At 56.5% G+C, this 57,671-nt stretch carries 52 protein-coding genes (1 of these 52 running past the window's edge); 39 read left to right on the forward strand and 13 right to left on the reverse strand.

Annotated elements, in window-relative coordinates; genetic code table 11:
• Both BM205_RS21145 and BM205_RS21150 read left to right on the forward strand, forming a co-directional pair.
• Positions 1 to 656, forward strand: a 656-nt coding sequence (locus tag BM205_RS21145; protein ID WP_139227185.1) for a porin, incomplete at its 5' end; no start/stop codon positions are given.
• Positions 657 to 755: 99 nt separating this feature from the next.
• Positions 756 to 1,664, forward strand: coding sequence for an SMP-30/gluconolactonase/LRE family protein (locus BM205_RS21150; RefSeq protein WP_092416846.1), 909 nt, complete (start codon positions 756 to 758; stop codon positions 1,662 to 1,664).
• Between the two features lie 70 nt (positions 1,665 to 1,734).
• Here the strand turns inward: BM205_RS21150 and BM205_RS21155 are convergent, their stop codons facing one another.
• A complete protein-coding gene (locus tag BM205_RS21155; protein WP_092416847.1) occupies positions 1,735 to 2,124 on the reverse strand; it encodes a hypothetical protein in 390 nt (129 codons plus the stop codon).
• A 150-nt stretch (positions 2,125 to 2,274) separates the two neighbouring features.
• Complete coding sequence (locus BM205_RS21160) at positions 2,275 to 4,446, reverse strand: FUSC family membrane protein (protein WP_092416848.1); 2,172 nt, start codon at positions 4,444 to 4,446, stop codon at positions 2,275 to 2,277.
• A gap of 339 nt (positions 4,447 to 4,785) precedes the next feature.
• Between BM205_RS21160 and kdpF the strand changes: the two genes are divergently transcribed.
• From kdpF to BM205_RS21210, 10 genes are all read left to right on the forward strand, one after another.
• The gene (gene kdpF / locus BM205_RS21165; RefSeq protein WP_061534000.1) at positions 4,786 to 4,875 is read left to right on the forward strand and encodes a K(+)-transporting ATPase subunit F; all 90 of its coding nucleotides are present in this window, start codon (positions 4,786 to 4,788) and stop codon (positions 4,873 to 4,875) included.
• 1 nt (position 4,876) lies between these two features.
• A complete protein-coding gene (gene kdpA / locus BM205_RS21170; protein ID WP_092416849.1) occupies positions 4,877 to 6,694 on the forward strand; it encodes a potassium-transporting ATPase subunit KdpA in 1,818 nt (605 codons plus the stop codon).
• A gap of 19 nt (positions 6,695 to 6,713) precedes the next feature.
• Positions 6,714 to 8,798: a potassium-transporting ATPase subunit KdpB gene (gene kdpB, locus BM205_RS21175; RefSeq protein WP_092416850.1), complete on the forward strand. Its 2,085-nt coding sequence runs from the start codon at positions 6,714 to 6,716 to the stop codon at positions 8,796 to 8,798.
• A 14-nt stretch (positions 8,799 to 8,812) separates the two neighbouring features.
• Positions 8,813 to 9,442 carry a potassium-transporting ATPase subunit KdpC gene (gene kdpC / locus BM205_RS21180; RefSeq protein ID WP_092416851.1) on the forward strand — a complete coding sequence of 210 codons (630 nt, stop codon included), beginning with the start codon at positions 8,813 to 8,815 and terminating at the stop codon, positions 9,440 to 9,442.
• 147 nt (positions 9,443 to 9,589) lie between these two features.
• A complete protein-coding gene (locus BM205_RS21185) occupies positions 9,590 to 10,336 on the forward strand; it encodes a TorF family putative porin (RefSeq protein WP_092416852.1) in 747 nt (248 codons plus the stop codon).
• 111 nt (positions 10,337 to 10,447) lie between these two features.
• Positions 10,448 to 13,219, forward strand: coding sequence for a two-component system sensor histidine kinase KdpD (kdpD, locus tag BM205_RS21190; RefSeq protein ID WP_254783991.1), 2,772 nt, complete (start codon positions 10,448 to 10,450; stop codon positions 13,217 to 13,219).
• Between the two features lie 2 nt (positions 13,220 to 13,221).
• Positions 13,222 to 13,917 carry a two-component system response regulator KdpE gene (gene kdpE, locus BM205_RS21195; protein ID WP_092416854.1) on the forward strand — a complete coding sequence of 232 codons (696 nt, stop codon included), beginning with the start codon at positions 13,222 to 13,224 and terminating at the stop codon, positions 13,915 to 13,917.
• 24 nt (positions 13,918 to 13,941) lie between these two features.
• Positions 13,942 to 14,454: a cupin domain-containing protein gene (locus tag BM205_RS21200; RefSeq protein WP_092416855.1), complete on the forward strand. Its 513-nt coding sequence runs from the start codon at positions 13,942 to 13,944 to the stop codon at positions 14,452 to 14,454.
• Between the two features lie 48 nt (positions 14,455 to 14,502).
• Positions 14,503 to 14,871 carry a nuclear transport factor 2 family protein gene (locus BM205_RS21205; protein ID WP_092416856.1) on the forward strand — a complete coding sequence of 123 codons (369 nt, stop codon included), beginning with the start codon at positions 14,503 to 14,505 and terminating at the stop codon, positions 14,869 to 14,871.
• Positions 14,872 to 15,283: 412 nt separating this feature from the next.
• On the forward strand, positions 15,284 to 16,672 hold the full coding sequence (locus tag BM205_RS21210) for an MFS transporter (protein WP_371326519.1): 1,389 nt from the start codon (positions 15,284 to 15,286) through the stop codon (positions 16,670 to 16,672).
• Positions 16,673 to 16,797: 125 nt separating this feature from the next.
• Here BM205_RS21210 and cphA (BM205_RS21215) read toward each other — a convergent pair whose 3' ends face one another.
• Positions 16,798 to 19,368, reverse strand: a complete 2,571-nt coding sequence (gene cphA, locus BM205_RS21215; RefSeq protein ID WP_092416858.1) for a cyanophycin synthetase — start codon at positions 19,366 to 19,368, stop codon at positions 16,798 to 16,800.
• 80 nt (positions 19,369 to 19,448) lie between these two features.
• The gene (gene cphA / locus BM205_RS21220) at positions 19,449 to 21,605 is read right to left on the reverse strand and encodes a cyanophycin synthetase (RefSeq protein WP_092416859.1); all 2,157 of its coding nucleotides are present in this window, start codon (positions 21,603 to 21,605) and stop codon (positions 19,449 to 19,451) included.
• Positions 21,606 to 21,912: 307 nt separating this feature from the next.
• Here cphA (BM205_RS21220) and BM205_RS21225 point away from each other — a divergent pair, with 307 nt between their 5' ends.
• Both BM205_RS21225 and BM205_RS21230 read left to right on the forward strand, forming a co-directional pair.
• Positions 21,913 to 24,234, forward strand: coding sequence for a cyanophycin metabolism-associated ABC transporter (locus tag BM205_RS21225; protein ID WP_092416860.1), 2,322 nt, complete (start codon positions 21,913 to 21,915; stop codon positions 24,232 to 24,234).
• Complete coding sequence (locus BM205_RS21230) at positions 24,231 to 24,701, forward strand: cyanophycin metabolism-associated DUF1854 family protein (protein ID WP_092416861.1); 471 nt, start codon at positions 24,231 to 24,233, stop codon at positions 24,699 to 24,701. The genes BM205_RS21225 and BM205_RS21230 overlap by 4 nt, the downstream gene beginning before the upstream one ends.
• Before the next feature lie 69 nt (positions 24,702 to 24,770).
• Here BM205_RS21230 and BM205_RS21235 read toward each other — a convergent pair whose 3' ends face one another.
• The 3 genes from BM205_RS21235 to map all read right to left on the reverse strand — a co-directional run bounded on the left by BM205_RS21235 (position 24,771) and on the right by map (position 28,999).
• Positions 24,771 to 25,517 (reverse strand): pseudouridine synthase, encoded by a 747-nt coding sequence (locus BM205_RS21235; RefSeq protein ID WP_092416862.1) that lies wholly within the window; start codon positions 25,515 to 25,517, stop codon positions 24,771 to 24,773.
• A gap of 98 nt (positions 25,518 to 25,615) precedes the next feature.
• Positions 25,616 to 28,168: a [protein-PII] uridylyltransferase gene (locus tag BM205_RS21240; protein ID WP_092416863.1), complete on the reverse strand. Its 2,553-nt coding sequence runs from the start codon at positions 28,166 to 28,168 to the stop codon at positions 25,616 to 25,618.
• A gap of 12 nt (positions 28,169 to 28,180) precedes the next feature.
• A complete protein-coding gene (gene map / locus BM205_RS21245; protein WP_092416864.1) occupies positions 28,181 to 28,999 on the reverse strand; it encodes a type I methionyl aminopeptidase in 819 nt (272 codons plus the stop codon).
• 341 nt (positions 29,000 to 29,340) lie between these two features.
• Here map and rpsB point away from each other — a divergent pair, with 341 nt between their 5' ends.
• From rpsB to BM205_RS21325, 16 genes are all read left to right on the forward strand, one after another.
• Positions 29,341 to 30,096: a 30S ribosomal protein S2 gene (rpsB, locus tag BM205_RS21250; RefSeq protein WP_092416865.1), complete on the forward strand. Its 756-nt coding sequence runs from the start codon at positions 29,341 to 29,343 to the stop codon at positions 30,094 to 30,096.
• A gap of 186 nt (positions 30,097 to 30,282) precedes the next feature.
• A complete protein-coding gene (gene tsf, locus BM205_RS21255; protein ID WP_092416866.1) occupies positions 30,283 to 31,164 on the forward strand; it encodes a translation elongation factor Ts in 882 nt (293 codons plus the stop codon).
• Between the two features lie 252 nt (positions 31,165 to 31,416).
• On the forward strand, positions 31,417 to 32,133 hold the full coding sequence (pyrH, locus tag BM205_RS21260) for a UMP kinase (RefSeq protein ID WP_092416867.1): 717 nt from the start codon (positions 31,417 to 31,419) through the stop codon (positions 32,131 to 32,133).
• Positions 32,134 to 32,257: 124 nt separating this feature from the next.
• Positions 32,258 to 32,818, forward strand: a complete 561-nt coding sequence (gene frr, locus BM205_RS21265; RefSeq protein ID WP_092416868.1) for a ribosome recycling factor — start codon at positions 32,258 to 32,260, stop codon at positions 32,816 to 32,818.
• Positions 32,819 to 32,884: 66 nt separating this feature from the next.
• Positions 32,885 to 33,658, forward strand: a complete 774-nt coding sequence (gene uppS / locus BM205_RS21270; RefSeq protein ID WP_092416869.1) for a polyprenyl diphosphate synthase — start codon at positions 32,885 to 32,887, stop codon at positions 33,656 to 33,658.
• Positions 33,658 to 34,482 (forward strand): phosphatidate cytidylyltransferase, encoded by an 825-nt coding sequence (locus BM205_RS21275; RefSeq protein ID WP_092416870.1) that lies wholly within the window; start codon positions 33,658 to 33,660, stop codon positions 34,480 to 34,482. Before uppS ends, BM205_RS21275 begins: the two co-directional genes overlap by 1 nt.
• A 6-nt stretch (positions 34,483 to 34,488) precedes the next feature.
• Entirely contained in the window at positions 34,489 to 35,658 is a 1,170-nt protein-coding gene (gene ispC, locus BM205_RS21280; protein WP_092416871.1) for a 1-deoxy-D-xylulose-5-phosphate reductoisomerase, read from the forward strand.
• 24 nt (positions 35,659 to 35,682) lie between these two features.
• A complete protein-coding gene (gene rseP, locus BM205_RS21285; RefSeq protein ID WP_092416872.1) occupies positions 35,683 to 37,065 on the forward strand; it encodes an RIP metalloprotease RseP in 1,383 nt (460 codons plus the stop codon).
• Positions 37,066 to 37,125: 60 nt separating this feature from the next.
• Positions 37,126 to 39,504, forward strand: a complete 2,379-nt coding sequence (bamA, locus tag BM205_RS21290) for an outer membrane protein assembly factor BamA (RefSeq protein WP_092416873.1) — start codon at positions 37,126 to 37,128, stop codon at positions 39,502 to 39,504.
• A gap of 132 nt (positions 39,505 to 39,636) precedes the next feature.
• On the forward strand, positions 39,637 to 40,113 hold the full coding sequence (locus BM205_RS21295) for an OmpH/Skp family outer membrane protein (protein WP_244545101.1): 477 nt from the start codon (positions 39,637 to 39,639) through the stop codon (positions 40,111 to 40,113).
• A gap of 34 nt (positions 40,114 to 40,147) precedes the next feature.
• On the forward strand, positions 40,148 to 41,215 hold the full coding sequence (gene lpxD / locus BM205_RS21300) for a UDP-3-O-(3-hydroxymyristoyl)glucosamine N-acyltransferase (protein WP_092416875.1): 1,068 nt from the start codon (positions 40,148 to 40,150) through the stop codon (positions 41,213 to 41,215).
• A complete protein-coding gene (gene fabZ / locus BM205_RS21305; protein WP_092416876.1) occupies positions 41,208 to 41,711 on the forward strand; it encodes a 3-hydroxyacyl-ACP dehydratase FabZ in 504 nt (167 codons plus the stop codon). Before lpxD ends, fabZ begins: the two co-directional genes overlap by 8 nt.
• A gap of 4 nt (positions 41,712 to 41,715) precedes the next feature.
• Complete coding sequence (gene lpxA / locus BM205_RS21310; protein ID WP_092416877.1) at positions 41,716 to 42,504, forward strand: acyl-ACP--UDP-N-acetylglucosamine O-acyltransferase; 789 nt, start codon at positions 41,716 to 41,718, stop codon at positions 42,502 to 42,504.
• A 10-nt stretch (positions 42,505 to 42,514) separates the two neighbouring features.
• Complete coding sequence (lpxB, locus tag BM205_RS21315; RefSeq protein ID WP_092416878.1) at positions 42,515 to 43,693, forward strand: lipid-A-disaccharide synthase; 1,179 nt, start codon at positions 42,515 to 42,517, stop codon at positions 43,691 to 43,693.
• 44 nt (positions 43,694 to 43,737) lie between these two features.
• Positions 43,738 to 44,361, forward strand: a complete 624-nt coding sequence (gene rnhB / locus BM205_RS21320; RefSeq protein ID WP_092416879.1) for a ribonuclease HII — start codon at positions 43,738 to 43,740, stop codon at positions 44,359 to 44,361.
• A complete protein-coding gene (locus tag BM205_RS21325) occupies positions 44,358 to 45,146 on the forward strand; it encodes a TrmH family RNA methyltransferase (RefSeq protein ID WP_092416880.1) in 789 nt (262 codons plus the stop codon). Before rnhB ends, BM205_RS21325 begins: the two co-directional genes overlap by 4 nt.
• A 37-nt stretch (positions 45,147 to 45,183) precedes the next feature.
• Here the strand turns inward: BM205_RS21325 and BM205_RS21330 are convergent, their stop codons facing one another.
• Positions 45,184 to 46,032: a posphoenolpyruvate synthetase regulatory kinase/phosphorylase PpsR gene (locus BM205_RS21330; RefSeq protein ID WP_092416910.1), complete on the reverse strand. Its 849-nt coding sequence runs from the start codon at positions 46,030 to 46,032 to the stop codon at positions 45,184 to 45,186.
• 368 nt (positions 46,033 to 46,400) lie between these two features.
• Between BM205_RS21330 and ppsA the strand changes: the two genes are divergently transcribed.
• From ppsA to BM205_RS21350, 4 genes are all read left to right on the forward strand, one after another.
• Positions 46,401 to 48,758, forward strand: coding sequence for a phosphoenolpyruvate synthase (gene ppsA / locus BM205_RS21335; RefSeq protein ID WP_244545100.1), 2,358 nt, complete (start codon positions 46,401 to 46,403; stop codon positions 48,756 to 48,758).
• 96 nt (positions 48,759 to 48,854) lie between these two features.
• A complete protein-coding gene (locus tag BM205_RS21340) occupies positions 48,855 to 49,751 on the forward strand; it encodes a hypothetical protein (protein WP_092416882.1) in 897 nt (298 codons plus the stop codon).
• 12 nt (positions 49,752 to 49,763) lie between these two features.
• Positions 49,764 to 50,156 (forward strand): copper resistance CopC family protein, encoded by a 393-nt coding sequence (locus BM205_RS21345; protein WP_092416883.1) that lies wholly within the window; start codon positions 49,764 to 49,766, stop codon positions 50,154 to 50,156.
• Complete coding sequence (locus tag BM205_RS21350) at positions 50,156 to 51,025, forward strand: CopD family protein (RefSeq protein WP_092416884.1); 870 nt, start codon at positions 50,156 to 50,158, stop codon at positions 51,023 to 51,025. The genes BM205_RS21345 and BM205_RS21350 overlap by 1 nt, the downstream gene beginning before the upstream one ends.
• Positions 51,026 to 51,094: 69 nt before the next feature.
• Here BM205_RS21350 and BM205_RS24450 read toward each other — a convergent pair whose 3' ends face one another.
• Positions 51,095 to 51,364 (reverse strand): hypothetical protein, encoded by a 270-nt coding sequence (locus BM205_RS24450; protein ID WP_217646075.1) that lies wholly within the window; start codon positions 51,362 to 51,364, stop codon positions 51,095 to 51,097.
• A 489-nt stretch (positions 51,365 to 51,853) separates the two neighbouring features.
• On the opposite strand from BM205_RS24450, the gene BM205_RS21360 reads away from it, so the two are divergent.
• A complete protein-coding gene (locus BM205_RS21360; RefSeq protein WP_217646076.1) occupies positions 51,854 to 52,144 on the forward strand; it encodes a winged helix-turn-helix transcriptional regulator in 291 nt (96 codons plus the stop codon).
• A 111-nt stretch (positions 52,145 to 52,255) separates the two neighbouring features.
• On the opposite strand, the gene BM205_RS21365 is transcribed toward BM205_RS21360, so the two are convergent.
• The 3 genes from BM205_RS21365 to BM205_RS21375 all read right to left on the reverse strand — a co-directional run bounded on the left by BM205_RS21365 (position 52,256) and on the right by BM205_RS21375 (position 54,729).
• Entirely contained in the window at positions 52,256 to 52,567 is a 312-nt protein-coding gene (locus BM205_RS21365) for an addiction module antidote protein (protein WP_092416887.1), read from the reverse strand.
• 3 nt (positions 52,568 to 52,570) lie between these two features.
• Positions 52,571 to 52,867 (reverse strand): type II toxin-antitoxin system RelE/ParE family toxin, encoded by a 297-nt coding sequence (locus BM205_RS21370; RefSeq protein WP_092416888.1) that lies wholly within the window; start codon positions 52,865 to 52,867, stop codon positions 52,571 to 52,573.
• 92 nt (positions 52,868 to 52,959) lie between these two features.
• The gene (locus tag BM205_RS21375; RefSeq protein WP_092416889.1) at positions 52,960 to 54,729 is read right to left on the reverse strand and encodes a tetratricopeptide repeat protein; all 1,770 of its coding nucleotides are present in this window, start codon (positions 54,727 to 54,729) and stop codon (positions 52,960 to 52,962) included.
• A 184-nt stretch (positions 54,730 to 54,913) separates the two neighbouring features.
• Between BM205_RS21375 and BM205_RS21380 the strand changes: the two genes are divergently transcribed.
• Together BM205_RS21380 and BM205_RS21385 are read left to right on the forward strand one after the other, a co-directional pair.
• Positions 54,914 to 55,375, forward strand: coding sequence for an NfeD family protein (locus tag BM205_RS21380; RefSeq protein WP_092416890.1), 462 nt, complete (start codon positions 54,914 to 54,916; stop codon positions 55,373 to 55,375).
• A 71-nt stretch (positions 55,376 to 55,446) separates the two neighbouring features.
• Positions 55,447 to 56,364, forward strand: coding sequence for an SPFH domain-containing protein (locus tag BM205_RS21385; protein ID WP_092416891.1), 918 nt, complete (start codon positions 55,447 to 55,449; stop codon positions 56,362 to 56,364).
• Between the two features lie 205 nt (positions 56,365 to 56,569).
• On the opposite strand, the gene smpB is transcribed toward BM205_RS21385, so the two are convergent.
• Positions 56,570 to 57,019, reverse strand: a complete 450-nt coding sequence (gene smpB / locus BM205_RS21390) for an SsrA-binding protein SmpB (RefSeq protein ID WP_092416892.1) — start codon at positions 57,017 to 57,019, stop codon at positions 56,570 to 56,572.
• A 67-nt stretch (positions 57,020 to 57,086) separates the two neighbouring features.
• On the opposite strand from smpB, the gene BM205_RS21395 reads away from it, so the two are divergent.
• Positions 57,087 to 57,527 (forward strand): type II toxin-antitoxin system RatA family toxin, encoded by a 441-nt coding sequence (locus tag BM205_RS21395; RefSeq protein ID WP_092416893.1) that lies wholly within the window; start codon positions 57,087 to 57,089, stop codon positions 57,525 to 57,527.
• On the forward strand, positions 57,511 to 57,671 hold the 5' portion of the coding sequence (locus tag BM205_RS21400; RefSeq protein WP_092416894.1) for an RnfH family protein. 154 nt of this gene lie beyond the right edge of the window; 161 of the gene's 315 nt are visible here — the first part of the coding sequence; it begins with the start codon at positions 57,511 to 57,513; its stop codon lies beyond the right edge, outside the window. The genes BM205_RS21395 and BM205_RS21400 overlap by 17 nt, the downstream gene beginning before the upstream one ends.

A 57,671-nucleotide genomic window follows, 5' to 3' on the forward strand; every position in this document is an offset into this window, starting at 1 on the left:
TCGACCCTACCGGCCAGCAATTCATGAGTACGCAGAATCTGGTCAAGGGCCGCAACTGGCCGGGCGCCAATAACGTCATCGAATACCAGACACCAACCTGGGGCGGCTTTAACGCCACGGTGCAAACCAGTCTGGGCGAACAGGCCGGTTCCACCAAAAATGGACGCAGCGACGGCATTTCGCTGGTGTACACCACCGGCGGCCTCGAACTGCGCGCCATCTATGACGTTATCCGCGATGCCAACGGCCGTTATACCGACGTCTACACGGCTTCCAAGGATCTGATTGTGGGCGGCACCTTCACCGTGGACCAGTTGAAAATGTTCGCCGGATACGAGAATGTCTCGGCCCCGGATACCGCGTCGCCCAGCGCTCCGGACAAGATTAATCATTACTGGATCGGCGCCAACTACGTGCTGACACCGGCATGGACATTGATCGGTGCTGCGTTCCACGCCAAGCTCAATCACGACGCGGGAAGCGCCAGCCTGTTCATGGTCGGCGCCAATTACAACCTGTCGAAACGGACTTTGCTGTATGCGGCGGTTGGCACGATGCGCAACAAGGGTAATGCCGATTTTGGCACCGAGTTCGATAGCCCGTTGCCAGGCCATGCGCAAAACGGCGGTTACGCCGGTATCAGCCATTCTTTCTAAATGGTGGCTTTGAGGTAAGCTGTCAGTCACGGAAGTACCTGGCGCAATACAACAACGAGGTCGTACAGACCTCGTTGGCATTTCAAGAAGGATGGAGACATGACGACTGCGACAACCAGCACCGCATCCACAGTAAATCTGCTGTTTGACGGCAAGCATTTGTTGGGAGAAGGCGTGTTGTGGTGCCCACGTACCCGGCGTTTGTTGTGGACCGATATTCTTGGCGCCGTCCTGTGGTGCCACACGCCGGCTACCGGTGCGACCCGCAACTGGCCGATGCCTGAGCGGCTGGCGACTTTTGCCCTGACCGAAGACGACGACCGGTTATTGTTGGGATTGGCGTCGCAACTTGCCTGGTTCAGTTTTTCCGGTAACGAGGTGACGCCGATTTGCAAGGTCGAGGCGGACCTGCCGCATACCCGCTTGAACGACGGCCGTTGCGATCGCTTCGGGCGTTTTGTTTTCGGCACCAAGAACGATGCGCCTGGCCTGGCACGCTGCTGCAGTTTTTATCGGCTCAATACCGACCTCACTCTGGAGCGGCTGGCGTTGCCTGCGGTAGCGATCAGCAACAGCATCTGCTTTAGCCCGGATGGCCACACCATGTATTACTGCGATTCGCCGACCAGGACGATTCGCTGTTGCGACTACGACACCGCTGCCGGCACGATCAGTAACGATCACCTGTTCGCAGACTTGCAGGAGCAGCCGGGCGAACCGGATGGCTCCACCATCGACAGCGCGGGTTACCTGTGGAACGCTCAGTGGGGCGGTCATCGTGTGCTGCGCTATGCACCGGATGGCAGCATTGATCGCATCGTCCAGGTGCCGGTGGCGCAGCCTAGTTGCGTGGCGTTTGGCGGGGAGGCTTTGGATACCTTGTACGTAACCAGTGCGCGTGAATCGCTATCGGATGCCGCCTTGCTGGCCGAACCGGCAGCGGGGGGAGTGTTCCAGTTGCGCTTGCCTGATGTGCGAGGATTGCCGGAAGCCCGGTTCCGAGGCTGACCCAGTCGCAGGCGTGGCGAAACGCTGCGGCTGGATTTTTCCATCGGTTTATTGCGCTGTTTTGCGTTAGTTATAGATAGCTGACAGTCACCATGACAGGGCTTAGAGTGGCGCCTGCAGCCGGAGCCTTGGCAGACAGGCCCAGCTGGGTATGTCCCTGCAAGGCCATCTGGTAAGCGGTTGCTTCCTGGGTTCCCAGCGGTTTGCCATCGCGCGTCAAGGTGATGGTGGTGGCGGCTGAGTGTACATCGGAGCCGACGCGCTGGAACGAGACGGCAAAGGCGCTCGGCCTGTCGCATTGGAGATTCAACTGTCCGGCACTGGCGCTACCGGTGCTGCAAGGCGATTCGACAATACTGCCGGTGAAATGAATGGTGCCGCCGCTGGCGCCGGCCATGGCGCTCGAAGTCAAAGCCAGCAGCGCGGATGCGGCCGCGAGTTTTAAGAGAGAGATTCTCATCATTGCTCCTTTAAAGACGAGGAAACCCGTAAGTGAATTTCCATGTGAAAATAATACCGCATGGAAATTTCTGGTGCACGCGTTTTGGCCGTCTTAACCAGGGAAAATGAATAAGTTTTTTCTTAAAAATCTGCGTCTACGATTTTGCCGTCACGTCGCCAGAATCCGCCCGATCGCGGCACTGTTGACGGCGATTTTTTCGCTATCCTGATACAACAACTCTACCCGCTGCTGCAGCGGATGCCAGGCTGGCCACTGTTCCGCCTGGGCGCCGGCATAGATCTCTTGCGATGCGATCGGCACGCCATCGGATGGCGGCAAAGGTGCGTTCGGATTAAGTACCAGTTCCGCCAGCCCCAAGGTCTTGCTGACACGTGCAGTCGCCGCATCCAGTTCGAGATTGACAGCTTCATGCGGCATGCCTTCCGCGTTGCGGCGCAACAGCATGCGCAGGGCCGCCACATGCGCCATGACCAGGTAATTCTGAACGATAAACTGATTCAGGTTTTCCACCGCGCGATGCTTGCTGACCGGCTCGTCAAGCATGCGCACCAGCGTCGACACCAGTTCAGACATGCTATCCAGAAAACGCTTGCGGCAGATACGGTAGATGAAGTCGTCCCGCGTCTGGCCTTGCATCAGCTTGTTGCTGGCGTCCAGGAAGCGCAGGTTGCTTTTCAGGACATTCCGGATCAGCTGCGGCAGCGCGCGATATTCCCAGCTCGGCAGCACGAAGCTGAATGCGGTAGCGATGGCCGCACCGATCAACGTGTCGATCAGGCGTTCGCCGATGACATGGCCGCTACTTGGAATCACCAGGTTAATTTGCAGCAGGATCTGCATGCTGGCGGCGATCGCCGTATAGCGATATTTGACATAGATGAATGCCGGCCCCGCCACGGTGGCCATGAACAAAAAGCCAAGCAATGCAATCGGCTCGTGCACGAAGCGTAAGATCAGCGCGGTCGCCACGCAGCCTATCAAGGTGCCGATCAGACGGTCGCTGCGGCGCTGTTTGGTCTGGCTGAAGCTGGGCTTCAAAATGATGGCGATTGTCAGCACGATCCAGTAGCCGTGGCCGGCGTAGGGCAGGGCATCGGCCGCCAGCAGACCGCAGGAAATGGCCAGCGCGGCGCGCACCGCGAAGCGGAAGGTCGGCGAGTGCCAGCGCAGATTAGCGACCAGCACGCCCAACTGGTATTTTTGCTGCGTCAGGAACGGCGTCATGTCTTTACCCAGCAGCACCGGCAACGGTCCTTGCACGCTTTGCGTGGCATGGTGCAGCTCGCCTATCATGTCGATCGCACCGCAAATCTTGCCGTAGGCGGCGCGCAGGATGTCCAGCGCTTCCTCGGATACTTTACCGGCCAGGCAGTCCTGCTGCAATTGTTGCAGCTCGCTCTCGATCGAGCGCTGCTCCGCCTTGTAGCTGATGCTGGCGAACGAGGCGCGCTTGCGGGTGACGGCGTAGGCGATCGTTTCGATATCCTTGGCCGCCTTGCCGACCAGGTCGCGCAGATAAGTCAGGACTTCGGCGTCGGCCAGATGCTCGCGCAGGATGGCGTAGTCGGTATGGGTCGAGAGGATGTGTTCATACAGGTCGAACATGCCAAAATGGACTTGCACCAGGATCGCATCTTCCTGGTTCCGGGGATCGCGCAGGATCAGGTCGCGCGATGCCTGCTGCTTTTCTGCAAGCACGATCTGCTGGCGCACCAGGAGATTGAACTGGTTGTTCAGGTCGACATGCATATCGTAGAAGTCGGCCTTGATGTTGATATAGCGCGCCAGTTCAAACAAGGCTTCGGCCAGTATCTGCTGCTTGATGCGGCTGCGCAGGAACCAGGATACCGTCATCGAGTAGGCCAGATAAGAAAGGCCGCCCGCCAGGAACAAGCCGGTATGGAAAAACGCCTGCTGCACGTTCATGGCGTTTTCCATCGACAAAGTCATCACGAACAAGGCGGCAAACTGCAAGGGCATGGCTTTTTTGCCATACACCACCATCATGCTGGCGAGGAAAGTCACTGCCACCAGCATGAAGCTCAGCAGCCAGTGAAACGGCGCACATAAGCTGATGATGAGAGTGACTACGGTGCATAACAACACGCTCGAAAGCATTTCGTTGAACTTGTGGCGCAGCGTGCTCGGTAAATCCATCAGGCTGGTAGACAAGGCGCCGATACAGACCGTCATCGCAGTCGGCATGTCGCTGAACTGCAGTACCAGCATGGTCAGTCCCACCACACCCGTGGCGATCCGCAAACCAGTATAGAAATAATGACTAAAAATAAAGGTGCGCAGATCTAGAGCGTAGTGCATGTAGGTGTCATGGCGTTAGCTGGCGAGGCTGAAAGTGTACCGCGTTTGCCGGTAAAAATTGAGCTGATGGTGCAAAAAAGGCATGAAACCGATTTGAGCTTCAGGTACCCGGCTTTTACTCGGGGTTTTTACGGTTTTTTTACACTTTGTTTACACCCCCGTGAAGACTCTTTACAACATTTTTAGAAGCTTCTCTATAGCCTGTCGGTACCGCAACTAATTTGTAATGAGGGTAATGATGGACTTGGTACTTGACGGAATTTATGTCGGTGCAATCGTGGCGATGTTTGTCGTCACCTGGGCGCTGGCAGTGGGATGCAAAAAGCTGGAGGACAGGCAATGAACCCGTTTTATGTACTTGGCGCAGTGGTTACCGTTGCGCTGCTCGTGTATCTGGTCGTGGCCTTGATCAAAGCGGAGGACTTCTGAAATGACCTCCCAATCCATCATGTTGTTGATCGCTTTCCTGGCGGTGCTGCTTGTGCTGAGTTATCCGCTTGGCAAGTTTATCGTGCAAGTTGCCGCCGGCTCTTCAGATCATGCCCCGGTAACCGGTTTCGGCTGGTTCAGCCGGGTTGAGCAATGGTTGTATCGTTGCGCCGGCATCAAGGCCCAGTCCGAGATGAACTGGAAGACCTATGCGCTGGCATTGCTGCTGTTTAATACCATCGGCGCGCTGGCGACATACGCCTTGCAGCGTTTCCAACTCTGGCTGCCGCTGAATCCGCAGCATTTTGCCAATCTCAGTTCCGATTCTGCTTTCGATACTGCGGTCAGTTTTATCACCAACACCAACTGGCAAGGTTATTCGGGCGAAAGCACGATGAGCTACCTGACCCAGATGCTGGTGCTGGCGGTACAGAATTTCTTTTCCGCAGCTACCGGCATAGCGGTTGCCTTTGCGTTGATCCGCGGCTTTTCGCGTCATTCAGCACAGTCGATCGGTAATTTCTGGACCGACATCACCCGTTCTACCGTATACCTGCTGTTGCCGTTGTCGGTGATTTTCTCGGTGTTCCTGATCAGTCAGGGCGTGATCCAGAATTTCGATTCGTATAAAGAAGCCACCATCGTGCAGCCGCTGGATTATCAGCAGCCGAAAGTCGGCGCTGACGGCCAGCCGGTCAACGATGCCAGCGGCAAGCCGGTGCTGGAAAACATGAATACCAAGGTGCAAACCCTGGCCATGGGTCCGGTGGCGTCGCAGGAAGCGATCAAGATGATCGGCACCAATGGCGGTGGTTTCTTCAATGCGAACTCGGCTCATCCATATGAAAATCCGACGCCTTTGTCGAATTTCATGCAGATGCTGGCCATTTTCCTGATCCCGGCGGCGCTGTGTTTTACCTTCGGTTTCATGGTTGGCGATATCCGTCAAGGGTGGGCGGTGCTGGCGGCGATGACGATCATTTTCGTAATCATGACAGCCGTGGTGATGTACGCCGAGCAGCAATCGCATCCCGGTCTTAGCGCCTTAGGTATCGACCAGACGCATAGCCTGCTGCAATCGGGCGGCAATATGGAAGGCAAGGAAAGCCGTTTCGGCATCAGCGCTTCGGCTTTGTTTGCGGCGGTTACCACCGCAGCATCCTGCGGTGCGGTGAATGCGATGCACGATTCATTTACGGCATTGGGCGGCATGGTGCCGATGGCCCTGATACAAATGGGCGAAGTGGTGTTCGGCGGTGTCGGTTCCGGCCTGTACGGCATGCTGGTGTTTGCCATCATGGCGGTTTTCATTGCCGGCCTGATGATCGGCCGCACCCCGGAATATCTGGGCAAGAAGATCCAGTCGTTCGAAATGAAGATGACTTCGATCGCGATCCTGGCGACACCGATGCTGGTGTTGGGCGGTACGGCGATTGCGGTAATGGCGACGGCTGGCGTGGCGGGCATCCTGAATCCCGGCGCCCACGGTTTCAGCGAAATCCTGTACGCCTTCTCCTCTGCAGCCAACAACAACGGCAGCGCCTTCGCCGGCTTATCCGCCAACACGCCGTTCTATAACGCCATGCTGGCGGTAGCAATGTGGTTCGGCCGCTTCATCATCATCGTCACGATCCTGGCGATGGCTGGTTCGTTCGCTGCCAAAAAACGGCTGGAACCGAACTCCGGCACGATGCCGACCCATGGCCCGCTGTTTATCGTGTTGCTGATAGGTGTCGTGGTGCTGGTTGGCGTATTGAACTACGTACCGGCCCTGGCGCTTGGCCCAGTCGTTGAACATCTGCAAATGTTTGCACAATAAGATAAGAAGAAGGAACATCATGTCACGCACCAATCTGACGCTCTTCGATTCCGCGCTCATGGGCCCGGCCATCGTCGCATCGTTCAAAAAACTGGCGCCGCAAACGCAATTGCGCAACCCGGTCATGTTTGTGGTTTATATCGGCAGTATCCTGACTACGCTGCTGTATTTCCAAGCCTTGATTGGCAAAGGTGAAGCCTCCTCGGCGTTCATCCTGGCGATCTCGGTCTGGCTCTGGTTTACTGTCCTGTTCGCCAACTTTGCCGAAGCACTGGCGGAAGGCCGTAGCAAGGCGCAAGCGGAATCATTGCGCGCCTTGAAGCAAACCGTTTCAGCCAAAAAACTGGACAGCAACAGTAGCGGCAAGTCCAAGGGCCAGCTCAGCAACTGGTCGGCCACTCCGGCCAGCAATCTGCGCAAAGGTGACGTTGTGCTGGTCGAAGCAGGGGATGTGATCCCGGTCGACGGCGAAGTCATCGAAGGCGTTGCCTCGGTCGACGAAAGCGCCATCACCGGTGAATCGGCGCCTGTGATTCGCGAATCCGGTGGTGATTTTTCCGCGGTTACCGGCGGCACCCGCGTGCTGTCCGACTGGCTGGTGGTACGCGTATCGGTCAATCCGGGCGAAGCCTTCCTCGACCGCATGATTTCGATGGTGGAAAGCGCCAAGCGCCAAAAGACGCCGAACGAGATCGCCCTCACCATCTTGCTGGTGGCGCTGACCATCGTGTTCCTGCTGGTGACGGTAACTTTGCTGCCGTTCTCTCTATTTAGCGTATCTGCCGCCAAAAGCGGTGCGCCGATCACGATCACGGTATTGGTCGCCTTGCTGGTGTGCCTGATTCCAACTACCATCGGCGCCTTGCTTTCAGCCATCGGCGTGGCCGGCATGAGCCGCATGATGCAAGCCAACGTGATCGCCACTTCCGGCCGTGCAGTGGAAGCTGCCGGCGACGTTGACGTGCTGTTGCTGGACAAGACCGGCACCATCACATTGGGCAACCGTCAGGCTTCGGCGTTCATTCCTGCGCCCGGTATCACGGAGCAGCAACTGGCAGATGTCGCGCAACTGGCTTCACTGGCAGATGAAACGCCGGAAGGGCGCAGTATCGTGGTGTTGGCAAAACAGCGCTTCAATATCCGTGAACGCGAGATGAATGCGCTGCATGCCACCTTCGTGCCGTTCACCGCACAGACGCGCATGAGCGGTGTCGATATCGGTAACCGTGTAATCCGCAAGGGTTCGTCCGAGGCGCTCAAGAACTATCTGCAAGAACTCGGCCAACCATTCCCGGCCGAAGTCGCGCATAACGTCGACGACGTCGCCCGTCGCGGCAGCACGCCGCTGGTAGTGGTGGATGAAGGCGTGGTGATGGGCGTGGTCGAGCTGAAGGATATCGTCAAGGGCGGCATCAAGGAACGCTTTGCCGAACTGCGCCGGATGGGAATCAAGACCGTCATGATCACCGGCGATAACCGCCTCACCGCAGCCTCGATTGCCGCGGAAGCAGGGGTCGACGATTTCCTGGCCGAAGCGACGCCGGAAGACAAGCTCAAGCTGATCCGCAGTTATCAGTCGGAAGGCCGGCTGGTAGCGATGACCGGCGACGGCACCAACGATGCACCGGCGCTGGCCCAGGCTGACGTAGCGGTGGCGATGAACAGCGGCACGCAAGCGGCGAAAGAGGCCGGCAATATGGTCGATCTCGATTCGAATCCGACCAAATTGCTGGAAATCGTCGAGATCGGCAAGCAGATGCTGATGACACGCGGCGCCTTGTCGACCTTTTCGATTGCCAACGATATCGCCAAGTATTTCGCGATTATTCCGGCGGCTTTCATCACCACTTATCCGCAGCTGGCGGCGCTGAACGTGATGCATCTGGCCAGCCCGTCGTCGGCGATCATGTCTGCGGTAATCTTCAACGCTTTGATCATCGTGGTGTTGATCCCGCTGGCATTGAAGGGCGTCAGGTATCGTGCAGTCGGCGCTGCATCGCTGTTGCGTCGCAACCTGCTGATCTACGGCCTGGGCGGCATCATATTGCCCTTCATCGGCATCAAACTGATCGACATGATTCTGTCGGTAATGCATTTAGTGTAGTCAGGAGTATTGAAATGAAATCAGCATCTACAGCAACACTGTCTACAGCACCGTTGGCTACCACGACAAAAGTCACATCGCAAGGCGTATTGCGGCCGGCGCTGGTGCTGTTCGTCGGTCTTACCGTGCTGTGCGGGGTGATCTATCCGCTGGCCGTGACCGGCATCGGCAAGGTGGCTTTTCCCGAGCAGGCAGCCGGTAGCCTGATCGTACAAAACGGCAAGCTGATCGGTTCACGGCTGATCGGCCAGGAGTTTTCAGCCCCCAACTATTTCTGGGGACGCCTGTCAGCAACCAGTCCGATGCCATACAACGCCCAATCCTCCGGCGGCTCCAACTTCGGGCCGAGCAATCCGGCGCTGATGGATGCCGTGAAGGGACGGGTCGATGCCTTGAAAGCCGCCGATCCGGGTAACACGCTACCGATCCCGGTGGATCTGGTGACGGCTTCCGCCAGCGGCCTGGATCCGGAAATCAGTCTTGCCGCGGCCTACTATCAGGCGGGACGCATTGCGCGTGAACGCAAGCTGAATGTTGATACCGTGCGCAGCCTCATCGATAGCTTGAAACTGGAGCGCAGCCTCGGTTTCCTGGGCGAGCCGCGCGTCAATGTCATGGCATTGAACCTGGCGCTGGACCGGTAGCATCCGGCTTCAAACTAAGTTTTCCCCACCCATCTCATCATAGAGGCAGCAGTGTTTGCAGAACTGACCGTGCGAAGTACCGCGTACGGTCAGCTTCTACACGCCCTTGCATCCTCTGGTCTGAGATAAACCACCACCATAGAATCCATGAAGAAAATCATCTATTTTGCTAGCCTGGTCACCGTCATCGGCGTTACTGCCTTCACCGCAAACTGTTCGCAGGCGCAAGAGGTCGTTCCCGATAATTCCTTGACTTTCAATGCCAGCGTCGTCTCCGACTATCGCTTTCGCGGTATCTCCCAGACGCGTCTGGACCCGGCTTTGCAGGGCGGCGCAGACTACAGCAACAATCCAACCGGTTTGTATGTCGGCATATGGTTGTCGACGCTTAAATGGGTAAAGGATAGCGGCGGCAGCGGCAATATCGAGTGGGATATCTACGCTGGCAAGAAAGGTAATTTCACCCAAGACCTGAGCTACGATTTCGGGGTTCTTACGTATGTCTACCCATCCAATGATTTGAATCCGAATGCCGATACGACGGAACTCTATGGACAGCTTGGCTATGGTCCTGCATATATCAAATATTCGCAGTCGCTGACCAATCTGTTCGGCGCTGCCAACAGCAAGAACAGCGGTTACCTGGACCTTGGCGCCAATATCGATGTCAGCAGCGGGTATACGGTCAATCTGCATGCCGGCCATCAAACCGTCAAAAACAATTCGACATTAAGCTATAACGACTGGAAAATCGGCTTGACCAAGGATTTCGGTTTCCTGTCCGGCAGCGTTGCAGTAATCGGAACTGACACTAATAATTACGTCGGGCCGGGGCCGGATCGCAAAAACCTGGGTAAAACGGCGCTGGTGGTATCGGCGACCAAGACGTTTTAAGCAGCTCGCAGGATATCGTAGCGCCGGGCGGATTCAATCTGCCGAATTCAATCTACAATTGGCGTTACGATCCGTATATTCGCTCTATCGATGGCTTTTACAAGGCAATCAGTGTCTTCACCCTACTCAAACGATAATCTACGTCCCGATCCGGATGCTCTCCTGGCGCAGTTGCAGGTGCAGGAGAGTCTGGCCGGGCGGGGCAAGTTGCGCATCTATTTCGGTGCCTCGGCGGGTGTCGGAAAAACCTACGCGATGCTCGGGGCTGCGCATAAACTGCATAGCGAAGGTCGTGAGGTCCTGGCTGGCGTGATCGAGAGCCATGGCCGTGCTGAAACCGCCGCCATGCTGAACGGACTGGAATTGCTGCCCATGAAGCAGGTAGCGTATCGCGACAAGCAGCTGCCGGAATTCGATCTGGATGCCGCTTTGCAGCGCAAGCCTTCGTTGATACTGGTCGATGAACTGGCGCATTCCAATGCATCCGGTTCACGTCACCCGAAGCGTTGGCAAGACGTTGACGAATTATTGAATGCCGGAATCGATGTCTTCACCACGTTGAATGTCCAGCATCTGGAAAGCCTGAACGATGTGGTGGGTGGCATTACCGGCATCCGGGTTGCGGAAACCTTGCCGGATACCGTATTCGATGCCGCCGACGAAGTGGTGCTGGTAGATTTGCCTGCCGATGAATTGCTGAACCGGCTCAAACTCGGCAAAGTCTACAAGCTGCCGCAAGCTGAACGCGCCTCACGTAATTTTTTCCGCAAAGGCAACCTGATCGCGCTGCGTGAACTGGCATTGCGCCGTACTGCGGATCGGCTGCAGGGCGATGTCCAGGCCTACCGGATTGAAAAATCGATAGGCGCAGTGTGGCAGACCGATGCCGCCTTGCTGGCCTGCGTCGGTCCTTCGCCCAGTGCGGAACACGTCATCCGCAGCACTGCGCGGCTGGCGACCCAGCTTAATGCCGAATGGCATGCGGTGTATGTCGAAACACCAAGGTTGCAACGTTTGCCGTCGGCCAAGCGTGAGCGCATCCTGAAGACGCTCAAGCTGGCGCAGGATCTGGGAGCGACCACCGCCGTATTGGCCGGTAGCGAGGTAGCTGCCGTCATGGCAGGTTATGCCCGCAGCCACAATTTTTCAAAGATCATCATCGGCCGCAGCCAGCGCCCGTTTCTCTGGCAAACCAGCCATTCCGCGCGTATCGCCGCTCTCGCAAGCGATATCGATCTGATTGAAATCGGCGTGCCGCCGACCAGCGCGGCAGAAAAGCAAGGAGATTCTGCCGGAAAAATCCCGCCGCGCCATACGCCGATGCAGAACCGCATCGAGTGGTGGGGTTACATCTGGGCGCTTGCTGCATGCGTGCTGGTAACCTTGCTGGCGACGCCGATACTACCGTTTTTCGACCTGGCCAACATCGTCATGCTGTATCTGTTGGCAGAGGTATTGATCGCCATCCGCTTTGGTCGCGGGCCGGCCATCTTTGTCGCCTTGCTCAGCATCGCTTCTTTCGATTTCTTTTTCGTGCCGCCGCGCTTTTCGTTTGCGGTCAGCGATTTCCAGTACTTGCTGACCTTCGGCGTGATGCTGGCGGTAGGTCTGACGATTACCCATTTAACCGCCGGACTGCGCTATCAGGCGCGGATTGCTTCGGACCGTGAAGCCCGCTCGCGCGCTTTGTTCGAATTTGCCCGGGCCTTGTCGGGCGTGCTGCAGACCGAGCAGATATTTGAAACCAGCCGGCTGTTCCTGCAACGCAGTTTCCAGGCCAAGACTTTGCTGCTGATACCGGATGATGCCGGCAGATTGCAAATGCCGCCGGTGATACCGGACGACGTGGCGAATGTCGCCAGCGCGCTCGATATGGGCATTGCGCAGTGGGCATTCGACAATGCCAGCAGCGCCGGTGTCGGCACCGACACGCTGCCAGCCAGCAGCTATCTGTATCTGCCTTTGGTGGCGCCGATGCGTACCCGAGGCGTGCTGGTGATCTTGCCGCACAGCCGGCGCTGGATCCTGATCCCGGAACAGCAGCAACAGCTGTACACGTTCGCCACCTTGACCGCGATTGCGCTGGAGCGCGTGCACTATGTCGAAGTGGCGCAAGACGCTTTGGTACGCATGGAATCCGAGCGTTTGCGCAATTCGTTGTTGTCCGCGCTGTCGCATGATTTACGTACACCTCTGACGGCCCTGATCGGATTGTCCGAGTCGCTGGTGTTATCCAAGCCGCCATTGCAGCAGCACCAGCAAGTGCTGGCCGGTGCACTGCACAGTGAAATGCTGCGCATGAGCGCATTGGTGACCAATCTGCTGGATATGGCGAGAATCCAGAGTGGCGAGGTAAAGCTGAATTTGCAGTGGCAACCGTTTGAGGAGGTGGTCGGCAGTGCATTGCGCGCCAGCGGCTCGGCGTTGCAAGGACATCAGGTGGAAATTCGGGTTGCGCACGAGCTGCCGTTGATCCGTTTCGATGCGGTATTGATTGAGCGCGTGTTGTGTAATTTGCTGGAAAACGCAGCCAAGTACACGCCAACTGGTTCCCATATTGTGTTGGCCGCTGTGGTCAACGGCCGTTTTCTGGCAGTTACCGTGGCCGATGACGGACCGGGTCTGCCGGCCGGCATGGTAGATGCAATATTCGAGAAATTCACACGCGGTGAGCGCGAATCGGCCAAGCCAGGCGTCGGCCTCGGGCTGGCGATTTGCCGCGCGATTGTCGAGGCGCATGGCGGCACCATCCATGCCCGCAGCGTCCAAAGCGGCCATCACGGCGCTGAATTCATCTTCACCATTCCGCTCGGCACGCCTCCCAGCATGCCCGACCCGGAAGAACACGAACCGAGCGTCGGCGACGACGCAGAGAAGGCATGACAATGCAACCGACACCTGTAGCGCTGCTGGTCGAAGACGAACCGCAGATCCGGCGTTTTGTACGCGCCGCCCTGGAGAGCGAAGGCTGGCAGGTTTTTGAAGCAGAAACCATGCAGCGTGGCCTGATCGATTGCGGCACGCGCAAACCGAACCTGGTGGTTCTTGATCTCGGCCTGCCGGACGGCGATGGCGTCGATTTCATCCTCGATGTCAGGAAATGGTCACGTGTGCCTATCATCGTGCTGTCGGCGCGGGTCAACGAAACCGACAAGATCAAAGCGCTGGATGCCGGCGCCGACGATTACCTGAGCAAGCCGTTTGGCGTCGGCGAATTATTGGCGCGGGTGCGCGCTACGCTGCGGCGTCAACACCAGCCGCTGGCCGGCGATGATGGCTTGATCCGTTTCGGCGACGTCACGCTGGACCTGCAAGCGCGGCTGGTCACCAAGGCGCAACAGCAAGTGCATCTGACGCCGACCGAGTATCGATTGCTGACGGTGCTGGTAGCCAACGCCGGACGGGTAGTGACCAATCCGCAGTTGCTGAAAGAAGTGTGGGGGCCATCGCATTCGGAGAGCGGTCACTATCTGCGGATCTATATGGGACACTTGCGGCAGAAACTGGAAGACGATCCGGCCCAGCCCAAACATCTGCTGACCGAAACCGCGGTGGGCTATCGGATCCTGCTTTCGCAGTAAAAACAAGCTAGACAGAGGAAGACAATGAACAGACCGGAATGCATCAAACACTGGCAGGAGATTCAGGATGCGGATAACTCCAGCTATCCCGGCAGCGCCGAGCTGATGGCGATAGGTTCGCCGTTCGGCCGAGTATTCGGCCTGACGCGCCTTGGCATCCATCACGAGCTGTTACCGCCCGGGCGCCGCACGTCCTGGCCGCATGCCGAAAAGACGGAAGAGGAATTCGTCTACGTCATTGATGGCACTCCGGACGTCTGGCTTGATGGCCATCTGCACCGGCTGGCGCCCGGCGATGGCGTAGGCTTTGCACCCGGTACCGGTCTCGCGCATGCCTTCATCAACAATACCGAGACCGATGTGCGCCTGCTGGTGGTGGGGGACCGTTTCCGCACCGACAATCAGGTTTACTACGCCCTGCATGCGGAGCGCAATGCGCAGATTGGCGAGCAGCTTTGGCTGGATGCGCCGAAGCAACCGCTCGGGCCGCACGACGGATTGCCGGACAAATTGCGCGAGTCCAACGGGCCTTTCTGAAGCGGGGTATAGTTTTGCTTCCTATCTATACCACTACAGGACCAATCCATGCCAAGTCGAGAACATGTTCAAAGCTTCATAGCGCTGGTTGTGCAAGGCAAGTATGTAGAAGCGATCCAGGAGTTTTATGCCGAAGATGCCTCCATGCAGGAAAACCAGGAGCCGCCGCGTAAAGGAATACAGTTGTTAGTAGCGGGTGAGGAAAAAGCGCTGGCGGCCGTCAAGGAAATCCGCACCCTGGCAGCCAAATCTTTCCTGATCGATGGCGATCGGGTTGCCATCAACTGGTTGTTCGAAATTGTGACGCACGATGGCCGTAGTTTCCGGCAAGACGAAATTGCCTGGCAGCTTTGGCGCGGCGACAAGATCGTTGAAGAACAGTTTTACTACGACCCTGGACAACGCAAACCGGCCTGACGTCGTAGGGCCTGTTAACATTTGATTTGGGAGATGCGTTCAAACCAAAACGTGTGCTGGCAAGGCGCGTGGTGTAGCAGGGGCCGAGGCCCCTGCAAACCATGCAACGCGGCCAGCGCACGTTTTGGTTTGAACCCTCCGGGAACGGCTGCAGGCATCACATGCCGTCGTTACTCCTCCTTGCCGTAGCACCACTACGTCGCGTCGTCGCGCCTAGGCCTGTAACGCCTGCCGCGCGTCCGCACTCCCAAATCAAATGTTAACAGGCCCTAGTGCCGTCATGCCGTTTCTGCATAATGAACGGGTAGTTGTCAGACATCCTGCCAATTTTTACGAATGGGTGTAAACTGCCAATCAGACAGATGCAACACTGCGTGCATCTGTCTTTTTGTTTACCTTACGGCCATCGGCAGTGCAACGTACTCTTCTCATTCCGCTAATTGTCGCTTGCGCGTTGTTCATGGAAAACATGGACGCGACGGTGATTGCCACGTCGCTGCCAGTATTGGCGCGCGATCTCGGACAAGATCCCCTTACTCTTAAGCTGGCGCTGACCTCATATGTGGTCGGGCTCGGCGTATTCATCCCGATCAGCGGCTGGGTCGCCGATCGCTTCGGTGCGCGTACCGTATTCCGTTCCGCCATCATGGTGTTCCTGGCGGGTTCGCTGATGTGCGCCGCATCCAGCTCGCTGGCGGCATTTGTCGCCGCGCGCTTTTTGCAAGGCATAGGTGGCGCCATGATGGTGCCGGTCGGGCGCATCGTGATTTTCCGCTCGGTACCGCGTACTGAACTGGTCAAAGCCATCAGCTATCTGACCATTCCTTCGCAACTGGGGCCGGTGATCGGTCCGCCGCTGGGCGGTTTCATCACGACTTATTTCCATTGGCGCTGGATCTTCCTGATCAATGTACCTATCAGCATTCTCGGCATGTACCTCGCCAGCCGCTATATCGAGAATTACCGTTCTGATGATTTGCAGCCGCTGGACATGAAGGGTTTTGTCCTGTCGGCGGTCGGCAGCACGCTGATGATGCTGGGCTTGTCGATGATCGATGGCGAGTTGCTGTCTTCGGAATGGGCATTCGCCATGATGCTGCTGGGCGGCTTGACCTTATACGTGTATTTGCTGCATGCGCGGCGTGAGCCGTTCCCGTTGCTGGATCTGCGTCTGCTGCGGATTCCGACTTTCCGCGCCAGCGTACTGGGCGGTTCGCTGTTCCGGATCGGACTGGGTGCGGTGCCGTTCCTGTTGCCGCTGGCTTTGCAGGTTGGTTTTGGCATGAATGCCTTTCACGCCGGCACCATTACATGTGCCTCGGCTTTCGGTGCGATTTTCATGAAAGCCATCGGTACGTCGGTCCTGCGCCGTTACGGCTTCCGTTCAGTGTTGATCTGGAACGCGGTGTTAGCCGGACTGGCGCTGGCATCGTATGGTTTATTCACGCCGACCACGCCTTATCTGGTGATGATGGCGGTGGTGCTGCTGGGCGGATTTTTCCCGTCAATGCAATTCACCTGCCTCAATACCATGGCTTACGCGGATCTCGATAGCGCCGACGTCAGCCGCGCCACCAGCCTGGCCAGCGTCGTGCAGCAGATTTCTTTAGGTTTGGGAGTGACCATCGGCGGTCTGGCGGTACATATGTCGAGCCGCCTGCAAGGTCATGAAACGATCGTGGCCGGAGATTTCTGGCCGGCCTTCATAGTCATCGGCCTGTTTTCGATGGCGTCGATTCCGGTAACCCGGCGCTTACCATTGAACGCCGGCGCCGCGCTAACCGGGCACAAACTGGCGTAGGGTTTTTACGTTCAATGCGACGAGTCACCCGAACTAACCGGGGTCGGAGTGAACTTTCGGTATGGTTTACCGCCGAAACTTCACTCCGACCCCGGATCTCTAAGTCATTGGCTCGCTGCGGAAAATCACACTTCAGCGATGCGTTTCGCAATATGCGCCAACGCCTCTTCCACCTGGTCCACCAGAATCAAACAAAGATCCCCTGGCGACAGATGCGACAGCGCCGTATCAATAGCGACAAACTCACCATTGATTTCTTCAGTCGACGTGGTCCGACGGGCATTTTGCAAGCCCTCGCGCAACAGGCCGAGTACTTCGCCATCGGCGCGGCCACGCTGGCACTGATCCTGATACAAAATCACCTGGTCGAAAGCATCGCCCAGGATTTCTGTCTGGTGACGGATGTCGATATCGCGCCGGTCGCCGGCGCCGCTGATAACCACTGAGCGGCGTTTGGCCGGCATGCTGTCAATCGCCTTTACCAGAGCCTGGATCGCATCGGGATTGTGGCCGTAGTCGGCAATCAGGGTCGCGCCGCGATAGTCGAACACGTTGAAGCGGCCCGGTGCGGTAGCTGCATCGTTGATAAAGGTGCCGAGGCCGGTCCGAATCACTTCCCAATCCAGATCCAGAGCCCAGGCGGCGGCGATGGCAGCCATGGCGTTTTCGATCTGGAAACCGATGGTACCGTTACGGGTCAGCGGGATATCATGCAGCGCGATCCGATGTTCTTGCTTGCCCTTGGCGGCGACGATGGCATTGCCGTCCTGATACACCACACGATGTCCCTGCGCGCGATGGGTAGTCATCAGCGGGTGATGGAAATCGTGGGCGAAGAAAGTGACCGAGCCAGGGCAGGATTTGGCCATGCTGGCGACCATAGGATCGGCCGCGTTCAAGACTGCGTGGCCGCCAGGGGCGACGTTTTCGACGATCACGCGTTTTACCACGCTCAAATCTTCGACCGTGCTGATATAGCTCAAGCCGAGGTGATCGCCCATGCCGATATTGGTGACCACGGCGACATCGCAGCGATCGAAACCCAGGCCCTCACGCAAGATGCCACCGCGTGCAGTTTCAAATACGGCGGCATCGACGTCAGGATGCATCAAGACATTACGGGCGCTGCGTGGGCCACTGCAGTCGCCGGTGTCGATACGTTGCTGTTCGATATATACGCCATCGGAATTGGTCATGCCGACGCGTAATCCCTTGCGTCCCAGCAGGTGGGCGATCAGGCGCACGGTAGTGGTTTTGCCGTTGGTGCCTGCCACCGCTACCAGCGGGATGCGGCCATTGTCACCGCTGTCAAACATGGTCGACATGATCGCAGCACCGACTGCGCGGCCTTTGCCGTAGGAAGGGCTGATGTGCATCCGCAAACCAGGTGCGGCGTTGACTTCCACCACGCCGCCTTCTTGTTCTTCCAGCGGTTGATGGACGTTGTTGCAGACCACGTCGACGCCGCAGATATCCAGTCCTACCATTTGCGCTGCAGCCACGGCACGCGCCGCCATTTCAGGATGGACATCCTCGGTGACATCGGTCGCCGTGCCGCCGGTGCTCAGGTTGGCGTTGTTGCGTAATACCACGCGTACACCTTGCTGTGGAATCGAGTCGGCTGTGTAATGCTGTTTGGCCAAAGTCGCCAGGGCAATCGCATCGAAGCGGATCTTGGTCAGCGAGGTTGCGTGGCCATCGCCGCGCAGCGGGTCGCTGTTGACTTGTTCCACCAGTTGGCCGATGGTGCGCACGCCGTCGCCGATAACCTGCGGCGGATCACGGCGAGCCGCGGCTACCAGTTGGTTGCCGACTACCAGCAGGCGGAAATCGTGACCTGGCAAATAGCGCTCGACGATCACTTCCGAACAGATTTTGGCGGCGACTTCAAAGGCTGCCATGATTTGTTCACGGGCAGTGATGTTGACCGCCACTCCCTTGCCTTGATTACCGTCGCGTGGCTTGAGCACCACCGCGCCGGCGATTTCCTGCGCTGCAGCCCAGGCCTCTTCGGCGCTAATGACAACCCGGCCCATAGGCACCGGCACGCCGGCCGCATTCAGGAGTTTCTTGGTCAGGTCTTTATCCTGGGCGATCGATTCGGCGATCGCGCTGGTATGGTTGGTTTCGGCGGCCTGGATGCGACGTTGCCGGCTACCCCAGCCGAACTGCACCATGCTGCCGCCGGTCAGGCGCCGGAACGGAATTCCACGCATGACGGCCGCTTGCACGATGGAGCCGGTGCTTGGGCCGAGGCGAATGTCTTCGTCCAGTTCCTTCAGGTTGGCCAAGGCGCTGGCGAGATCGAAGGGCTGGTCTTGCAGCGCTGCCAGGCATAGTTCCTGCGCCAGCTGGAAAGCCATCTTGCCGACTTCTTCTTCGGTGTATTCAACGATCACCTGGTAGACGCCGGCTTCCACGGTAGGTACGGTGCGGCTGAAAGTCACCGGACATCCGGCTTCCGATTGCAGTCCGAGCGCCGCAATCTCCAGCGCATGCGCCATTGATACGACTTCGTTCTTGCCACTGGTTTGTAAAAAACCGATCTGCGGAAAGCGTTCACGCAGCTTGGCTTCAAAACCGGTAATGCCAGCAATGGCGCGTTCGGCCTCGGTGCAAGACACGATGGCTTCGATAGCGGTATGTCGACTCCACAGATTGGGGCCGCGAAGTACTCGGATACGTGATACGTCCATCAACAAGTTTTCCTATTTTTTCCTGCTAGTACTAGTCAAAAAGCAGGGTGGGCAAAAATTTGCCGACCCTGCTTAAATTTTTAAACCATCTCGAAAGTCTCTATCCCTGCGCGTATCAAGTCGTGAGAGATATCCAGCGCCCAGGCAGCACCAACCGCCGCCAGCACGTTTTCAACCTGGAAGCTATCTTTGCTGCGTGCAATCAATGGCACAGTGGTGATGTCGGCCAGCAGCATTTCGCTTTTGCCGACCGCCAGCATGATCTGGTCATTACGGATAAAGACGGCGCGCCTGCCTTGTTCAAGCTGTTCCGCAATCACTGGCAGGGCAGGGTCGACGCCAAAGAAAATCACTTCGCCGTCGCACAGCGGCGCCATGCCGGCCACCAGCGGATCGGCCGCGTTCAGTACCGCGACGCCGCTCGGCAGGACGACATCGACCTGGGTGCGGGTGACTTTTACCATTTCCTCGGCATCGGCGATGTAGTAGTGCGGCGAGCTGTCGTCGGCGGCAATGTTGGTGACGACGCCGACCTGGCAGCGATCATAGACCAGGCCTTCCGACAAGATAGTGTCATGGCTATTCTCAAACACGGCCGCGTCGACCGCGCGGTTGATCAGTATGCGCTGCGCCGATTCCCAATTGGCGCGGTCGCCTTTTTCAACTTGCCGTTGCGCGAAATACAAACCGTCGCCGCAAGCCAGGCCTACATGGTTGCCGCTCAGATGGAGTTGCCAGGCAATCAGGCGCGAGACGGTGGTTTTGCCATGCGTGCCGGTGACGCCGACAATCGGGATGCGGCCATTGTCAGCCGCCGCAAACAGGTGTTCGATGATGGCTCTGCCGACCGGGCGCGCCCTGCCTTGCGCCGGTTTCAGATGCATCAGCAGGCCAGGGCCGGCATTGACTTCGACAATAGCGCCGCGTTGTTCTTCCAGCGGCCGGGAAATATCTTCCGCCACCAGGTCGACACCGGCAATATCCAGGCCCACCACGCGCGCAGCCAGCGAAGCTGCCGCGGCAACGCTCGGGTGCACCAGGTCGGTGACGTCGATGGAGACATTGCCGTTACGCTGGATTAATACTTGCAGGCCTGCAGCCGGAATCGATTCACCGGTAAAGCCTTGCCGTTCGAGTTCGACCCGTACCACAGGTTCTTCGTCCAGCAATACCGGGCTGAGCGGGCACTCTTCAAGTTCGCCACGGCGCGGATCGGAATTGATCTGGTCATCGATGAGTTGCCGGATTGTCGAAGTGCCATTAGCGGTGATTGAAAGCGGCTCGCCGCGCGCAGCTGCCGCCAGCCGGCCACCGACAATCAACAGCCGATGCTCATTACCGCGAATGAAGCGTTCGACAATCACGCTGCTGCCTTCTTGCAATGCGAGCTCGTAAGCGGTTTCGATTTCGGTGCGGGTATTCAGATCGGTGAATACGCCGCGACCGTGATTAGCGTCAGAAGGCTTGACGACCACCGGCAAACCGATATCTTCGGCCGCTTCCCAGGCCTCGGCGGCGCTTTCCACGACTTGTCCTTCAGGGACCGGCACACCGCAGGCTTGCAGCAAGGTTTTGGTCAGGTCTTTGTCGCTCGAGATACTTTCGGCGATGGCGCTGGTCTGATCGGTTTCTGCGGTCCAGATACGGCGTTGGCGAATGCCATGGCCGAGCTGGACCAGATTGCCTTCAGTAAGGCGGAATGAGGGGATGCGTCGTTCGTCCGCGGCTTCGACGATGCAGGCCGTGCTTGGCCCCAGGCAGCGCGAGTCGACCATGCTGCGCAGTTCGGTGATGCTAGCGTGGACGTCGAATGGTTTGTCTTCAATTGCGGCCATCACCAGGTCGCGGGCCGCGTGCAGGGCGGCGCGGGTTACTTGCTCGTGGCGTGCGCGGACCGCCACTTTATAGACGCCGCGCACCGAGGTGCTGCGCGCCTTGCCGAAACCGCCCGGCATGCCAGCCAGGTTTTGCAGTTCAAGCGTGACGTGTTCCAGGATGTGGCCGGGCCAGGTGCCGTCCTGCAGCCGCTGGACAAAACCGCCGCGTTCGCCGTAGCTGCAGCGATGCTCGATCAGGGACGGCAGCCAGCTGGTCAGGCGCTGGTTAAAGCCGGGCAGGGTATTGGACGGGAAATCTTCCAGTTCGCCAATGTCGATCCACGCCTCAAGGGTTGATCGATACGTCCAGATGTTTGGTCCGCGCAGCGACATGATACGGAGGATTTCAATGTTTTTCATGAGTGAGCAATGAGGCTATGCAATAAGGCTTATGAGGCGTGAGTGCTGAGATTTTTGAGTGTGCCAGCTTTAATATTCTTGTATTCGACACCCTTTAGCTAGCTGTAACGCGCTAAACCGTGAATTGGTTTACAGAGAGTTACCAAATATAGAAAAGATATGTTTAATTGGTAACGAAAAGTAACATTTCTGAAAAACACGATAGGATATAATACTTGCGGCAGACGATGTGCGCCAATTAAGGCGATTTCACACAAAATTCCATCCGGTCCGTGTAAAAATATACGGGCCACACCATGCCGTTTAGATGAAAAGCAACCCAAGCAACCAATTTTCCCCTGTGCCTACCACCGGTATTTATTTGTCCCATATTTTGACCGCTTCCCTGCGTGCCGAAGTGACAACTTTGCTCGCGCCTGGCGAGGAAGTGCTGGCGTCGCTGGAAGTCGACCTCAATGCGTCACTGCATTTTGCGCACGGCGTGGTGTTAATCACCAATCGCCGTGTACTGGCAAAAATGGACGCAGACAGCGGCTGGAGCGAATGGGCCTACCGGCCGGGCTTGATGCTGGGGCATCATGATCATGCCGGCGTCGGCAGCCTGGAATTGCACGATGAGCAACAGCAGCTGGCTTGCTGGCGTTACACGCTCGGTCTCAACCTGGAAGCGCTGCGCCTGATTAAAGTCTTCGAGCAGCAACGCGACGATCATCTGGCGGGACGCGCTGCGTTACGCGAAGAACAGGCTACGTGCCCGCAATGCAAAGCGCCGTTGCCGCCTGATAGCGATGAATGCCTGATTTGTCCCGAAAAAGGCGAAGCGCCATCGTCGACCTGGGCTTTGTTCCGGCTCGCGCGTTTTGCCAAGCCGTACAAAGGCATGCTGGCGCTGGGTTTTATCCTGATGCTGATTTCTACCGCTGCCACGCTGGTGCCGCCTTATCTGATGGGGCCGTTGATGGACAATGTGCTGATTCCTTATCAAAACGGCAAGCCGATCAATCACGACCTGGTCAAGCTCTATCTGTCCGGTTTGCTGGCTTCGGCCCTGGTGGCCTGGAGCCTTGGCTGGGCCCGTACCTATATTTTGGCTTTGGTCAGCGAGCGCATCGGCGCCAATTTGCGCACCACCACATATGAACATCTGCTGCGCTTGTCGCAAGAGTATTTCGGCGGCAAACGTACCGGCGACCTGATGGCCCGCATCGGTTCCGAAAGCGATCGTATCTGCGTCTTCCTGTCCTTGCACCTGCTGGACTTCGCGATTGACGTGCTGATGATCGTCATGACCGCCGTGATCCTGTTTTCGATCAATCCCTGGCTGGCGCTGGTGACCCTGGTACCGTTGCCGTTCATCGCCTGGATGATCCATCTGGTACGGGACAGGCTGAAGCACGGTTTTGAAAAGATCGACCGCATCTGGGCCGAGGTAACCAATGTCCTGGCCGACACGATTCCAGGGATTCGCGTGGTCAAGGCGTTTGCCCAGGAAAAGCGCGAAGCCACGCGTTTCCGCGATGCCAACCAGCACAACCTGCTGGTCAACGACCGGGTCAATAAAATCTGGTCCTTGTTCTCGCCGACGGTAACTCTGCTGACCGAAGTCGGGCTGCTGGTGGTCTGGATCTTCGGTATCTGGCAAGTTTCCAAGAATGAAATCACGGTCGGTGTGCTGGCCTCGTTCCTGGCTTACATCAGCCGCTTCTATACCCGACTCGATTCGATGAGCCGGATCGTCTCGGTAACGCAAAAAGCCGCTGTCGGCGCCAAGCGTATCTTTGAAATCCTGGATCATGTATCGAGTGTGCCAGAGCCGGCCAACCCGGTTCATCTGGAGCATGTCAAAGGCGCCATCGAATTGCGCAACATCGGCTTCCGTTACGGTAACCGCGCCGTTATGCGCGACGTCAACTTGACGATTGCACCGGGCGAGATGATTGGCCTGGTAGGGCATAGCGGTTCCGGCAAAAGCACGCTGGTCAATCTGATTTGCCGTTTTTACGATGTATCGGAAGGATCGATACGGATTGACGGCGTCGATATCCGTTCGATGCCGATCTCGGAATATCGCCGCAATATCGGACTGGTGCTGCAAGAGCCATTCCTGTTTTTCGGCACGATCGCGGAAAATATCTGCTACGGCAAACCGGAAGCAACGCGGGAAGAAATCGTGGCCGCAGCACGTGCCGCCCATGCCCACGAATTCATTTTGCGCTTGCCGCAAGGTTACGACTCGCTGGTCGGCGAACGCGGCCAGGCTTTGTCCGGCGGCGAACGCCAGCGTATTTCGATTGCCCGCGCGTTGCTGATCGATCCGCGCATCCTGATCATGGATGAGGCCACGTCGTCGGTCGATACCACTACAGAAAAAGAGATCCAGAAAGCGCTCGATAACCTGGTGCAGGGCCGTACCACGATTGCGATTGCCCATCGTTTATCGACCTTGCGCAAGGCCGACCGGCTGGTGGTGCTGGATCGCGGCCAGATTGTCGAAGTCGGCAGCCATGATGAGCTGATGCTGCGCGAAGGCGCTTATTATCGTCTCTATCAGGCGCAGTTGCGCAACGTCGACGCCGAGCCGACGCTGGTCGATGAAGATAGTGCAGACAGTGATGAAAGCGTCGCATGACAACACATGATTTCAAACTAAGCCGCAATACCTTTGGCCGCCTGGTATTCACCAGCGTGGATGGCGACGTGCATGAAGGCGTGGTGCCGGTACGTGCTTTTCCTATCGGTGCGCCGGATGACGGCATTTCCCTGGTGAGCAGTGATGGCCAGGAGCTGGCCTGGATTTCACGCCTGACGGATTTGCCGGATGCAACCCGGGTCATCGTCGAACAGGAATTGGCGAGCCGCGAATTCATGCCGGAAATCCGCCGGATTCAACGGGTATCGAGTTTCACCGCGCCCAGCACCTGGTACGTAGAAACCAATCGCGGCGATGCTTCTTTTACGCTGAAAGGCGAAGAGGATATTCGCCGTATCGTAGCGACCAGCTTATTGATCGCCGACAGCCATGGCGTGCAGTTTTTGATACGCGACACGCAGGCCCTGGACAAAGCCAGTCGCAAGATTCTGGACCGGTTTTTGTAGGGTGGGCACTTATGCCCACGCGGATGGTTGCGCCTCAGCGTGGGCAAAAAAACCTGCGAACCCTACAATTTAAAACTGCTCGTCCGCACCCAGGTAACGCCATTGCCCTTCCGGCAAATTCCCCAGCTTCACGCCGCCAATCCGCACTCGTTTCAACCCCAGCACCTTAAGCCCGACCATATCGCACATGCGGCGAATCTGGCGCTTTTTGCCTTCACGCAAGGTAAAACTCAGCTGGTCTTCGTTTTGCCATTTGACGATGGCCGGCTTGAGCTTTTTACCGTCGAGCGTCAGACCGTGATTGAGGCGACGCAACTCAGCATCGGGCAACTTGTCACCCTTGGTATAGCGCACCCGCACCAGGTATTCCTTATCGACGCTGGTTTCTTCGCCGATCAGATGCTTGGCGATGCGGCCATCCTGGGTCAGCACCAGCAAGCCGACTGAATCGATATCGAGGCGGCCGGCCGGCACCAGGCTGCGCAGCTGGGTCGGGTGGAACAAGGTGGGCGAACGGTCTTCGCTCCAGCGATTGGCTTCCTTGATCAGTGCTACCGCCGGTTGATAACCGTCTTCAGCCTGGCCGCTGACGTAGCCGACCGGTTTGTTGATCAGGATGGTGACGCGTTTCGATTGCTCGGCCGCGGCCTGGCGTTCTACGCTGATGCGCTGGCTCGGCAGCACTTTACTGCCGAGTTCCGATACGACGATGCCGTCAACCCGGACCCAGCCGCGAGCTATCCATTCGTCGGCCTCGCGGCGCGAGCATAGCCCGAGTTCTGACATGCGTTTGGAAAGGCGTAATGGTTCGGTCATGGAGTGCAAAAAATAAGAAAAATATAAAAAACAAAACTGCAGGGCAGACTGGGTAGGTAACTGGATGCGTAGCTAGATGTATGTAACTTATTATGCAACTAGATATGCAACGCATCCAGCAAATCGGTTTCAAGCTGGATCTGCAAGCGCGCGTGATTAAGCGCATTGCCGTCGACCAGGAACACGTCTTCGACCCGCTCGCCAAGCGTCATGATCTTGGCAGTATGCAAATTGATCTTGTGCCTGGCAAGGACGCTGGCAACCGAAAACAGCAGCCCGGTGCGGTCGTTGGCAGTAATCGACAACAGGTAATACTGGCCGCGCTCGTCCGGGCGCAGATCGACCGTCGGCGTCACCGGGAAGGTGCGCGACAGGCGCGACAGGCGGCCTTTGGATGGCGCAGGCAGGGGCGCGTCTGCTTGCAGCAGCAGGGTCAGTTCATGCTCGATCAGATTAATGATGTCGCGATAATGCTTGGCAAACAACGGTGCGCTGATCAGGAAAGAGTCCAGCGCGTAGCCGTGCCGGGTAGTCTGGATCTTGGCGTCCAGGATGCTGAAATTCTTGCTGTCGAAATAGCTGCAGATGCGGATGAACAGGTCGCTCCGGTCCTTGGTGTAGACCGCAACCTGCAAACCTTCGCCGATCGGCGCCAGACGGCATTTGACGATCGGCACGGCGCTGTCTGCCTGGTTGTAGAAGGAACGGGTTTGCCAGGCAATGTCGGAGGCGTCGTGGCGCAAGAAATAGGCAACGTCGAGTTGCTGCCAAAAATGTTCATGGGCATCCTGCGCCAAACCGTACAGACGCAAGGTTTTCAAGGCTTCTTCCTGGCGATTCTTCAATTCGCGATCGGCCGACGGCGTTTCGCCGCCGAGTACCCGCAACGTCATGCGGTACAAGTCTTCCAGCAACTTGCCTTTCCAGGCGTTCCACACCTTGGGACTGGTGCCGCGTATGTCGGCCACGGTCAGCAAATACAGTGCGGTCAGGTGCCGTTCATCCTTGACGGTATTGGCAAAGTTGAGAATTACTTCAGGGTCCGATAAATCCTGCTTTTGCGCCACTTGCGACATGGTCAGGTGATGCTCGACCAGGAACACCACCAGCGCTGTATCTTCCGTCGACAAGCCATGGTGCTGGCAGAAATGCAGGGCGTCGGTCATGCCCAGTTTGGAGTGATCGCCGCCGCGGCCCTTGGCGATGTCGTGGAACAAGGCCGCCACATACAACAACCAGGGGCGCGGGAAATTGGCGATCAGCTGGCTGCAAAACGGGTATTCATGCGCATGTTCGCTCATCGTGAAACGCCGCACGTTGCGCACCACCATCATGATGTGCTGGTCCACCGTGTAGACATGAAACAGGTCGTGCTGCATCTGGCCGACGATGCGCCGGAAATTAGGCAGGTAACGGCCCAGGATACTGGTGTCGTTCATGCCGCGCAGTGCGTGGGTAATCCCTTGCGGCGCCTGGATGATCTGGATGAACAGCGAGCGATTCACAGGATCGCGGCGAAAACTGTTGTCGATCTTGACGCGCGCATGCCACAGGGCACGCCGGGTGCGCGCGGTCATGTCTTTCAGCTCGCTATGCTGGGCCAGCAACAGGAACACTTCCAGCATCGCCGACGGCGCGGTTTTAAACAGATTGTCGTGGGCGATGTCGATCAGGCCGTTAAGCTGGTTGAAACGGTCGTTGATGCGTTGCGGCACCATCGGCTGCGGAAACAACTGTACTTCAATGTTCTGCAACAGGATGGTGTTGAGCTGGGTCACTGCCTTGGCAGCCCAGTAATAGCGTTGCATCAGGTATTCGCTGGCGCGGCGGGTTTCCGTAGTCTCGAAACCCAGCGATTCGGCGATCGGGGTCTGGACATCGAACACCAGGCGATCTTCGCGGCGATTGGTGTAGATGTGGAGGCGAATCCGGATATCCTTGAAAGCGCGTTCCTGGCGCGACAGCTGCCGTGCTTCGGCGGCAGTGATCAAGCCATGCTTGGCCAGCTTCGGCCACGATTCGCCAAGGCCGGCGGCTTTCGCCACCCACAGGATTACTTGCAGATCGCGCAAGCCGCCCGGGCTTTCCTTGCAGTTCGGTTCCAGGCTGTACGGCGTATCTTCATACTTGACGTGGCGCTGGCGCATTTCCAGGATTTTTTCCTGGAAAAAGGCGCACGGATCCATGGCCGCGCTGCAGCGTTCCTGCAGTTGCGCAAACAGCGGCGGATTGCCGCTCACCAGCCGCGCTTCCAGCAAGCTGGTCTGGACCGTGATGTCGATAGCGGCTTCACTCAGGCATTCGTCTACGGTGCGGATGCTGTGGCCGATTTCGAGGCCGATATCCCAGAACAGCTGTACCAGCTGTTCCAGTCTGGCCCGCAATTCGGCGTCAGGGCTGGCATCCAGCAATATCAGGACGTCAACGTCAGAATGCGGAAATAACTCACCGCGGCCATAACCGCCAACCGCTACCAGTGCCGCGCTGGGCGGCATTTCCAGCATTTGCCAGGCGTGCGTCAGAGCGATGTCGACACTGCGCCGTAACGCCGTTAACAACTCGCCGGGTTTGCCGTCTGCCAGGAAGGTAGAGATGATGGTTTGCCGCTCGGTCCTAAGCTGATTTTTGAGAGTCGCGGCAAGGGTCGTCATGTCTTCGTGGGCTTAGGCGGCGGTTGCTTGTTGGATAAAGGCGGGCGGCGGCGGCGTACCTGCGGATTGGGTCAGTATCTCGTAGCCGGTTTCGGTGACCAGCACGGTGTGTTCCCACTGTGCCGACAGGCTGCGATCCTTGGTCCTGATGGTCCAGCCGTCGCCCATTTCGCGAATGTCGCGGCGGCCGGCGTTGATCATCGGCTCGACCGTGAAAATCATGCCGGCCTCGAGTCGTTCCAGGGTGCCGGGACGGCCATAGTGCAATACCTGCGGCTCTTCGTGGAATACCTTGCCGATGCCGTGGCCGCAGAATTCGCGAACTACGCTGTAGCCGGCTTTTTCAGCGTGTTGCTGGATCACGTAGCCGATATCGCCCAGATGCGCGCCCGGTTTGATCTTGGCAATGCCCAGCCACATGCACTCATAGGTGATGTCGCCCAGGCGTTTGGCCATGATCGATGGTTCGCCGACGTAGAACATGCGGCTGGTGTCGCCGTGATAGCCGTTCTTGATCACGGTGATGTCCAGATTCACGACGTCGCCGTTTTTCAGTACCTTGTCGCCCGGGATGCCGTGGCAGATGACGTCATTGACCGACGTGCAGATGGCTTTCGGATAAGGCGTATAGCCAGGCGGGCAATAATTCAGGGGAGCAGGGATGGTATCTTGCACATTTGTCATGTATTCGTGGCACAGGCGATCCAGCTCGCCGGTGGTGACGCCGACTTTGACAAAGGGCGTGATGTAATCGAGCACTTCCGAAGCAAGCTTGCCGGCAACGCGCATGCCGGCAATGTCTTCAGCAGTTTTTATAGAAATAGAGGTCATAAGATAGGGAAATCGAGAAGATTCGGTGAATTCTTTAGCAAAAGGCGCAGCAAATGGTGCAAAAGCGGGTGCAAAAACGCCTGGATTAAGTCAGGAGACGATTATAAACGACGCCAACAAGATGCGCTTAAAGATATGCCTCGCGGCGCTTGAAGAAGTCCGGGGTTTTAGGGTACAATCTTCGGTTAGCTCGAATTGCTATGGGCTATATCGTTGTTTGAGTAGTTATAAATTTTGTTTTAAAAGCGCGAATCCACTCGAAAAGGGTGCTGTTTTTGTCAGTGTGTAACACGGCAACTACGGTGACTGAGCGGGTTCCAGACCTAACCCTGGAGAAAATTATGTCGTCAGTAACAATGCGTGAAATGCTGGAAGCCGGTGTCCATTTCGGTCACCAAACTCGTTTCTGGAACCCAAAGATGGCGCCGTTCATCTTCGGTCACCGCAACAAAATTCATATCGTCAACCTGGAAAAGACCCTGGGCATGTACCAGGAGGCGATGAAGTACATCCGCCAATTGTCATCCAACCGTGGCAACATCCTGTTTGTCGGCACCAAGCGTCAAGCACGCGAAATCGTTGCTGCTGAAGCGGCACGTTCGGGTTCGCCTTTCGTTGACCAACGCTGGTTGGGCGGCATGCTGACCAACTTCAAGACCATCAAGACATCGATCAAGCGCCTGAAAGAAATGGAAGCTGCGATTGAAGACGGTTCGTTTGAGAAGCTGAGCAAAAAAGAAGGCCTGATGTTCCAGCGTGAACTGATCAAGCTGCAAAAAGCTATCGGCGGCATCAAGGACATGGGCGGCATTCCTGACGCAATTTTCGTGATCGACGTCGGCTACCACAAGGGCGCAATCACTGAAGCTGCCAAGCTGGGCATCCCGGTTATCGGCGTGGTTGATACCAACCACTCGCCAGACGGCGTGACTTACGTTATCCCTGGTAACGATGACTCGTCCAAGGCAATCGCCCTGTACGCTCGCGGCGTTGCCGATGCGATCCTGGAAGGTCGTGCCAATGCAGTGAACGACGTGGTCGAGGCTATCAAAGGCGCGGCAGGCGACGAATTCGTTGAAGTTAACGATCAGGCTTAAGCCCTGAATCTGAGGTCTTATACTTCAGAATAAAAAGGGGCCGTGGTTGCCCCTTTTTTTGTATCACTTGCTTATTTTTTACCTGAATATATTTTGAATGATGATGCTGGAAACGCTGATGATTGGGCGCACTGCACAGCGGTGGCAGGTCAGCAAAAACAGCATCAACTGAGCTAGGAGAATAGTATGGCGGCAATTACAGCAGCACTGGTAGGCGAACTGCGCGCAAAGACTGATGCGCCTATGATGGAATGCAAAAAAGCGTTGACCGAAGCTGGCGGCGACATGGACAAAGCAGAAGAAATTCTGCGCGTAAAACTGGGTGGCAAGGCTTCCAAGGCTGCTTCCCGTGTTACAGCTGAAGGCGTAGTCGCAGCTTATATCGCCGGCGGCGTTGGCGCCCTGGTGGAAGTTAACTGCGAAACCGACTTCGTCACCAAGAACGACGATTTCCTGGGCCTGGCAAATGCTTGCGCCAAGCTGGTAGCAGAAAACAATCCTGCCGACGTGGCTGCCTTGTCGGCTCTGCCACTCGACGGTAGCACTGTCGAAGCAACCCGCGCTGCCTTGATCGGCCGCATCGGCGAAAACATGTCGATTCGTCGTTTCACACGTTTTGATACTACTGCCAAGCTGGTTTCCTACCTGCACGGCACACGTATCGGCGTGATGGTTGAATTCGACGGTGCTGACGAACAAGTCGGTAAAGACGTAGCCATGCACATCGCTGCGATGAAGCCGGTATCGTTGTCTTCAGACCAGGTGCCAGCAGAGTTGATCGAAAAAGAGCGTTCGGTGGCAACATTGAAGGCGGCTGAATCCGGCAAGCCGGCAGACATCGCAGCCAAGATGATTGAAGGTTCGGTACAGAAATTCCTGAAGGAAGTTTCCCTGCTGAACCAGACTTTCGTCAAGAACGACAAGCAAACTGTTGAACAAATGCTGAAGGCAACTAATACCAGCGTTAAATCGTTCACCATGTTTGTAGTCGGTGAAGGCATCGAGAAGAAACAAGATGACTTCGCTGCAGAAGTTGCAGCGACAGTTGCTGCGGCCAAGCAGGCGTAAGCAAGAAAACGGGCCGAGAGGCCCGTTTTTTTGGCTCTGAGGAATTTTCTTCACGGGCCGAAGACTAAGGAATGCCTTGTTGAATCCTCGCCCCGTATCCAGGAGCGAGGGAAGTCGCAGGAATCGGCGCCGATCGTTCTAAATCGCGCTGATAGTGGATTTTGCTGCGGTTTGGCCTGACAATGGCGCTGCAGTCCAGGCATTGACCAATACAAATGTGAATCAATCGGAAAGCCACAAGGGGCCCAGACCATGACAAAACCAGCTTATAAGCGTGTTCTCCTGAAACTCTCCGGTGAGGCCCTGATGGGCGATGACGCCTATGGCATCAATCGTGTGACGATCGATCGTATGGTTGCCGATGTCGCCGAAGTGGCCGAATTGGGTGTTGAACTGGCGATCGTGATCGGCGGCGGTAATATTTTCCGCGGCGTAGCGCCGGGTGCCCAGGGTATGGATCGCGCCACTGCCGATTATATGGGAATGCTGGCAACGGTGATGAATTCGCTGGCGCTGGCAGATGCCATGCGGCAAAAAGGCCTCACGGCCCGTGTCATGTCGGCAATCAGCATCGAACAGGTAGTTGAGCCGTATGTGCGGCCTAAAGCCCTGCAATATCTGGAAGAAGATAAAATTGTCATCTTTGCAGCAGGTACCGGTAATCCGTTTTTTACCACTGATACCGCAGCGGCATTGCGCGGTTCGGAAATCGGCGCTGAAATCGTCCTGAAGGCGACCAAGGTCGACGGCGTGTATAGCGCAGATCCAAATAAGGATCCAACGGCAACGCGTTATTCGCACATCACTTTCGATGAGGCGATCACCAAGCATCTGCAAGTCATGGATGCCACCGCGTTTGCCCTGTGCCGTGACCAGAAACTGCCGATCAAGGTATTCTCCATCGTCAAGCCGGGCGCGCTGAAGCGGGTCATCATGGGTGAGGACGAAGGTACTTTGGTGCACGTTTAAATTGTTTGTGTAATTTGCAATATTCATGCAAATAAGTTACGTAAGTAAGTTACGCGAATGTTTTACACAAATAAGTAGTCAATTTTCAAAGTTTCGTTTTAAAGTTTTCGAATAGGAGAGCAGCATGAGTATTGCTGAAGTTAAAAAGAACACCGAATTAAGAATGCAAAAGTCGCTTGAGACTTTGCGTGCCGATCTGGCGAAAGTACGTACCGGCCGCGCCCACACCGGGATTCTCGATCACGTCACGGTCGAGTACTACGGTAGCCCGACCAATCTGAGCCAGGTTGCCAATGTGACGCTGATCGATGCGCGTACTATCGGTGTGCAGCCATTTGAAAAGAAAATGATCGCAGTGGTCGAGAAGGCCATCCGTGAAGCCGATCTGGGCCTCAACCCGTCGACCCAAGGCGAAATGATCCGCGTGCCGACACCGCCGCTGACAGAAGAACGTCGCAAGGAAATGGTTAAATTGGTCAAGGGTGAAGCGGAAGATGCAAAAATTGCAATTCGCAATATCCGGCGCGATGCTAACGAAGGCTTGAAGAAACTGGTCAAGGACAAGGAATGTTCGGAAGACGACGAGCGTCGTGCGCAGGACGAAATTCAGAAACTGACCGACAAGGCCGTAGCTGAAATTGACAAGCAAGTGATCGATAAAGAAAAAGAGATTTTGACGGTGTAGTCAGAGCGGGCTGCCGGTCTCCACGCCGGTCTCCACGCTGCTGTCCATTTTCTTACTTCATTATTTATGGCCCATACAAGTTCCACGCAAGCGCTGCCAGCCAGCCCGACAGTGCCACGGCACGTTGCCATTATCATGGACGGCAACGGCCGCTGGGCGACCAGTCGCTTCTTGCCGCGTGTTGCCGGTCACGGCAAGGGCGTCGAGGCAGTGCGCGCTGTAGTCGAAGCTTGTGCCGTGCGCGGCGTCGAATACCTGACGCTGTTCGCTTTCAGTTCTGAAAACTGGCGCCGGCCCGCTGATGAAGTATCGTTGCTGATGCGTTTGTTCATGGTGGCGCTGGAGCGCGAAGTCGGCAAGATGCACGCCAACAGCATCCGTCTGAAAGTAGTCGGCGATTTAAGCCGTTTCGATGCCAAGCTGCAGGCAATGATCGACAACGCCGAGCGTAAAACCGCCGGCAACACTGCCATGACTGTCACCGTCTGCGCCAACTACGGTGGTCGCTGGGATGTGATGCAGGCAGTGCAAAAAATGCTGGCCGCCCGTCGTGCAGCAGGCAATTCCACGCAGGATCCCGACGTTTTTTCAGAAGACGAACTGGCGCAGCACCTGGCCATGGCCTATGCGCCGGAGCCGGATCTGTTTATCCGTACCGGCGGCGAGCAGCGCATTTCCAATTTCCTGTTGTGGCAACTGGCGTATAGCGAGCTGTATTTTACCGATACCTATTGGCCCGATTTCGGCGCCGACGAGCTGGACAAGGCAATTGCCTCTTATCAGCAACGGGAGCGTCGCTTCGGGCGCACCAGCGCGCAACTGCTGGAACAGGCTTCCTGATGCTCAGGACGCGTGTCATCACGGCCTTACTCTTGTTGGCAGTCTTGTTGCCGATTTTGTACCTCAATTATTTCCCTGGATTCGCTGTCGTCTCGACGCTCTTTTTTGCAGCGGCGATCTGGGAAAGCGCCAGGATCTTCGGCGCCTCCGCTAAAGCCGCTCTTGCCTGGGGCCTGGCCGGCCTCGCCTTGTTCACGGCTATCATGGCCTACGGCAGCGGCCCCAATATTCGTTTATTGTTTGTACTGTGCGTGGCAATCTGGTGCCTGCGTTTTGTGCCGTCACTAGGCTTGGGCCTGCCGCCTCTGGCCAGTCTTGGCAACCGGCTGGTTGCCGGTAGTTACGCCATCGCGATTTTTGGCTGTTTCCTGGCGATTGTGGTGTTGTTTCATCACTCTCCCATGTATTTGCTGTCGGTCCTGGTGATTGTCTGGGTAGCTGATATCGGTGCCTATTTTTCCGGCAAAGCCTTCGGTCGCCATAAGCTGGCGCCTTCGATTTCTCCCGGAAAGTCCTGGGAAGGGGCGCTTGGCGGCTGGATCCTGGTATTGCTCATGGCGTTCGGATTCAGCCTGGCGCCGGCGCTGGCGGAGACTTTTCCGATGCGTTTGCTGGCAGCCTGGGGCTGGGCCGGATTACTGGCGGCGATGACCGTGCTGGTGGCTGCCAGTGTGGCCGGCGATCTGTTCGAATCGATGCTGAAGCGGCGGGCCGGCATCAAGGACAGCAGCAATCTGTTGCCTGGCCACGGCGGCGTGCTGGATCGCGTCGATGCGCTGATCCCGGTGCTGCCGCTGGCCGCGTTATTGAGTTTTTGGTTTTAGGTCAGTATGCAAAATATTACTATTCTCGGCTCCACCGGTTCGATCGGCATGTCGACGCTGGATGTGCTAGCGCGCCATCCCGAACGTTATTCGGTGTATGCCCTGACTGCACACACACGCGTTGAACAACTGGCGGAACAATGCCTGCAGTTCAAACCACAGGTGGCGGTGGTCGGCAGCGCGGCGGCGGCCCGGCAACTGAGCGCCTTGTTGCGCGCAAAAGCGCCTGAAATCGAAGTGTTGTATGGCGATGCTGCGCTATGCCAGGTCGCCAGCGCCGAGGCTTGTCATTCTGTGATGGCCGCCATTGTAGGCGCCGCGGGCCTGGCGCCGACGTTGGCCGCTGCCAGGGCCGGGAAAAAAATCCTGCTGGCAAACAAGGAAGCGCTGGTCATGTCCGGCCAGCTGTTCATCGATGCCGTGACGCAGAGTGGCGCCATGTTGTTGCCTATCGATAGCGAGCACAATGCGATTTTCCAGTGTCTGCCGCATGGCTATCAACGCCAGCCGGCCGCGCTCGGCGTCGAGAAAATCCTGCTGACTGCATCTGGCGGCCCGTTTTTGAACAGAGCTGTGGAAACGCTGGAAGCGGTCACGCCGGCAGAAGCGATTGCCCATCCGAACTGGGTCATGGGGCGCAAGATTTCAGTCGATTCGGCTACCATGATGAATAAAGGGCTGGAAGTCATCGAGGCGCATTGGCTGTTCGGCGCCACTGCCAGCCAGATCGAGGTAGTGATCCACCCGCAAAGCGTGATTCACTCCATGGTGTCTTATGTTGACGGCTCGGTCCTGGCGCAGTTGGGTAACCCCGACATGCGCACGCCGATTGCCCATGCGCTGGCCTATCCGGAGCGGATGGCGTCCGGCGTCAGTCCGCTCGATCTGACGGTGATCGGGCAGTTACAATTTTCCCGTCCCGACTTGCAGCGTTTTCCTTGCTTGAAACTCGCGTATGATGCATTGCAAGCCGGCGGTTCTGCCGCAACAATATTGAACGCGGCGAATGAAATAGCTGTCCAAGCTTTTCTAGATGGAAAAATCGGCTTCCGCATGATCGATCAACTGATAGCGCGCACCATGGATATGGTGCCGCTGTGTGCTGTAAGCGATATTGAATTATTGCTTGAGCAGGATCGTCTTGCACGCCAGACGGTACATTCCCTGATTTCCTGATTACAGAGTAACTCTTAGTAACTAATGGCCTTCCTGCAAACAATCCTCGCATTTGTCGTCGCACTTGGCTCTTTGGTCATCATCCATGAGCTGGGCCATTACTGGGTCGCGCGTTTGTGCGGGGTCAAGGTGCTGCGTTTTTCGGTAGGCATGGGGAAGATCGTTTTCTCGCGTCGTTTCGGTCCCGATCAAACCGAGTGGGCCGTTTCCATCCTGCCTCTGGGCGGTTATGTGAAAATGCTCGACGCTCGTGAGCAAGACGTAACCGGTTTATCGCCGCAGGAACTGAAGCGCGAATTCACCAATCAGTCGGTATGGCGGCGCATGGCGATCGTGGCGGCCGGTCCTTTGGCCAACTTTGCCCTTGCCATTTTGTTATTTGCCGGTTTGTACATGTATGGCGAGATGGAGCCGACGCCAAGAGTACGCGCCGTTGCGGAGCAGACCGCGGCCTACCAGGCCGGTTTGCGCGGCGGCGAATTGATTACCGCTGTGAACGGCGAAGCGATCCAGACCTGGTCCGATCTGCGTTGGAAGGTGCTGCAGGGAGTGATCGACAAGACACCGGTCAAACTCGACATCCGCAGGACAAATCCTGGCCCGGCAGGCGACAGTTTGCCGGGCGGCGAACCGGTCGATACGGTCAGTTTGCCGATCGAAGTCCTGGCGGCGAAAGACCTTGAAGGCGATTTTCTCGGCAAGCTAGGCATCAAGCTGGCGCGCCCCAAGCCGATTTTGGGCAAAGTCGTGCCGGATGGCCCTGCCATGCAGGCCGGTTTGCATGAAGGCGACCTGATCACCAGCGTCAATGGCGAGCCGGTAGCCGATGGTGTCGCTTTCATCGATAAGGTGAAGGCATCGCCGGGCAAAGCACTGAGCCTGACGGGTATAAGGAACGGCAATAGCTTCGCGCTGAGCGTGACGCCGCAAGCGCAAGCAGGCAAAGATGGACAAATCGGCCTGATCAAGGTTGAAATGCCCATGATGCCGGAAATGATCCTGTCCAGCAGCCCGCCGCTACAAGCACTTGTCAAAGGGGCAACGAAGACCTGGGATAGCAGCATCTTGACCCTCAAGATGCTGGGAAAAATGGTGATTGGCGAGGTTTCCTGGAAAAATATCACCGGTCCTATTACCATTGCCGACTACGCTGGCCAGACTGCGCGTATCGGCGCATTCAGCTATCTGAGTTTTATCGCCTTCATCAGCATCAGTCTTGGCGTCATGAATTTGCTGCCCATTCCGGTTCTAGACGGTGGCCATTTGCTGTATTATTCGCTGGAAGTTTTGACTGGACGTCCCATTCCCGAGCGAGTTGGTGCAATTGCACAGCGCGCGGGTATCGGTATTTTGATGACGTTGATGATAGTCGCCATGTTTAACGACATCGTTCGGCTCATATTTTAAGTTCCGCTCTCTTGTCTGACAATCGTGGCAGACAAGGACATTGATAAAAAACGATCGCTAATGAAATTACATTCTGAGCACTTCCCTTTGTCGATTCTTCCCCGTCGTTTGATTGCTGCTGCAGCCTTTGCCGTGTGTTCCGGCCAAGCGCTCGCGGTGCAACCGTTTGTGGTCAAGGATATCCGCATTGAAGGTATTCAACGGACCGAGGCAGGCACTGTTTTCAGCTACCTGCCGGTGCGCGTCGGTGAAACCTTCACCGACGAAAAAGGTACCGCGGCGATCAAGGCGCTTTACGCTACCGGTTTCTTCAAGGATGTCCGGGTCGAGTCTGAAGGCGACGTGCTGGTGGTCATGGTTGAAGAGCGGCCGTCGATTGCCGCCGTCGAGTTTTCCGGCATCAAGGAATTCGATAAAGATCAATTGACCAAGGCCCTGAAAGAAATCGGCGTTGGCGAATCGCGCATTTTCGACAAGGCGCAGGTTGACCGCGCTGAGCAGGAATTGAAAAAACAATACCTGTCACGCGGGCTGTATGGCATGAAAGTGACCACTACCGTCACGCCTATCGAACGTAACCGGGTCAATGTGACGTTTGCGGTGGATGAAGGTGAAGTATCCCGCATCAAGGAAATCCGTTTCGTCGGCAACAAGGCATTTTCCGATAGCACCCTGCGCGACCAGATAAAACTGCGTTCGCCGGGCTGGTTTACCTGGTACACCAAGGCTGACCAGTACGCGAAAGAAAAACTCTCGGGCGATATCGAAACCCTGCGTTCGTATTACCTGAATCGCGGTTATATCGAGATGCAGGTAGAGTCGACCCAGGTCTCGATTACGCCGGACAAGAAAGATATCTACATCACCGTCAATATCAATGAAGGTGAAAAATACACAGTTTCCGACATCAAGCTGGAAGGCGAAATGTTTGGCCGCGAGGATGAACTCCGGTCGCTGATTGCACTGAAAAAAGGCGATGTGTTCAACGGCGAAAAGCTCAACAACAGCACCAAGAAGATGTCGGAACGCCTGGGTAACTTCGGTTACGCATTCGCCAACGTCAACGCCAATCCGGAATTGAACCGCGAAAAGAAAGAAGTGGCGTTTACCATTCTGGTCGACCCCGGCAAGCGCGTGTACGTGCGCCATGTCAACGTTGCTGGCAATACCAAGACGCGTGACGAAGTGGTGCGCCGCGAATTCCGTCAGTTCGAAGATTCATGGTACGACGGCTCGAAGATCAAGCTTTCGCGTGACCGGGTTGACCGCCTTGGCTACTTCAAGGACGTGAAGATTGAAACGCCGGAAGTGGCAAACACTTCCGACCAGGTTGACATCAACATGGAAGTCACCGAAAAACCGACCGGTAATATCCAGGTCGGCGCCGGCTTTTCGCAAACCGACAAGCTGAGCTTGTCCGGTTCGATCCAGCAACAGAATGCTTTCGGCAGCGGCAACACCATTGGCCTCGATATCAATACCAGCAGTTACTCGCGGGTGATTGCGCTGTCGCAAACCAATCCGTACTTTACCGATGACGGCATCAGCCGTACCTACGACGTCTACTACCGTACCGTACGGCCGTCGCAGTACACCACCGGTGACTACAAGGTGCGGACCATCGGTAGCGATATCAAGTTCGGTGTGCCGTTCTCGGAACTGGACACCGTATTTTTCGGCGTCGGAATCGAAAACACTAACGTCAAGGCCGACTCGACCAGCCCGCTGCTTTATCAGCAATATGTCACCGACTTCGGTAACGGCCAGCTGGTCAACAGCGGCCTGGGTTATAACGTGCTCGCCAATCCGTCATCGGCAAGCACCAACAGTTTCCCGCTGACGGCAGCCTGGCAGCGCGATAGCCGCGACAGTGCACTGGTGCCGACTACAGGACGTTACCAGCGCGCCACTCTCGAAGTTTCCGCGGTCGGTACCTTGCGCTATTACCGTGCAAGTTATCAGCATCAATACTTCAAGCCGCTGTTCAGCAATGCTGTAACATTGGCCATGAACGGCGAAATCGATTATGGCCGCGGCATGGGCGGCAAGCCTTACCCTGTGTTCAAGAACTACTATGCCGGCGGTATCGGCACCGTACGCGGATTTGAAGGCTCGACACTGGGCGTCGGCACTAACGTCGACCAGTACGGCGATTCGATGGGTGGTGCTTCGCGGGTATTCGGTAACCTGGAAGCGCAATTCCCGTTCCCAGGCTCAGGCACCGACCGTAGCTTGCGCTGGTTTACCTTCCTCGATGCCGGTCAGGTGTATGCCGACAAGGCGCCAATGCAGTTGAGCGAGTTGCGTTATTCTACTGGTATCGGTTTGAGCTGGGTGTCGCCTATCGGTCCTTTGAAGATCAGTTACGGCAAGCCTTTGAACGCGAAGCCGACCGACAAGCAGCAGTCGTTCCAATTCCAGTTAGGCACGGGCTTTTAATTCGTCGGGATGCTGCACAATTGCAGATCCCGGCAAGCGTGGCATAATGCACAAGTTGCATCATTTGAATTGCGGAGAATAGTGTTGAAATCTCTAATAAAATCCTTTACGTTTTTACCATCAGCCGGTTTGATGGCGGTGTGTTTATTGTCGGCGCTGCCGGCGCATGCAGATGAAGGTTCGAAAATCGCCTTCGTCAGCAGTGAGCGTATTTTACGCGAGGCGATTCCCGCCAAGACTGCGCAAACCAAGATCGAAGCCGAGTTTTCCAAGCGCGATAAAGATCTGCAAGACCAGGCTACCCGCTTGAAATCCATGGCAGACAAGCTGGACAAGGATTCAGCCGTGATTTCGGAATCCGAACGGATCAAGCGCCAGCGTGAGTTGAGCGATCTGGACAAGGATTTTCAACGTAAGCAACGTGAGTTCCGCGAAGACCTGAACCAGCGCCGCAACGAAGAACTGGCGATCGTCCTGGAGCGTTCGACCAAGGCGATCAAGCAGATTGCTGAAGCCGAGAAGTACGATATGGTGTTTCAGGAAGGCGGCGTGTATGTTAGCCCGCGTATCGATATCACCGATAAAGTATTGAAAATCCTCAATAAGTAAAACCATTCTGAATTCAGTTCGTTAGGGCCACTATATGACCATTCGGCTAAAAGAACTGGTCGAAAGCTTGGGTGGCCAATTGATCGGTGATGCGGATACCCAGGTATCCGGCATCGCGCCACTGAGCGACGCCAGCGCATCACAGATTACCTTCCTGTCCAATCCCAAGTTTCGCCCCCAGGTGTCGCAAACGCAGGCGGCAGCTATCATTTTGTCTGCCGCGGATGATGCAGTGGTCGGCGCCGACTTTCACGGCGTACGTATCGTTGCAGCCAATCCCTATGCCTATTTTGCCCGGGCGGCGCAATTCTTTGCCGTAAAAAATGCGATTCCCGTGGTTCCTGGCATTCATCCCGCAGCCAATGTCGATCCTGCCGCCCACATTGCAGAGACCGCCTATATCGGCGCGAATGCAGTTATCGGTGCTGGCGCTTCGATCGGCGAGCACGTCCGGATCGGCGCCGGGTGCGTGATAGGCCGGGATGTCAGCATTGGTGCAGAAAGTTGTCTGTATCCCAATGTCATCATTTATGACGCTTGTCAGATTGGCCAGCGCGCCATCATCCATTCCGGCGTTGTGATCGGCGCCGATGGTTTCGGTTTTGCCAATGACGGCGGAACCTGGGTCAAAATTCCTCAGACCGGCCGGGTACTGATCGGCGACGACGTTGAAATCGGCGCCAATACCACCATCGACCGTGGCGCTTTGGCCGATACCGTGATTGAAGAGGGCGTCAAGTTGGACAATCAAATCCAGATCGCCCATAACTGCCATATCGGCGCGCATACTGCGATTGCGGCCTGCGCCGGCATTGCAGGAAGTGCCAGGATCGGCAAATATTGCTCGATAGGCGGCGCTGCCATGATCCATGGCCACATTACCATCGTCGATCATGTGCATGTATCAGCAGGTACGCTGGCGTTGCGCTCGATCTCCGAGCCGGGCCAATACACTGGCTTTTATCCGATTGCCAAACATGGCGATTGGGAAAAATCTGCCGCTTTGGTACGCAATCTGAATACAATGCGTGAGAAAATCCGGTCTCTGGAAAAATCCGTCAAACAATTGTCGCAACAGTCTACCCAAGAAGATAATGAATAGTCCAAACCAAACGCTAGATATCAATCAGATCAAAACCTACCTGCCGCATCGTTATCCGCTGTTGCTGGTTGATCGCGTATTGAATTGGGAAAGTGGCAAGTCGATCACGGCGATCAAGAATGTCACGATCAATGAAGAGTTTTTCAACGGCCATTTCCCCAACAAGCCGGTAATGCCAGGCGTCCTGACCATCGAGGCGTTGGCGCAAACCGCCGCTTTGCTGTCGTTCCTGACCGAAGGCCGCAAGCCGGATGAAAATACCGTGGTGTATTTCCTCGGCATCGATAAAGCCCGTTTCCGCCGCCCGGTCGAACCTGGCGACCAGATCAAGCTGCAGGTCGAGATCGTACGCGTAGTGCGCGGCATCTGGAAATACAAGGCAGTCGCCAGCGTCGATGGCGAAATGGCCGTGGAAGCCGAATTCATGTGCACCATGCGGAGTGCTGTCAGTCCTGGCGCAGCACCGTCTGTCGTGGATGCCACCCCGTCAGAGTGATCCGATGACGCGCATTCACCCTACCGCAGTCATCGATCCTAAGGCAGCCCTCGACAGTACCGTGGAAGTCGGCGCTTATGCGGTGATCGGCCCGCACGTCGCCATTGGCGCCGGCAGCAAGATCGGGCCGCACGCCGTGATCGAAGGCCACACCACGATCGGCCGCGATAATGCGATTTTCCAGTTCGGTTCGATTGGCGCCGCGCCGCAAGACAAGAAATATGCGGGCGAACCAACCCGGCTGGAGATTGGCGACCGCAACACCATCCGCGAGTTTGTTACGCTCAATCTCGGCACCGTGCAGGATGGCGGCGTCACCCGCATCGGCGACGATAACTGGGTGATGGCCTACGTCCACGTGGCGCATGATTGTCAAATTGGCAGCAACACCACCATCGCCAACAACGCAACGCTGGCCGGACACGTACATATAGGCGACTGGGTGTTGCTCGGCGGCTTTACCACCGTGCACCAGTTTTGCCGTATCGGCGCCCATGCGATGACAGCGTTCACCGCCGCCGTCAGCCAGGATGTGCCACCATTCGTGACGGCCGCCGGCAACCGCGCCGAGCCCGCAGGAATCAATAGCGAAGGCCTTCGTCGGCGTGGTTTCAGCAGCGAGCAGATCATGACGATCAAGCGTGCTTACCGGATCATTTATCGGTCCGGCCTGGCGCTGGAAGACGCCATGGCCGCGTTGGCGCAGGAAGAACTGAAAGTGCCTGACTCCGCTGCCTATCTGAAGCTGATGCGCGATTTCATCGCGACCTCTTCGCGTGGCATCATCCGCTAACGTGGCGGATATGACGGACAACAATTCCAATATAGCAATCGCTATGGTCGCCGGAGAAAGCTCCGGCGACCTGCTTGCCAGCCGCCTGTTATCCGGCTTGCGGCCGCACCTGCCTGATGCGCCCATGTACGGCATCGGCGGCGCCAAGATGGCTGAGTATGGTTTTGTCAGCGGCTGGCCGATGGAAAAGCTGTCGGTCCACGGTTTTTTCGAAGCGCTAGCCAATTATCGCGAGATCAAAGGCATCCAGATTGCACTGCGCGATCGGCTGCTGGTTGAAAAGCCGAGTGTGTTTATCGGCGTCGACGCCCCTGATTTCAATTTCGGCCTGGAAGCGCAGTTGCGCGAGGCCGGCATTCCGACCGTGCATTTTATCGGCCCTTCAATCTGGGCCTGGCGCGGCGGCCGTATCAAGAAGATCAAACGTGCGGCATCGCATATGCTGGTCATCTTCCCGTTTGAAGAAGATATCTATCGCAAAGCCGGGATTCCTGTAACTTATGTCGGCCATCCGCTGGCGCAAGTAATCCCGATGGAGCCGGATGTTGCCGCGGCGCGCAGCGCGCTTGGATTGCCTGCGACTGGCAGGGTGGTGGCGATCTTGCCCGGTAGCCGCATGGGCGAACTGAAGTACAACACGATCGCCTTTGTGCAAGCCGCAAAGATACTGGCGCAGCGCGATCCCGGCATGCGCTTCGTGGCGCCGATGGCGGGAGAGAAACAGCGCAAATTCTTTAGCGAATTGGTAGCCGAGGCCGGTTTGCAGGATCTGCCGATCCAGCTGCTGGACGGCCAGTCGCACACCGCAATGGCGGCTGCCGACGGCGTGCTGGTTGCTTCCGGAACCGCATCGCTGGAAGTCGCGTTGTACAAGAAGCCGATGGTGATCGCCTACAAGATGATGCGCGCCAGCTGGGAAATCATGCGCCACATGAGCTACCAGCCATGGATAGGCTTGCCGAATATCCTGGCGCGTGAATTCCTGGTGCCGGAGCTTTTGCAGCACAATGCAACGCCGCAAGCGTTGGCGGATGCGCTCTGGACGCAACTGGAAGATCCCGCCCGCCAGGCTATGCTGCGGCAGCGCTTTACCGAAATGCACCATACTTTGCTGCGCGATACCGCCGGCGAAAGTGCGCAAGCCGTATTGCAAGTCATCGAGCAAAATCGCAAACAACATCAGCGCTGATTTACAGCTTATCTTGTCTCACCATTTTCCAAGCAGCCGTGACCATGTCTGATTCCAATTTTTCTCTTTTTAACTACGACGGCGAAATTATCTGTGGCGTCGATGAAGCCGGCCGCGGGCCGCTGGCCGGCCCGGTCTTTGCCGCAGCCGTGATACTCGATCCGGAAAAGCCGATCAGCGGCTTGCGCGACTCCAAGAAGCTGACCGCCGAACGGCGCGAAGCGCTGGCTGAGCAAATCAAAGCCAATGCGCTGGCGTGGGCCATCGCCGAATGTTCCGAAGCTGAAATCGACACCCTGAATATTTTGCAGGCAACCATGCTGGCAATGCGGCGTGCGGTGGAAGGGCTGGCCATGTTGCCGACGCTGGCGCTGATTGACGGCAACCGGTGTCCGCAACTCAGCATCCGTTCCGAAGCCATCATCAAGGGCGACGACAAGGTGCAAGCCATTTCGGCGGCGTCGATTCTGGCCAAGACGGCGCGCGACGCCGCGCTACAAGTATTGCACGCAGAATATCCGCATTACGCATTCGATCAGCACAAAGGCTATCCGACTGCATTGCACATGGAACGCCTGCGCCTGCATGGCGTGTCGCCGGTGCATCGCAAATCGTATGCGCCGGTGCGGGCTTTGCTGGCAGCGAGTACCGACGGAGCAATAAAATGAAAAGCATCACCTCGTCAGCCAATCCTTTGTACAAGGAATTGAAGCATCTTGCGACCAACGCCCATGCGCGGCGCAAGGCGGGCCGCACCTTGCTGGACGGGATTCACCTGACCGAGTCGTATTTGCAGCATGGCGGCAAGCCGGTATTGTGCGTCGCCAGCGAAACCGCGCTGACGCATGCCGAGGCCGCCGCAGTGATCCGCCAGTGCCAGGCCGATGCGGTGCAATGCATCGCACTGCCGGATGGCCAATACCAGGCATTAAGTCAGGTTGAACATGGTGTCGGTCTGATGTTCGTGATTGAAACCCCGAAAACGGCCGTGCCGTCAGTGTTGACGCAATCCGCCGTGCTGCTCGATAACTTGCAGGATCCTGGCAATCTCGGCTCGATCTTGCGCAGCGCCGCCGCTGCCGGCATCAAGCAGATATATTGTTCGGAAGGTAGCGCATCGGCGTGGTCGCCCAAAGTCCTGCGGGCCGGGATGGGCGCCCATTTCATACTGGACATTTTTGAAGGCGCCGATCTGGCCGCGTTGATGGCGACGACACAGATACCGGTGCTTGCCACCAGTTCCTATGCAACGCAAAGTATCTATCAGGCTGATTTGAGTGGCCCGCTGGCGTGGCTGTTCGGCCATGAAGGCCAGGGCGTCGCGGAAGACCTGCTGCGGCTGGCCAGCCAGCAAGTCGTGATTCCGCATCGCGGACAGATGGAGTCACTGAATGCTGCCGCTGCGGCGGCTGTATGTATTTTTGAACAGTTGCGTCAGTCGCAAGCAAAATGAGTGCACACGTGGGCAAAAAACCTTGCCCACGCGGTACCTAGAAAGTCCGTATATCCGGCTTGATATCCTGCAAAATCGTTGCAGCGATTTCTTCAATCGATTTGGTAGTCGACGACATCCAGCGAATCCCTTCGCGCCGCATGATCTTTTCCGCTTCATTCACCTCATAACGGCAATTTGCCAGCGCCGCATATTTGCTGCCCGGCCGACGCTCATTGCGGATTTCCGACAAACGGTCGGCAGCAATCGTCAGCCCGAAAATTTTCTGCTTGAACGGCAACAGCCCGCTCGGCAATTTGTCGCGCTCGAAATCTTCCGGAATCAACGGGTAGTTGGCCGCTTTGACACCGAACTGCATCGCCAGGTAAAGACTGGTCGGGGTCTTGCCCGAACGCGATACGCCGACCAGGATGACGTCGGCATCGGCCAGGTTCTTGTGCGACTGGCCATCATCATGCGCCAGTGAAAAGTTGATCGCTTCGATCCGGTTCTTGTATTCGTCGGTGTTAGCCGTGTTATGGCTGCGGCCGATAGTGTGGGTGGATTTAACCCCCAGTTCCTTTTCCAGCGGTTCGACAAAAGTCTGGATCAGGTCCATGTGCATCGCTTTGGCGTGCTGGATGACTTTTGACAAGTCGGCTTTGACTAGTGTCGAAAAAACAATTGGCAATTTGCCGTCAGCTACAAAAGCTTCGTTGATCTTGCGGGTTGCGTCGTATGCCTTGTCCAGGGTATCGATAAAGGGCAGGCGTACTTGTTTGAAACGCAACTCGAACTGCGTCAGTACCGAATGGCCGAAAGTCTCGGCGGTAATGCCGGTGCCGTCGGAAACAAAGAATACCGTGCGATTCGCAGGGACAAGTTGGGCAGGAGCAGCATCTAGCATAGTGTTATCAAAAAAATAAAATAAGAGAAGCGAAATGCGTTGTGGCGTCAAGGCACGCGACAAGAACCACGCCGGCGCCCATGCGGTGCCCATAGCGGTGCAGAAACTTTTAACAGAGCGCCGACTCTAGCAAAGAGTGTTGCTTGCTGCCGGCTTGTTTCCGAATATGCCTTTTAACCTTAAATTGGCATAAAATGGCTGCCAACTGAATATTTAAAGCTACCTGACGAAGAATAACAAAAAGCAAAGGGCGGCGAAGGCAATTGTGAAGATTTCTTATCATCAAACTAGAGGTTGTTATGTCCAATGCAATACAGATGGGTGCTACCCAGGGGGCGGCTTACGTCATCTCCTTTGAAAATCTGCGAATGACGGATGTCGATTCCGTCGGCGGCAAAAATGCATCACTGGGTGAAATGATCAGCCAGCTGGCCGGCGCCGGAGTACGGGTGCCGGGTGGCTTTGCTACAACTGCGCAGGCGTTTCGCGACTTCCTGTCGCACAGCGCCGATGGCGGCCCGGCCCTGGCCGACCGGATTGCCGATCGTCTGGCGACCCTGAACGTTGAAGATGTACGGGCACTGGCGCAAGCCGGCGCCGAGATCCGTCAATGGATAGTGGAAACACCGTTCCAGCCGCGTCTGGAGCAGGAAATCCACGCCTTCTACAAGCGCCTGGTTGAAGATTCTTCCAGCGAGATGTCGTTCGCCGTGCGTTCCTCGGCAACGGCGGAAGATTTGCCGGATGCGTCATTCGCCGGCCAGCAGGAAACTTTCCTCAACGTAGTCGGCATCGACAACGTGCTGGAAGCGATGAAACACGTGTTTGCATCGTTGTATAACGATCGCGCTATCTCTTATCGCGTGCACAAAGGCTTTACCCACGCCGAAGTCGCGTTGTCGGCCGGCGTCCAGCGCATGGTCCGTTCCGATCTCGGCGCCGCCGGCGTCATGTTCACCCTGGATACCGAATCCGGCTTCAAGGATGTGGTCTTCATCACCTCCAGCTACGGCCTCGGCGAAACAGTGGTGCAGGGCGCGGTCAATCCGGACGAATTCTATGTCCACAAGCCGATGCTGGAACAAGGCAAGCTGCCGATCATCCGCCGCAATATCGGCTCCAAGCTGATCAAGATGGAATTCACCGGCGAAGCCAAGGCTGGCCGTTCGGTCAAGACTGTCGACGTCCCTATCGAGCTGCGTAACCGCTATTCGCTGAACGATACCGAAATCGTCGAGCTGGCCAAGTACGCCACCATCATCGAAAAGCACTACGAGCGCCCGATGGATATCGAGTGGGGCAAAGACGGCCGCGACGGCAAGCTGTACATTTTGCAAGCGCGTCCGGAAACTGTTAAGTCGCAAGAAAAATCGACCGACGCCCAGCAACGTTTCAAACTCAAAGGCATCGGCAATGTGTTGACCCATGGCCGTGCCATCGGTCAGAAAATCGGCGCCGGCCGGGTCCGCGTGATTCATGACGCTTCTGAAATGGAAAGAGTGCAGCCGGGCGACGTGCTGGTAGCCGACATGACCGACCCTAACTGGGAACCGGTGATGAAACGCGCTTCGGCGATCGTCACCAACCGTGGCGGCCGTACCTGCCACGCTGCGATCATTGCGCGCGAACTGGGCGTGCCGGCGGTAGTCGGTTGCGGCGATGCCACCGATGTCCTGAAAGACGGCACGCTGGTGACTGTATCCTGCGCCGAAGGCGACGAAGGCAAGATTTACGACGGCCTGCTGGAAACTGAAGTCACCGAAGTGGCGCGTGGCGAACTGCCTGCGCTGCCGTTGAAGATCATGATGAACGTCGGTAACCCGCAACTGGCATTCGATTTCCAGTCGATTCCAAATGGCGGCGTCGGTCTGGCGCGTCTGGAATTCATCATCAACAACAACATCGGCGTGCACCCGCGTGCGATCCTGGAATACCCGAACATCGATGCCGACCTGAAGAAGGCAGTGGAATCGGTGGCCCGTGGCCATGCGTCGCCAAAGGCTTTCTATGTCGACAAACTGGCTGAAGGTATCGCCACCATCGCCGCCGCATTCTGGCCGAAAAAAGTGATCGTGCGCTTGTCCGACTTCAAGTCGAACGAGTACAAGAAGCTGATCGGCGGTTCGCGTTACGAGCCGGACGAAGAAAATCCGATGCTGGGCTTCCGTGGCGCCGCCCGTTATCTGGCGAGCGACTTTGCCGAAGCATTCGAAATGGAATGCCAGGCGATGAAGCGCGTGCGTAACGACATGGGCTTGACCAACGTCGAGATCATGGTGCCATTCGTGCGGACCCTGGGCCAGGCAGAGAAGGTCATCGGCCTGCTCGGCAAGAACGGCCTGGTGCGCGGCGAAAACGATTTGCGCGTCATCATGATGTGCGAAGTGCCTTCGAACGCCATCCTGGCTGAGCAATTCCTGGAATTTTTCGATGGCTTCTCGATCGGTTCCAACGATCTGACCCAGTTGACCCTGGGCCTGGACCGCGACTCAGGCATGGAGTTGCTGGCTGCCGATTTCGACGAGCGCGATCCGGCGATCCTGGCCCTGCTGGAGAAAGTTATTGCGACTTGTATCGCCAAGGGCAAGTACGTCGGCATTTGCGGCCAGGGCCCATCGGACCATCCGGACTTTGCCGAATGGTTGATGAAGCAAGGTATCGAATCGATTTCACTGAATCCTGATTCGGTGATCGATACCTGGCAGAAGCTGGCGGCTGCACAGTAATCTGCCGATAATCCGGCGATGCTGCGGCATTCAAAAATCCTCCCCCGTTTGTAACCAGGGGGAGGATTTTTTTATTTGAGAGGTTGGATCAAAGCTATGCCTAACGTAATCGCTATACTCGTTCGCGCGACTTTCGGGCTTGCTATTGCAAGCATGACCTCGCCCGGCCACGCGCATGCCATCGCAGGCAACCGAATCTTTCCAGCCACCATGGCTGTCGACGACCCTGGCGTCGGCGACGAACTGGATTTTCAGTTCGGCCACATCAGGACAGCTAACGACGACGGTGACACCGCCAGCGTGAATACCTGGTCGGCCAACTATTCCAAAACCGTCACGCCGAACCTGGCGTTCAGCATCGGCGACAATTACGCCACCCAGCGCGTCACCGGCAATCCTGCTGTCAAAGGTTTCGATAATATCGGACTCGGCATCAAGTATCTGGTGTACGTTAATCCGGTGCACGAATTCATGCTATCGGTCGGTATCAATGGCGCTGTCGGCGGCACCGGCAGCAAGGCCATCGGCAGCAGCTATTCGACCTATACACCGACGGTCTATGCAGGCAAAGGCTTTGGCGATCTGCCGGATGCGTTGGGCTGGCTCAAGCCGTTTGCAATTACCGGCACGGTTGGCCAGCAATACGCAAGCGACAGCAGTGTTTCGAATGCCCTGAACTGGGGCATGACGTTACAATACAGCTTGTCGTACTTGCAATCGTTCGTCAAAAACGTCGGGTTGTCGAAGCCATTCTCAAATCTGATTCCGGTGGTGGAGCTAGCGATGAGCACCTGCACCAGCGGCAGTTGTTCAGGCCGGACTACGGGTACTATCAACCCTGGGATCATTTGGGAATCGCGTACCGCTCAGATCGGACTGGAAATGCAAATCCCCGCCAATCGCGCCAGTGGGCGCGGCATAGGCGTGTTGCTGCAAACTCACTTCTTCTTCGACGATATTTTCCCGAAATCCATCGGGAAACCAATTTTTTAAAAAGTACTTATCATGCATAAATCATTTTTTCACGGATCTGCGATTCATTTCTTTTTACGCTTGTCCGCCATCGCCGGCATACTTGGTTTGAGCAGCATCGGTCAGGCATGGGCACACGCCCGGCCTGAAACCCAGGCTCCCGTTGCCGGTGCGGTCGTGAGTGCTCCGCAGGAAGTCAGCATCACTTACAACGAAGGACTGGAACCGGCATTTAGCAGCCTGGTTGTCAGCAATGCGCAGGGCAAGCAAGTCAACAGCGCCAAAGCCGAGGTTGATGCCACCACGCACAAGACCATGCGCGTAGCGCTACCGAGCCTGCCAGGCGGCGTATATCAGGTGAAATGGGTCGCGGTTGCAGACGATGGTCACCGTACTCAAGGAAGCTATAAATTCACGGTGAAGTGATGAGTCTGGCAGCGGACTTGATGCAGCCGCTATTTGCGGGATTGCTGAATATCACGCTGGCAGCCGCCGTCGGCGTCGCCGTGCTGCAAGGGGGCGTGTTTTCGACCGTTACCTCGGCACGACTCGCCGGCATTGCTCGCCAGGTTTGCGTACTTCTCGGAGTCGTACTAGCGGCTTACTTGTACGCCGGCACCGTCGCCATGACGGAAACCAGTATCGCCGGCTTGCCTGCAGCACTCTGGCTGGTACTCACGCAGTCGCATTTTGGCGGCATGATCTGGCTCGCGTTGACTGGCTGGATCATATTGATGGTGTCGACCTCCAATATCGCGTTGCCGCTTCGAAATGGCCTGTTCGTGACCGGCCTGGTGGGAGTCGCGCTGGCACGGGCGGCGACCGGGCACGCGGCAGACCAGGGCCTAGCCAGCTTCTCCGTATTGATCCACACTGTACATGTGCTGGCAGCCACAGCCTGGGCTGGATCAGTCGGGGTCTGTGTGCTGCTGACATCCGACTGGTCCGGCTGGCCGCTGCAGCAGCGCAGTGCATTGGCGCATCGCGTATCGAAAATTGCTACGCTGGCGCTGCTGCTGGTGGTCGGCAGCGGTCTGTTTAATGTGGCACGGACGCTTGGGCATGCCGACAATCCTTGGAGTTCGGCCTACGCCTGGATATTGCTGGCGAAACTTTGTACAGTCGGGATTGCCGCCGGCCTGGGAGTGCGAAATCGTTGGCACTGGCTAGCACGTCTGGATCGTGATCAGGCCGTCGGCGCCACGGGCTTCAGGCAGGTGCTGCTGGTTGAAGCGGTGGTGCTGTTGATCGTGCTGGCATTGGCCGCCAAGTTGGGGGCTACCATGCCAGCATAGGATGGATAGAGCGCATGGTTTCCCGGCGCTCAAGCGGCCAGTCCTCGGCAATGTATGTCCCCACCTCGGTTACTGCGCTACACGGGCCAGGAAACTAGCCGACCGCGAGGTCCGCAGCAAGATCGCGAATACCAGTACATGGGACCAAAGCAAGAGCGGAACGCAGACGGTAGGGATAAACCAGGCGGCGCCGAGCGAAGCAGGGTCGATGCCGACGCCGATCACGCCTTGGTAGAAGGCGAACAAAAGGTCGGCAAAACCCCACAAGTTGAAGGTCCAGATCGCGATGCGCGAATAGCGGCCTGATCCCATCATCAAAGCCACCCACGCCAACGTCATTGCAACGAGATCTCCGTACGCCGCGGGTGCGCTGAACCCCGCTGCAAGGCTTGGACCGACGACGCCCGGCACGATGAGCGCCAAGCCTATAAACCGGAACAAGTGCAGATGAAGGATGGGACGTACCGCCGCGTGCAGGGGGAGCTCGCGCAAGCGCGGCCAGACATGGTTAAGGAAAACTGCTCCCCACGCGAGCGTGCTGAAGGCAACGCTCGCCGCAAAGGGAAGTAGCGTTGCAAGGTTTCTGACGGGTTCCATACAAGCCTCCAATATCCGGCTGAAACTTGCAAAATGCAAGTTATGACTTGCATTTTGCAAGTATTTTGAATAAAGTCAAGGTACGGACAGTAAAAAATCCGATTTCGTCCCGACGACCGTTACGTAGGAGCTTCTTTGCCACGTGCTAGACAGGGCGCAGCCCACCCCACAAACAACGCGAGTCCGGTTCAAAACGAGAACCGGCGCTCGGTATGTCCGGTCGCGTGCACCTTGGATCTTCTAGGCGACAAGTGGACGCTGCTTGTAGTTCGAGATTTAATGCACGGCAAGTCGCATTTCAAGGAGTTCCTCGCGTCACCGGAGAGAATCGCGACTAATATCCTTGCCGAGCGACTGGCCCGACTTACTGCCAATGGTCTTGTCGAACGCTACCCGTCCAGCGATATTAGCGGCAGGGAGGTGTATCGATTGACTGAGAAAGGGCATTCGCTCCATGGCGTGATGGCCCAGATCAAGACTTGGGGACTGGATCACATTGAAGGAACGGATGCGCGACTTTGAACGGCTGCCTTCACGTTCTATCGATTTCCACCTGGAGGCGAATTCGGGTATTCGCGACCGATCAGGACGAATCACGATTTATGTATTTTGTGGCTGCGTTTGTATCCACGTTTAGAGCTGCGTTGTTGCCTCTAAATGAGCGCTAGGCACGATGGCGATCTTGACGCCGAGAGAGTTGATCAGTTTGGCGATGGTTTCAAAACGTGGCTTGGCGCCCGGCGCGAGTGCCTTATACAAGCTCTCCCGGCCAAGCTTGGCATCTTTCGCAATCTGCGACATCCCGCGCGCTTTTGCGACATCACCCAGCGCTGCAATAAACACATCAGGATTGTCGTCTGCCAGCGCTTCGGTAAGATAGGCCGCGATGATTTCATCGCTGTCCAGAAAGTCTGCAGCGTCAAATGGCGAAAATGTCTGTTTCATGTTTCACTCCTTTAGTGATTTCGCCATTTGCCTGGCTAGCTTGATATCCTTCTTCTGCGAAGACTTATCGCCACCCACCAACAGCAATACCATCGCTTTTCCACGCTTGGTGAAATAGATGCGGTAACCTGGGCCGCAGTGAATGCGTAGTTCGCTAACGCCTTCCCCGACCGGTTCAACATCGCCAAGATTGCCGAGACTTACTGAGCGGATGCGGGTCAGGATTTTAGCTTTGCCTTGAACATCACGTAAATAACGAAGCCAGTCTTTAAAGACGTTCGAGAGCGAAATCTCAAGCATATCCGAATTGTATCCGATTGGATACTTAAGTCAATGGTATTTCACTTTTTCGCGATCATTGATTGTTGTCAAATAATTACTTTGCCCGAGCTCTATTTTGAGTCGATACTTAAAAACTCGTGCAGTGCACTGGATACCCTCTCAATCACGCCTTGCCAATCGCCGGCCTGGTCTTGCCTGAACAATCTTGCGCTCGGATACCAGGGACTATCATCGCGATCCAGCAACCAGCGCCAGTCAGGTGCCCAAGGCAGCAGAATCCAGACCGGCGTGCCGAGGGCGCCGCTCAGGTGGGCGACGGAAGTGTCGACGCTGATCACCAGGTCGAGACTGGCGATGATCGCTGCGGTGTCGTCGAAATCTGCAATGTCATTTGCCACCTGCCTGAGCTTTGAGGCTTGTAGCAAATATGTCTGATCCGCCTCCCTGATATCCTTTTGCACGAGGAAGAATTCCGCGCCATCCAGTTGTAGCAGCGGCGCAAATTCCTGCAGCGGCATGGAGCGCCGATGATCGTTGGTATTGCCCGCATTGCCGGAGCACACCAGGCCGATTTTCAGTTTTCCGTTGGCGGAATTCTGGCGGCTTTTCCAGTCTTCCTTTTTCGCATTATCGGCCTTGAAGTAAAAGGGCGATGCCGGGATGGTTGCCAGGTCGGTCTTGAATACCAGCGGCAGGCTCATCAACGGCGTTTGATAGTCGACCGGTGGAAATTCTTCGCCGATGGCGATAACCTTGAAGTTCCCCATGGTCCGGGCGATTGTTTTCAGTGCGGGATCGACTTCCAGCACCACCTCCGCCCCTGACTCCGCGACCAGTGCAGCATAGCGGCAAAACTGGATAGTGTCGCCCAAGCCTTGTTCCGACCAGAGCAAAATCCGCTTGCCGCTGATGGCTTGCCGGCCCAGCCATAAAGGGATTTCGGTATGACGCGGAAAGTCCGCATTACCTTTCTTCCACCGGTACTCATAACTTTGCCAACCCGCCTCAAACTGCCCCAGCACCAGTTGCGATAGCGATTGATTCGACAGCGCATCCGCGTAATCGGCGCGCAGGCTGAGCGCCTGCTGATAGCTGACGAGCGCTTGCTGGTGGCGTTTCATGCGGCTCAGGGTCAGGCCATGATCGCCCCAGGCTTCGGCATTCCCGGGAGTTAGCAACAGGGCTGTTTCATTGTCGCTCAGGGATTCGGCATAGCGTTCCAGCTGATGCAAGATGACGGCGCGGTCCAGCAAGTAGGCGGCGTTTTTTGGCGCGATCGCCAAGGCGCGGTCAATGCTGGCGAGCGCATCCGCGTTGCGTTTCAGCTTATCCAGCGCCAGGCTCTTTTTATACCAGCCGTCGGCCATTGCAGGTTGCAGCGACAGCGCCTGGTCAAAGCAAACCAATGCGTCTTCAAAATGCCCCAGCTGGTACAAAATACTGCCTTTGTGCGACCAGCCGTCAGCGTAATCTGGCCATTCGGCGAGTGCCTGTTCGATGCAATCCAGCGCTTCCCGGTGACGCTGCAGATTGATCAGGGCGACAGTCTTGGCCAGCAAGATTTCGGGTTTGATATAACCCAAGGTAATAATTTTTTCATAGGCAAGTAGAGCGGCCTCGAACTGACCCGATTCAAACTGCACACGCGCCAGTTTGTAATGCAGCGATACGTTCTTGTCATCCAGGGCCAGGGCCTGCCGGAACAGTTGCGCCGCTTCGTCCTTTTGCCCGGTGGCGGCGCAGATCACGCCGAGAATATGCAAGGCATCGAAATTGTTCGGCTGGCTCTTTAGAATATCCTTGAGCGACCGTTCGGCGTGGCCAACATTTCCTTCCTGGAAATTCTTGTATGCTTGCTGGATAAGATTGATCGTGTTCATGTTTATCTGGCCGGCGTGGTTGGAATAACCACCAGCAGCCTATGGAGAAGTGAGGAGGATAGCACTGGATTGAGCTGGCTTCAGCGGTTGCCGCCTTGGAAATGAGTGAAACGAGGAGCAAGTTATTGCAACTTCAGTTGTCAAATAGATTACACTGGGTGTTCTACATAACGGAGATTGGCATATGGCCGGATGGGTGATGTGGATGTTGGCGGCTGGCGTATTGGTGATGGCAGAGCTATTCACTACTACCTTGTATTTATTGATGGTAGCGATTGGCCTGGCCGTCGGCGGTGTCGTCGCGCTGCTGGGGATTGGCGTGGAATGGCAATTACTGGCTGCTGCGGTGGTAGCTTTGGCCGCTACTTATGTGTTGCGACGGAGCAAATTCGGTCGCCGCACGAGAGTCCAGGCTGAGCGCGACCCTAATGTCAATCTGGATATCGGCCAGTCGATCACGGTCGAACAGTGGCAGCACGATGCCGGGACCAATGGCGAGGGGGCATATACGGCGCGCGTCAAGTATCGCGGCGCGCTGTGGGATGTCGAGCTGGCGCCGGCGGCAAATGCAGATGCCGGTCTGTTTTTTATTCACGAAATACGCGGCAGCCGGCTGATAGTAGGTAACAGGCCGGATCAGCACTAGCACGTATCTTGTCTTTCGCGCCGCAGTAGCGTGGCGATCGATCCTGTTCTCATTCATAAGGAAAAAAAATCATGTTCGGAAGCGTCTCGTTAATTTTGCTGGTGATTGTTGTCATATTTATCGCCAAGACGATCAAAGTGGTGCCGCAGCAGCATGCGTGGGTAGTCGAACGTCTCGGTAAATATCACGCCACCCTGGGACCGGGGCTGAGCATTGTGGTGCCATTCATCGACCGCGTCGCCTACAAGCACATCTTGAAAGAAATTCCGCTGGATGTGCCGCCGCAGGTTTGTATCACTCGCGATAACACGCAGTTGCAGGTAGACGGCATCTTGTATTTCCAGATTACCGATCCGATGCGCGCTTCCTACGGCTCCTCCAACTATATCGCCGCTATCACGCAACTGGCGCAAACCACCTTGCGTTCGGTGATCGGTAAAATGGAACTGGACAAGACATTTGAAGAACGCGATCACATCAACACCACGATTGTTAACGCGATTGACGAGTCCGCCGCGAATTGGGGCGTCAAGGTGCTGCGTTATGAAATCAAGGATTTGACGCCGCCTAAGGAAATCTTGCACGCGATGCAGGCGCAGATTACCGCCGAGCGTGAGAAGCGGGCGCTGATTGCAGCATCTGAAGGTCGCAAGCAGGAACAGATCAATATTGCGACCGGTGAGCGTGAAGCATCGATTGCCAAGTCGGAAGGTGAGAAGCAGGCTTCCATCAACCGCGCCCAAGGCCAGGCTGCAGCGATCCTGTCGATCGCCGAAGCCAGCGCCGAAGCGATCCGCAAGACCGCGGCTGCGATCCAGTCGCCAGGCGGTTCGGATGCTGTCAACCTGAAAGTGGCGGAGCAGTATGTGGCAGCGTTCGGCCAGTTGGCGAAGACGAATAATTCGATTATCGTGCCGGCCAACATGGGCGATATCAGCGGCCTGATTGCCACCGCCTTGCAAGTGGTCAAGTCTCAGACCAAATCGTAATCTCGATATAAAAAAACGGCCCCGGCGAAAATCAAATTTCGCCGGGGCCGTTTTTTATCGTGTCTGGCTTAATGACTTATAGGACTTACGCCAAACTGTTCCAGCAAGGCACGACGACGACAGTACGAATGTACGGCTAGGAGGAGTAACGCCGCTGGGGCAGTTTTGCGTAAGTCCTAACTTAATGACTTAATGGCTTTGCGGATTAACGCCGGTGCTGCTTCATCGCAGCCTGCACTTCACGTTCACCGTCGCGCTGACGCTCGGTATCGCGCTTGTCGTGCTGTTTCTTACCCTTGGCCAGGCCGATTTCGCATTTGATGCGGCCGCGCAGATAATGCAGGTTGATCGGCACCAGCGTGTAGCCGGAGCGCTCGACCTTCATGATCAGCTTCTTGATTTCCTCTGCGTGCAGCAGTAGCTTGCGGGTGCGCACCGCTTCCGGATGGACGTGGCTGGACGCGCTGAGGAGGGCGCTGATATGGGCGCCGAACAGATAAATTTCGCCATTGCGGACAATGACATACGATTCTTTCAGATTGGCGCGGCCGGCGCGGATGGACTTCACTTCCCAGCCGTGCAACTCCATGCCTGCCTCGTAACGCTCTTCGATGAAGTAGTCGTGGAAGACTTTTTTGTTGTCAATAATGCTCATGTATTAGGAAAATCGCGCAGGTCGGTTAAAATTTCAAGTTGTGATTCTATCAAATGGTTGATATTCAATGGCAGTAGTGCATAAAACGGTTCTTTTGGGATATAGCGCTGAACAGATGTTTGCGCTGGTCGATCGGGTCGAAGACTACCCGCAATTCCTGCCGTGGTGCGGCGGGGTGGACGTACGTGAACGGGCTGCCGGCAAGCTGGTAGCGACGCTGAACATACATTACCACGGTATCAAGCAATCGTTTACTACTGAAAACAGCAACACGCCGCCCGGCGCCATGCAGATGCGCCTGGTCGAAGGGCCGTTCAAGCACCTCGACGGCAACTGGAGCTTCAAGGCATTGCGGGCCGATGCCTGCAAGATCGAATTCGATTTGCATTACGAATTCTCCAGCAAGATCCTGGAAAAACTGATCGGCCCGGTATTCAGCATGATCGCCAACAGTTTCGTCGATTCCTTCTGCAAGCGCGCTGACACGGTATATGGCCATCATGACTGACAAGGGTGCCACCGAAACACTGATACAGATCCAGGTCTGTTACGCCAGCCCTGGTGTGCAGGCCATCAAGCAGCTGTCAGTACCGGCCGGGACGCTGCTGCACGACGGTATCAAGCGCAGCGGCCTGCTGGAAGAGATACGCGA

This window comes from Collimonas sp. OK307 (assembly GCF_900113705.1).
Lineage (GTDB): Bacteria > Pseudomonadota > Gammaproteobacteria > Burkholderiales > Burkholderiaceae_D > Collimonas.

Coding starts and splice junctions, on each gene's coding strand:
- BM205_RS21150 (WP_092416846.1), top strand. CDS start 756: ATGACGACTGCGACAACCAGCACCGCATCCACAGTAAATCTGCTGTTT.
- BM205_RS21155 (WP_092416847.1), bottom strand. CDS start 2,124: ATGAGAATCTCTCTCTTAAAACTCGCGGCCGCATCCGCGCTGCTGGCT.
- BM205_RS21160 (WP_092416848.1), bottom strand. CDS start 4,446: ATGCACTACGCTCTAGATCTGCGCACCTTTATTTTTAGTCATTATTTC.
- kdpF (WP_061534000.1), top strand. CDS start 4,786: ATGAACCCGTTTTATGTACTTGGCGCAGTGGTTACCGTTGCGCTGCTC.
- kdpA (WP_092416849.1), top strand. CDS start 4,877: ATGACCTCCCAATCCATCATGTTGTTGATCGCTTTCCTGGCGGTGCTG.
- kdpB (WP_092416850.1), top strand. CDS start 6,714: ATGTCACGCACCAATCTGACGCTCTTCGATTCCGCGCTCATGGGCCCG.
- kdpC (WP_092416851.1), top strand. CDS start 8,813: ATGAAATCAGCATCTACAGCAACACTGTCTACAGCACCGTTGGCTACC.
- BM205_RS21185 (WP_092416852.1), top strand. CDS start 9,590: ATGAAGAAAATCATCTATTTTGCTAGCCTGGTCACCGTCATCGGCGTT.
- kdpE (WP_092416854.1), top strand. CDS start 13,222: ATGCAACCGACACCTGTAGCGCTGCTGGTCGAAGACGAACCGCAGATC.
- BM205_RS21200 (WP_092416855.1), top strand. CDS start 13,942: ATGAACAGACCGGAATGCATCAAACACTGGCAGGAGATTCAGGATGCG.
- BM205_RS21205 (WP_092416856.1), top strand. CDS start 14,503: ATGCCAAGTCGAGAACATGTTCAAAGCTTCATAGCGCTGGTTGTGCAA.
- cphA (WP_092416858.1), bottom strand. CDS start 19,368: ATGGACGTATCACGTATCCGAGTACTTCGCGGCCCCAATCTGTGGAGT.
- cphA (WP_092416859.1), bottom strand. CDS start 21,605: ATGAAAAACATTGAAATCCTCCGTATCATGTCGCTGCGCGGACCAAAC.
- BM205_RS21225 (WP_092416860.1), top strand. CDS start 21,913: ATGAAAAGCAACCCAAGCAACCAATTTTCCCCTGTGCCTACCACCGGT.
- BM205_RS21230 (WP_092416861.1), top strand. CDS start 24,231: ATGACAACACATGATTTCAAACTAAGCCGCAATACCTTTGGCCGCCTG.
- BM205_RS21235 (WP_092416862.1), bottom strand. CDS start 25,517: ATGACCGAACCATTACGCCTTTCCAAACGCATGTCAGAACTCGGGCTA.
- BM205_RS21240 (WP_092416863.1), bottom strand. CDS start 28,168: ATGACGACCCTTGCCGCGACTCTCAAAAATCAGCTTAGGACCGAGCGG.
- map (WP_092416864.1), bottom strand. CDS start 28,999: ATGACCTCTATTTCTATAAAAACTGCTGAAGACATTGCCGGCATGCGC.
- rpsB (WP_092416865.1), top strand. CDS start 29,341: ATGTCGTCAGTAACAATGCGTGAAATGCTGGAAGCCGGTGTCCATTTC.
- tsf (WP_092416866.1), top strand. CDS start 30,283: ATGGCGGCAATTACAGCAGCACTGGTAGGCGAACTGCGCGCAAAGACT.
- pyrH (WP_092416867.1), top strand. CDS start 31,417: ATGACAAAACCAGCTTATAAGCGTGTTCTCCTGAAACTCTCCGGTGAG.
- frr (WP_092416868.1), top strand. CDS start 32,258: ATGAGTATTGCTGAAGTTAAAAAGAACACCGAATTAAGAATGCAAAAG.
- uppS (WP_092416869.1), top strand. CDS start 32,885: ATGGCCCATACAAGTTCCACGCAAGCGCTGCCAGCCAGCCCGACAGTG.
- BM205_RS21275 (WP_092416870.1), top strand. CDS start 33,658: ATGCTCAGGACGCGTGTCATCACGGCCTTACTCTTGTTGGCAGTCTTG.
- ispC (WP_092416871.1), top strand. CDS start 34,489: ATGCAAAATATTACTATTCTCGGCTCCACCGGTTCGATCGGCATGTCG.
- rseP (WP_092416872.1), top strand. CDS start 35,683: ATGGCCTTCCTGCAAACAATCCTCGCATTTGTCGTCGCACTTGGCTCT.
- bamA (WP_092416873.1), top strand. CDS start 37,126: ATGAAATTACATTCTGAGCACTTCCCTTTGTCGATTCTTCCCCGTCGT.
- BM205_RS21295 (WP_244545101.1), top strand. CDS start 39,637: ATGGCGGTGTGTTTATTGTCGGCGCTGCCGGCGCATGCAGATGAAGGT.
- lpxD (WP_092416875.1), top strand. CDS start 40,148: ATGACCATTCGGCTAAAAGAACTGGTCGAAAGCTTGGGTGGCCAATTG.
- fabZ (WP_092416876.1), top strand. CDS start 41,208: ATGAATAGTCCAAACCAAACGCTAGATATCAATCAGATCAAAACCTAC.
- lpxA (WP_092416877.1), top strand. CDS start 41,716: ATGACGCGCATTCACCCTACCGCAGTCATCGATCCTAAGGCAGCCCTC.
- lpxB (WP_092416878.1), top strand. CDS start 42,515: ATGACGGACAACAATTCCAATATAGCAATCGCTATGGTCGCCGGAGAA.
- rnhB (WP_092416879.1), top strand. CDS start 43,738: ATGTCTGATTCCAATTTTTCTCTTTTTAACTACGACGGCGAAATTATC.
- BM205_RS21325 (WP_092416880.1), top strand. CDS start 44,358: ATGAAAAGCATCACCTCGTCAGCCAATCCTTTGTACAAGGAATTGAAG.
- BM205_RS21330 (WP_092416910.1), bottom strand. CDS start 46,032: ATGCTAGATGCTGCTCCTGCCCAACTTGTCCCTGCGAATCGCACGGTA.
- ppsA (WP_244545100.1), top strand. CDS start 46,401: ATGACGGATGTCGATTCCGTCGGCGGCAAAAATGCATCACTGGGTGAA.
- BM205_RS21340 (WP_092416882.1), top strand. CDS start 48,855: ATGCCTAACGTAATCGCTATACTCGTTCGCGCGACTTTCGGGCTTGCT.
- BM205_RS21345 (WP_092416883.1), top strand. CDS start 49,764: ATGCATAAATCATTTTTTCACGGATCTGCGATTCATTTCTTTTTACGC.
- BM205_RS21350 (WP_092416884.1), top strand. CDS start 50,156: ATGAGTCTGGCAGCGGACTTGATGCAGCCGCTATTTGCGGGATTGCTG.
- BM205_RS24450 (WP_217646075.1), bottom strand. CDS start 51,364: ATGACGTTGGCGTGGGTGGCTTTGATGATGGGATCAGGCCGCTATTCG.
- BM205_RS21365 (WP_092416887.1), bottom strand. CDS start 52,567: ATGAAACAGACATTTTCGCCATTTGACGCTGCAGACTTTCTGGACAGC.
- BM205_RS21370 (WP_092416888.1), bottom strand. CDS start 52,867: ATGCTTGAGATTTCGCTCTCGAACGTCTTTAAAGACTGGCTTCGTTAT.
- BM205_RS21375 (WP_092416889.1), bottom strand. CDS start 54,729: ATGAACACGATCAATCTTATCCAGCAAGCATACAAGAATTTCCAGGAA.
- BM205_RS21380 (WP_092416890.1), top strand. CDS start 54,914: ATGGCCGGATGGGTGATGTGGATGTTGGCGGCTGGCGTATTGGTGATG.
- BM205_RS21385 (WP_092416891.1), top strand. CDS start 55,447: ATGTTCGGAAGCGTCTCGTTAATTTTGCTGGTGATTGTTGTCATATTT.
- smpB (WP_092416892.1), bottom strand. CDS start 57,019: ATGAGCATTATTGACAACAAAAAAGTCTTCCACGACTACTTCATCGAA.
- BM205_RS21395 (WP_092416893.1), top strand. CDS start 57,087: ATGGCAGTAGTGCATAAAACGGTTCTTTTGGGATATAGCGCTGAACAG.